We start from the raw sequence: 53,697 nt of genomic DNA, 5'->3' as shown, positions 1-53,697 counted from the left end.
CTTCGCGGCGGCGGCCCGCGCCCCGGCCCGGTAGGCGGCGATGGTCCCGGCGCGGGCGGTCGCCTGGAGGTCGGCCGCGTCGTCCTGCGGGGGCAGGGCCCGCTGCGGGGTGATGTGGTCGGAGTACCTCGGCCCGGTGTCGTACCCGGGCGCCACCAGCGGCGCGTACGCCGGCTCGGGCGCCGCGGGCTCCGGGCGGTACGCGGGATCCGGCGCGGGCGGCTGCGGCCCCGACCCGAAGGCGGAACCGAACGGATCCGGCGACGGCACCCCGTAACCGGGGCCGGGGCCCGGCGGCGGGCCCCATCCGGGGTCCGCGTCCGCGGGGTCCTCGAAGTCCGGGCGCGGCACGGGGTCGTACCCGCACAGGGCCTCCTCGGCGGCGCCGGCCGCCAGCCCGGTCAGGACGACCCGGCCGTCGTCGCATATCAACACCGTCCGGACGGTGATGTTCCGGTGCGTCCAGCCGTGCGCGTGCAGCACCCGCAGCGCGGTCAGCACGTCGGAGGCCACCTCCGCCGCCCTGTACGGGCTCAGCGGCTCCTCGGCGATCAACGCGGCCAGCGGCCTGGCGGGGACGAGTTCGCTCACTATCCACAGCGAACCGCCCTCGGCGAACACGTCGAAGACCTGGTCCAGCCGCGCGTGGTCCGGTACGGACGCGGCCGCCTGCGCGGCGGCGATGGCCCTGCGCACCGCGGGCAGTTCACCCGTCCGCTGCCCCTGCCCGGCCTGCGGATCGTACGAGCCGTCGAGCAGCTCCGCGTCCACGACCTCCGGCAACGGCACCTGCCGGACCAGGACTTCCTGCCCGCTACGCGTGTCGAAGGCCCGGGTCTCCAGCACCTCGTACGCGTCGGACGGCGGCAGCGGCAGACGGTAGCGGCCGGCCAGGATCCGGCCCGCGTAGTCCTCCACATCGCCTCCCCCGAGTGCGTCGGGCCCCCCATGGCCCCCGTCGACACGATACGACGCTCGGGCCGCCCGCGTCCCGGGCACTGGCAAGGCTCGTCAGCCGAGCACCTGGAAGGTCTCGAACGCCGTGTTGCGCATCTGGGTGCATTCGGCGCCGTCCCACTGGTCGACGGCGCAGCTGATCATGATGGCGTAGCCGTGCTTCGCGTCCACCTTGAAGCCCCGGTTGAGGACCCGGACCTTGACGCCCTGCTGCTCGCGCTCGAACTCCCAGTCGGCGACGGTCGGGTAGCCGCGGTAGTCGACCGTGTCCAAGCGCAGGAGGCGGTAGTTCTTGCTGCTGCCCGCCACGGCGGGGGCGAGCTGGGCCCAGGCGAGACGGGCGTCGTCGGTCGGCTTGTCGCCGAAGTCGACCTGGATCCGCGGGAAGCCGCCGTCGCGGCTGAATATGCCGCCGGAGCTCTGGCCGGCGGTGCCGGTCTGGTGGAAGCCCTCGGGCATCGCCATCGAGAACCGGAACCGGGGCTCCGACACCATGGCGTACCCGGCGGGCAGTCCGCCGGGTCCTCCCGGACCGGTGCCCTGACCCTGACCCTGACCCTGGCCTTGGTTCTGGCCCTGCCCCTGGCCTTGGTTCTGGCCTTGGTTCTGGCCTTGGCCCTGCCCCTGGCCGGGGTCCGCGCTCGCGCCGCCGGGGTTGCCGCTGGGCTGGCCGCCCTGTGCGGGAGGGGTCGCGGAAGGGCTCGGGGCGGTGCCGCCCGCGCCCGTTCCGGGTGACGCGCCGGGTGACGGGCTGCCGGAGGAGACCGGACCCGTCCCGCCCTTGCCCTGGTCCTTGCGGTCACCGTCGTCGTCCCCGCGGATCGCGTACGCGATGAGCGAGCCGATCACGGCGAGGACCACGACGACGCCCGCTATCGCGAGCACGATGGTGCGGCGCGACATCACGTCGGTGAGCGACGCCGGCACGGAAGCTGGCCGGGCCGCCGGCGCCTCGGCCGCGGAGGCCGCGGAAGCGGTCGCCGCGGCCTCGGCGGCAGCGGCCTTGCGCGTCGACTTCAGCGCGGCGCGGGTCCGTTCGCGCTGTTCGCGCTCACGCCGGTCGCGTTCCTTCTTGGCGGCCTTCTCGGCCGCCTTCTCCGCTGCCACGTCCGGCACCGCGAGGAAGATCGGACGCGTCTCCTCCACGGCCGGCGGGGACACCGGAACGGGCTCGGGCTCGGGGGCGTTGAGCACCGAGGTCAGCATCGTGCGGGCCTGCTCGTCGCCGAGCCGTAGGGCCGGGTCCTTCACCAGCAGGCCGTAGATGACCTCGGTCAGCGGACCGGCGTTCTTCGGCGGGTCGACCGCCTCGGTCATCACCGCGGTCAGGGTGGCGAGCGCGGAGCCCTTGTCGTACGGGGGCACGCCCTCGACCGCCGCGTACAGCAGGCCGCCGAGGGACCACATGTCGGCGGGCGGGCCCGGCTTCTGGCCGCGGGCGCGCTCGGGCGAGATGTACGAGGGGGCGCCCACGAGCATGCCGGTGGAGGTGATGGACGGGTCGCCCTCGACCTGGGCGATGCCGAAGTCCGTCAGGACGACACGACCGGTGCCGGCGATGAGCACGTTGGACGGCTTCACGTCACGGTGCAGGATCCCCTGCTGGTGCGCGGCGCGCAGGACGTCGAGCACCGCGAGGCCGACCTCGGCGGCGCGGCGCGGGGTGAGGGGGCCGTTCTCCCGGATGAACTCGGCGAGGGAGGAGCCCTCGACGAGCTCCATGACGATCCAGGGGCGGGCGTCCTCGTCGACCACGTCGAAGACGGTGACGGCGCCCGCGCTGCGGATGCGGGCGATGGCCTTGGCCTCGCGCAGGGTGCGGGTGATGAGGCGGCGCTTCTCGTCCTCGTCGACGCCGCTGCCGAAACGGAGTTCCTTGACGGCGACGGTCCGGCCGAGGACCTCGTCCTCGGCGCGCCACACGGTGCCCATGCCGCCCTTGCCCAGCACCGAGCCCAGCCGGTACCGGCCGGCGAGCAGACGGCCCTGGTCCTTGCCGTTGCCCTGGCCGGGCGCGGGCGGGAAGGCGGTGGTCCGCACCGCCCCGGTCGGCCGCCGCACGCCGTCGTCCCCGAGGGGCTTCGCGGCGGGCTTCGCGTCCACGGGCTCGGCCTTGGCCTTGGCCGCAGCCGGCGCGGCGTCAGCGGGCTCGGCGAGCTTCGGCTTCGCGGCCCCGGCGGCGGGCTTCACCTCCGCGGGCCGGGGAGCAGCCGCCTCGGCCTCGGCGGGTGCGGTCCCGGCCGGGTTCGGCTTCGCGGACTCGGAACCGGCCTCGACCTCGGCCGACGTCACGTCAGCGGGCCGGGCAGCCGGCTTGGCGAAGTTCGGCTTCGCGGAAGGGGAAGCGGAGGCCGAACCGGCCCCGGCCCCGACCCCCGGGGCCGGCTTCACGTCTTCGACCTCGGCGTCGGCATCGGCCTGCCGGGCATCCGCCGGCTCCACCGCGGCCTTGGCGACGGCCGACTTCGCGGCACCTGCGCCCGCGGCCGACTTCGCGTCTTCGGCGTCGGCTTCGGCATCGGCCGACGCGGCGTCAGCGGGCTCCGTCACAGGCGCGTCGGCCTCGTCGGCAGCCGGGGTCGGCTTCGCCCCGGCCCCCGCCTTCGGCCCGCGCGGCTTCTTCGTCGGGTGTATGGACCCACCGGAACCAGCCACGGGCGCGTCGGCCGTGCCCGGCTCCGCGTCCGGCTCCGCGTCCGCCGGAGCCGTCCCGGTCGTACGCGGCTTCGTCCTGGCGGGCCCGGCCTTGGAGGCACTCGGCTTCGTCCCACCGGCACCGGTCCCGGCCGTGGCCGTACCCGGCTTCCCGCCCCGTGCAACGGTCTTGGCGGCATCCGGCGTCGCGTCCACGGCGTCGGCCCGGCCGTCGGCCGCACCCTGCGGCCCTGCCTCGGAGCCCGCCACGGCCGGCTTGGCCGACGTCGGAGTCGGCTTCCGCTTCGCCGCCGACGGGGTGGCCGGTTTGCGCCCCCCGGTGCCCGATCCGGATCGGGACCTCGGCGCGGGCACGGTCTTCGCGGCCTCGGGCTTCACGTCCTGCGCGGGCGCGCCCGCGGACGGCACCGCCGAAGACGCAGCCTCGTCCGCGCCATCCCGCTTCGCCGCAGGCGCCCCGGCAGGCGACTCGGTGTGCTCCGGCTTCGACATGCGTCCCCTCTGCGTTCGTGCAGCCTGCCCCGGCTGCCCCGGCAGCCGCCGGGGGGCACGATAACCCGCCCCGGCAGAAACCTCATTGTTGCTCACTCCGCAACGGACGGGCGCCCCGGGTCTGCGGTTCCGCCTTCCGCATCGCGGAGTTACAACGGAACGATGTCGGGCGCCCCCAGCCGCGCCGCGTCCGCCGTCTGGTCGTCGGGCTGGCGCTGCGACTCCCGTTCCGCCTGTACCCGCTTTTCGTAGTGCTCCACTTCCTTCTCGATCTGCTGCTTGTCCCACCCCAGTACCGGAGCCATCAATTCCGCGCACTCCCGCGCGGACCGGGTCCCCCGGTCGAAGGTCTCGATGGAGATGCGGGTCCGCCGCGTCAGCACGTCGTCCAGGTGCCGCGCCCCCTCGTGCGAGGCCGCGTAGACGATTTCGGCCCGCAGGTAGTCGTCCGCCCCGGACACCGGCTCGCCGAGTCCGGGATCCTTCGCGATGAGGTCGAGCAGTTCCTCCGTCAGCGAGCCGTACCGGTTCAACAGGTGTTCCACCCGCACCACGTGAAGCCCCGTCCGGGCGGCCGTGCGGGCGCGGGCGTTCCACAGGGCCCGGTAGCCCTCGGCCCCCACGAGCGGCACGTCCTCCGTGACGCAGTCCGCGACCCGCTGGTCCAGCCCGTGCACCGCCTCGTCGACCGCGTCCTTCGCCATGACCCGGTACGTCGTGTACTTGCCGCCCGCCACCACCACGAGCCCCGGCACCGGATGGGCCACCGTGTGCTCGCGCGAGAGCTTGCTCGTCGCGTCCGACTCCCCGGCCAGCAGCGGCCGCAGGCCCGCGTAGACGCCCTGGACGTCGTCGCGCGTCAGGGGCACGGCCAGGACCGAGTTGACGTGCTCCAGCAGGTAGTCGATGTCGGCGCTGGAGGCTGCCGGATGGGCCTTGTCGAGGTCCCAGTCCGTGTCCGTGGTCCCGACGATCCAGTGGCGTCCCCACGGGATCACGAACAGCACCGACTTCTCGGTCCGCAGGATCAGCCCCGTGCTCGAATGGATCCGGTCCTTCGGCACGACCAGATGGATGCCCTTCGAGGCCCGGACGTGGAACTGGCCGCGCTCGCCGATCAGCGCCTGCGTGTCGTCCGTCCACACCCCGGTGGCGTTGACGACCTGCTTCGCGCGGATCTCGTACTCGGCGCCGCCCTCCACGTCCCGCACCCGCGCGCCGACGACCCGTTCGCCCTCGCGCAGGAAGCCGACCACCCTCGCCCGGTTGGCGCAGTGCGCCCCGTACGCGGAGGCCGTCCGCACCAGCGCGGCGACGTAGCGCGCGTCGTCCATCTGGGCGTCGTAGTACTGGAGGGCTCCCACCAGGGCGTCCTTGCGCAGGGCCGGGGCGATGCGCAGCGCCCGCGTGCGCGACAGGTGCCGGTGCGTGGGCAGGCCGCGACCGTGCCCGCTGGAGAACGACATGGCGTCGTAGAGGGCGACGCCCGAGCCGGCGTAGAAGCGTTCCCAGCCCTTGTGCTGGAGCGGGTAGAGGAACGGCACCGGCTTGACCAGGTGCGGGGCGAGCCGTTCCAGCAGCAGTCCGCGCTCCTTCAGGGCCTCGCGGACGAGCGCGAAGTCGAGCATCTCCAGGTAGCGGAGTCCGCCGTGGATGAGCTTGCTCGACCTGCTCGACGTGCCGGAGGCCCAGTCCCGCGCCTCCACCAGTCCGGTCGACAGGCCCCTGGTCACGGAGTCCAGCGCGGTGCCGGCGCCGACCACGCCCGCGCCCACGACCAGGACGTCCAGTTCGCGTTCGGCCATCCGGGCGAGCGCCTCCGCGCGCTGTGCCGGTCCCAGTGTCGCTGTCCTCACGGCTGCCTCCCGTTGGTGCGGGCCGTACCCGCTCGGTGCGGGCGGTCCCGCCCACGTCCCCCGTTCACGATTGTGACCGTCATCACCCACATCAGCCACCGCCTGTGGACAACACAACGGCGACCACCACCCCAGAATGCGACATTTCTGTCATATATACGCCTAGTCTGACATAGCGCCAGCTCCTGTCGGGCTCGGGTCCCCCGTTGTCCACCGGACGAGCAAGCACCGCCCCCTCACGTCAGGGAAAGGGAAGGGACGGCCCCCCATGCCCGCAGATCTCGCCGTCATCGGACTCGGCCACCTCGGCCTCCCCCTCGCCCAGGCGGCCGTCGCCGCCGGAATCGAGACCGTCGGCTACGACAGCGGTCCGGCCACGGACAGCACCCTCACCGCCGCCGAGATCCGCCGGATGTCGGCGGCCGGCTTCCGCATCACCACCAACCCCGTCGAGCTCGGCCGGGTCCGTACCGCCGTCATCTGTGCCCCTACCCAGCTCGGCGCCGATCGTGCGCTCGATCTGTCCGCGGTCGGCGAGGCGGGCCGTACGCTCGCCGCCCGGCTGCGCCCGCACACCACCGTGATCCTGGAGTCCGCCGCCCACCCCGGCGTCACCGACGAGTACCTGCGACCGATCCTCGAAGAGGGCTCCGGGCTGCGCGCCGGCCGCGACTTCCACCTGGCCTACTCCCCCAGCCGGCTCGACCCGGGCAACCGCACCCACGGCATCGCCAACACCCCCAAGGTCATCGGCGGCCTCACACCCGCGTGCACCGAGTCCGCGCACGCCTTCTACGCCCGGCTCACCGAGAAGGTCGTCCGCGCCCGCGGCCTGCGCGAGGCGGAGACCGTGCAGCTGCTGGAGACCAACTACCGGCACGTGAACATCGCCCTCATGAACGAGATGGCGGTCCTGTGCCACGACCTCGGCGTCGACCTGTGGGACGTGATCCGCTGCGCCGAGACGAAGCCCTACGGATTCCAGGCCTTCCGGCCCGGCCCGGGCGTCGGCGGCCACGGCGTCCCCCTCGACCCCACCTACCTCCCGCACACCACCCGCACCCCCGGTCACCCCCTGCGCATGGTCGGCCTGGCCCAGGAGATCAACAACCGGATGCCGCAGTACGTCATCCAGCGCTCGGCCACCCTGCTGAACGAGCACGGCAAGTCCGCCCGCGGCGCCCGGGTGCTGCTCCTCGGGGTCACGTACAAGCAGGACCTCGCCGACCAGGAGGGGTCACCCGCCCGCGAGATCGCCAGCCGGCTCATCGACCTCGGGGCCCTGATCAGCTACCACGACCCGTACATCACCGGCTGGCGGGTCCGGGACCGGCCCGTGCCCCGCGCCGAGTCGCTCTACGAGGCGGCCGCAGACGCCGACCTGACGATCCTGCTCCAGCACCACCGCACGTACGACCTCCAGGGCCTCGCCGTGAAGGCCCAACTGCTCCTGGACACCCGCGGCGCCAGCCCGGCCGGGGCGGCGCACCGTCTCTGAACCCGACATCCCCCCGATCCGTTCGGATCACGGTCCGATCCCCATCCGGTCACGTCCCGCCCCGACTCGGCCAGGTGAGCGAAATACCCCCGTGCGATGTCAGTGCTCCCTGTTAGCCTGCGGCGTCGCTTATCACGCGCTTATGACCGAAGGACCCATGCGCGTACGAATCCCTGGGGGGGGATTTTCGAAATGACCCAGAGTTACCGGACGCCCGCGTCCGCAGCCCGCGCCACCGCGCCGACCGCCTCGACCGCCGCCATGGCGTTCCCGGCCTCCGTCCCGCGCAGCTCCGGCCTCGGCCTCGCCGCCGCGTTCGCCGCCGCCCTCCTCGGGGCCGGCGCCTACAGCGCCATCGGCTACTCCATCGACCGCCAGGCGAGCTACGCGGCCGTCGCCGTCGGCCTGCTCGTCGGCCTCGCCGCGGGCAAGGCCGGTGGGCGCGGCCCGCTGCTGCCCGCGGCCGCCGCGGCCCTCTCGCTCGGCGCCCTGCACCTCGGCCAGCTGCTCTTCATCGCCCTCGTCATCGCCGACGTCAACGCGACGGGCCTGATCGAGGTCATCGGCGACCAGGGCATCGGCGGCCTCCTCGGCATCTGGCGGAAATCGGCCGAGGTGACGGACTACGCCTTCCCGGTGATCGGCGCCGCCGTGGCCTTCGCGGCGGCCAGGAAGGCCGGCGGCTGACCCGCGCACGCCGGAGGGCCGGCACCCCTCTCGGGGTCCGGCCCTCCGGTACGCGTACGACCCGCGGGGTCAGCGGCGGTGCTGCGAGTCCGCGACGGTGACCTCGACCCGCTGGAACTCCTTGAGCTCGCTGTAGCCGGTGGTGGCCATCGAGCGGCGCAGCGCGCCGAAGATGTTCATCGAGCCGTCCGGGGAGTGCGACGGGCCGGTGAGGATCTCCTCGGTGGTGCCGACCGTACCGAGGTCGACCTTCTTGCCGCGCGGCACGTCCTCGTGGACGGCCTCCATGCCCCAGTGGTGGCCCTTGCCGGGCGCGTCGGTGGCACGGGCCAGCGGGGAGCCCATCATCACGGCGTCGGCGCCGCAGGCGACGGCCTTCGGGATGTCGCCGGACCAGCCCACGCCGCCGTCGGCGATGACGTGCACGTAGCGGCCGCCGGACTCGTCCATGTAGTCGCGGCGGGCCGCGGCCACGTCCGCGACGGCGGTCGCCATCGGGACCTGGATGCCGAGCACGTTGCGCGTGGTGTGCGCGGCTCCGCCGCCGAAGCCGACCAGGACGCCCGCGGCGCCGGTGCGCATCAGGTGCAGGGCCGCGGTGTAGGTGGCGCAGCCGCCCACGATGACCGGGACGTCGAGCTCGTAGATGAACTGCTTGAGGTTCAGCGGCTCGGCGGCGCCCGAGACGTGCTCGGCGGAGACCGTCGTGCCGCGGATCACGAAGATGTCCACGCCCGCGTCGACGACGACCTTGGAGAACTCGGCGGTGCGCTGCGGGGAGAGCGCGGCGGCGGTGACGACGCCCGCGTCGCGCACCTCCTTGATGCGCTGCCGGATGAGGTCGGCCTGGATCGGCGCGGAGTAGATCTCCTGGAGGCGGCGGGTGGCCGTCGCCCCGTCCAGCCCGGTGATCTCGTCGAGCAGCGGCTGCGGGTCCTCGTGGCGGGTCCACAGTCCTTCGAGGTTCAGCACGCCGAGGCCGCCGAGCTCGCCGATGCGGATCGCGGTCTGCGGGGAGACGACCGAGTCCATGGGGGCGGCCAGGAACGGCAGCTCGAAGCGGTACGCGTCGATCTGCCAGGCGATCGAGACCTCCTTCGGGTCCCGGGTACGCCGGCTCGGGACGATGGCGATGTCGTCGAACGCGTACGCCCTGCGGCCGCGCTTGCCGCGCCCGATCTCGATCTCAGTCACGTGTGGTGGCCTTTCCTCTGGGTCTGCCCGTCCAGTATCCCCGACGGGCGCGGGACTGCGTTTCGGTGACCGCTGTACGGACGTACGCGGCCGTGCTCGGGCACGGCGAAGGGGCGGACCCGGCGCTCCGCCGGGTCCGCCCCTCACCTCACGCGTTTCAGCCCTTGCGGCTGTAGTTCGGCGCTTCCACCGTCATCTGGATGTCGTGCGGGTGGCTCTCCTTGAGGCCCGCCGAGGTGATCCGGACGAACCGACCCCGGTCCTGCAGCTCGGGAACGGTGCGGCCACCGACGTAGAACATCGACTGGCGCAGACCGCCGACCAGCTGGTGCACGACCGCCGACAGGGGGCCGCGGTAGGGGACCTGGCCCTCGATGCCCTCGGGGATCAGCTTGTCGTCGCCGCCGACCCCTTCCTGGAAGTAGCGGTCCTTGGAGAAGGACTTGCGGTCGCCGCGGGACTGCATGGCGCCGAGCGAGCCCATGCCCCGGTAGGACTTGAACTGCTTGCCGTTGATGAAGAGCAGCTCGCCCGGGGACTCCTCGCAGCCGGCGAGCAGCGAGCCGAGCATCACCGTGTCGGCGCCCGCGACGAGCGCCTTGGCGATGTCGCCGGAGTACTGCAGGCCGCCGTCGCCGATGACGGGGACGCCCGCGGCCTTGGCGGCCAGCGAGGCCTCGTAGATCGCGGTGACCTGCGGGACGCCGATGCCGGCGACGACGCGGGTGGTGCAGATGGAGCCGGGTCCGACGCCCACCTTGATGCCGTCGCAGCCGGCGTCGATGAGGGCCTGGGCGCCGTCGCGGGTTGCGATGTTGCCGCCGATGACGTCGACCGAGGAGTTCGACTTGATCTTGGAGACCATGTCGCCGACGAGACGCGAGTGGCCGTGGGCGGTGTCGACGACGATGAAGTCGGCGCCCGCCTCGATCAGGGCCTGCGCGCGCTCGTACGCGTCCCCGGCGACACCGACGGCCGCGCCGACCAGCAGTCGGCCGCCCTTGTCCTTGGCGGCGTTCGGGTACTTCTCGGCCTTGACGAAGTCCTTGACCGTGATGAGGCCCTTGAGGATGCCCGCGTCATCGACCAGCGGAAGCTTCTCGATCTTGTGGCGGCGCAGCAGCTCCATGGCGTCCACGCCGGAGATCCCGACCTTGCCGGTGACCAGCGGCATCGGGGTCATGACCTCGCGCACCTGGCGGCCGCGGTCCGACTCGAAGGCCATGTCGCGGTTGGTGACGATGCCCAGCAGCCTGCCGGCCGGGTCGGTGACCGGGACGCCGGAGATCCGGAACTTCGCGCAGAGCTCGTCGGCCTCGCGCAGCGTCGCGTCCGGGTGCACCGTGATCGGGTCGGTGACCATGCCGGACTCGGAGCGCTTGACCAGGTCGACCTGGTTCGCCTGGTCGGCGATCGACAGGTTGCGGTGCAGGACGCCGACGCCGCCCTGACGGGCCATCGCGATGGCCATGCGGGCCTCGGTGACCTTGTCCATGGCGGCCGACAGCAGCGGGACGTTCACGCGGACGTTGCGCGAGATGAGGGAGGAGGTGTCGATCGCGTCGGGCGCCATGTCCGACGCGCCCGGCAGCAGCAGCACGTCGTCGTAGGTCAGTCCGAGCGTGGCGAATTTGTCGGGCACTCCGGTCGAACCGCTGTCAGTCATGACACCTTCCCAAATGGTCTTGCTCATCGCGGATGTCCATGCTAACGGGATCCCGAGGCGTCTCATTCCACGACCAAGACCAAGTAGAATTTTCGTCCTTTCCTACGATGAAATCGACGGAGCGGACGGGCTCATTGCTCGGCGAGCGCCCGGAGCCTGCTGAGCGCCCGGTGTTGCGCGACGCGCACCGCGCCCGGGGACATCCCGAGCATCTGCCCGGTCTCCTCGGCGGTCAGCCCGACGGCCACCCGCAGGACTAGCAGCTCGCGCTGGTTCTCGGGCAGGTTGGCGAGCAGCTTCTTGGCCCAGGCGGCGTCACTGCTGAGGAGGGCGCGTTCCTCCGGCCCCAGGGAGTCGTCCGGCCGCTCCGGCATCTCGTCGGAGGGCACGGCCGTGCTGCCGGGATGGCGCATCGCGGCGCGCTGGAGGTCGGCGACCTTGTGGGCGGCGATGGCGAAGACGAACGCCTCGAAGGGGCGACCGGTGTCGCGGTAGCGGGGCAGCGCCATCAGGACCGCGACGCACACCTCCTGCGCCAGGTCCTCCACGAAGTGACGAGCGTCACCCGGGAGCCTTGACAGGCGGGTACGGCAGTAGCGGATGGCGAGGGGGTGCACGAAGGCGAGCAGGTCGTGCGTGGCCTGCTCGTCACCGTCGACGGCCCGCCGCACGAGCGCGCTGACGGCCCCGGCACCGCCGCTCTTGGCGGCGCCGTTCTGGCCGGTGGCCGCGGGGGACCCCTGGGCCTCGTCGTCGCGCATCAATCCATGGTGCCTTGGCGCCGACGCATTCGCGGCACCGCGGTCCGTGTTGTGCGTCGAAGCGTTATGCGGGGCGTTGGGAGCGGGTGCGCCGGAAGTCATCTCCTGCACCCTCCCCTCCGCTCGGCCCGGATCTTCCCCGAGGACTGCACGTCTCCAAGAATGCGGCACACCTCAAGCATGCGGCATCGCGCCCGAAGCGACACGTCCCCTTGATTGTGCCCCGCCAATCCCCGGGCGTGCACCGGGTTCGGCGGGACACGGGCCGCAAGCGTTCCCGCCGTCGCGGGGCACCCTCGCGGGTGCGCCGCCCGGGGGGCTGCCGGGGGGCGCCGCCCCGTCCGCCGGTGGCGGACGGGACCGCTCGCGGCGGCCGACCCCGGGGCCCGTCGTCAGCGGACGAGGCCCCAGCGGAACCCGAGCGCCACGGCGTGCGCCCGGTCGGAGGCGCCGAGCTTCTTGAACAGCCTGCGGGCGTGGGTCTTGACCGTGTCCTCGGAGAGGAAGAGCTCGCGCCCGATCTCCGCGTTGGACCGGCCGTGGCTCATGCCTTCCAGCACCTGGATCTCGCGAGCGGTGAGGGTGGGCGCCGCGCCCATCTCCGCCGAGCGCAGCCGGCGCGGGGCCAGCCTCCAGGTGGGGTCGGCGAGGGCCTGGGTGACCGTGGCCCGCAGTTCGGCGCGCGAGGCGTCCTTGTGCAGGTAGCCGCGGGCGCCGGCGGCGACGGCGAGGGCCACGCCGTCCAGGTCCTCGGCGACCGTCAGCATGATGATGCGGGCGCCGGGGTCGGCCGAGAGGAGTCGGCGGACCGTCTCGACACCGCCGAGCCCGGGCATCCGGACATCCATCAGGATGAGGTCCGATCGGTCGGCACCCCAGCGGCGGAGGACTTCCTCGCCGTTGGCCGCCGTCGTCACACGCTCGACGCCGGGCACGGTGGCAACCGCGCGACGGAGCGCCTCTCGGGCAAGCGGGGAATCGTCGCAGACGAGGACGGATGTCATGACCGCCCTCCGCAGCTGCTGATGCGCGTCACCTTGAGCCTCCAGGCTGGTACGTATCGTCACCTGTGCGGTCGATGTCCCCGGACACCTGTCCGAGAACTTCTTGGTTCAACCGCCTTCGCACTCTCAACGATGGTCACTCGAAAGAGTTACGGGTCGGACGGACACCTTCGGCACCCTACGTGAGGAAGCGATCACGGTGGTGGAGGCGCGTGCCGCGTGTCCTCCATCTGGAGCTATGCCCTATTTGGCGGCTTTCCTTCCGTTTGGCACATGTCTGAGGCTAGATTCCCAATGAGTCATATTTACATCTACTCCGACAGTAGGTGTGGAGACATGGACCGTATCCGCCTCAGTACCGGCACCAAGAGGACTACCAATGGCAGATTTCTCCCGCCTCCCCGGACCGAACGCCGACCTGTGGGACTGGCAGCTCCTCGCTGCCTGCCGCGGGGTCGACAGCTCCCTGTTCTTCCATCCGGAAGGCGAACGGGGCGCGGCCAGGAGCGCGCGCGAGGCCTCGGCTAAAGAGGTCTGCATGAGATGCCCGGTGCGCGCGGAATGCGCCGCGCACGCACTCGCCGTCCGTGAGCCCTACGGGGTGTGGGGCGGCCTGACCGAGGACGAACGCGAGGAGCTGATGGGCCGCGCACGGCACCGCCTGATCCCGGCATCCAGCGCGATCGGACCGATCGCCCCGCACTGACCGCACGCCGAAGAACCCGAAGGAACGTTTCCTCGGATCCGTCGGCCCGCACCGCGGGTCCGGCGGGTCCGACGGGCGACGGGGCCCGGGGCGTCACGCGGCCGGCCGTACCGCCGTACGGTCAGCGCGTGGCGGCCCGCGCCAGCTCGCCCAGGGTCGCCGCGACGGCCGGTACCCGCGCGAGGTCCGGCAGCGTCAGGGCCACGACCTCCCGCTCGACGGCCGGCTCCACGACCAGGGTGCTGACGCCCTTGGCCCGTACGGACTCCACCGCCAGCTCCGGCAGCACCGCGACGCCGAGCCCCGCGCCGACCAGGCCGACCACGGCCGGGTAGTCGTCGGTGGCGAAGTCGATCCGCGGGGTGAAGCCGACGCTCTCGCACACCTCCACCAGGTGGCGGCGGCAGCGCGGGCAGCCCGCGATCCAGGGCTCGTCGGCCAGCTCCGCCATGCCCACCCGCTCCGCGCCCGCCAGCCGGTGCCCCTCCGGGACCAGCCCGACGAGGCGGTCGGTGAGCAGCGGCGTGACCACGAGGTCCTCCCACTCGGACGCGGAACCGGCCGCCCCGCCGTAGCGGAAGGCCAGCGCCAGGTCGCAGTCGCCCTCGCGCAGCATTTCCACCGACCTCGGGGGTTCGGCCTCGACCAGCGAGATCCGGGTGCCCGGGTGCGCGGCGCGCATGGCCGCGAGCGCGGTCGGCACCAGCGTGGAACTGCCGCTGGGGAAGGACACGAGCCGGACCCGTCCGGCGCGCAGGCCGGCGATGGCCGCGACCTCCTCCTCGGCCGCGGTCAGCCCGGCCAGGATCCCGGCAGCGTGGCGCACCAGGGCCTCGCCCGCCTGCGTCAGGCGCATCTCGCGGCCCGTGCGGATCAGCAGCGGGGTGCCCGCCGACTGTTCGAGGGCCTTCATCTGCTGGGAGACGGCGGGCTGGGTGCAGCCGAGTTCGCGCGCGGCCGCGGAGAAGGAGCCGGTCCCGGCGACGGCGCGCAGGACCCGGAGATGACGTGCCTCTATCACCCCTTGAGCATAAGCCCGACTTTGACCGCGGCGCCCGTACCGGGGTCCCGCTTTGAGCACGCCCGGTCGGGCGTGGCCGTATCCGCCCCGCGCGGGCACGGTCGGTAGCGGATCGCGGGAGGGCCCGAACACCGGCCCCGCCCCGCGGGACACCCCCCGACCCGGGCGGCTAGGTTGCGCCTATGACGACTGCGTTGATTACGGGATCCACGGCGGGCATCGGCGCCGCCTTCGCCCGCCGGCTCGCCGCCCAGGGCCACAACCTCGTGCTGGTGGCCCGCGACACCAAGCGGCTGGCCGAGCAGGCCACCGAGCTGCACGACCGGCACGGCATCGAGGCCGAGGTACTGGCCGCGGACCTCTCCACCGAGGAGGGCATCGCGGCCGTCGAGACCCGCCTGGAGGACCGTACGCACCCCGTGGACCTGCTGGTCAACAACGCCGGCTTCGGCAACAAGGGCCGCTACCTCGAAGTGTCCATGGCCGACGAGCTGACCATGATCAAGGTGCACATCGAGGCGGTGCTGCGGCTGACCTCGGCGGCCACCGCGTCGATGCGCTCGCGCGGTCGCGGCGGCGTCATCAACGTGGCCTCGGTGGCGGCCTTCGTCCCGCGCGGCACCTACGGCGCGAGCAAGGCCTGGGTCGTGCAGTTCACGCAGGGCGCGGCCAAGGACCTGGCGGGTTCCGGGGTGCGGCTGATGGCCCTGTGCCCGGGCTTCGTGCGGACAGAGTTCCACGAGCGGGCCGGCATGGGCACGGACAACATCCCGAGCTGGCTGTGGTTGGACGCCGACAAGCTGGTGGCCGCGGCCCTGGCCGACCTGGCCCGCGGCAGGACCGTGTCGATCCCGGACCCGCGGTACAAGGCACTGATGGGCGTGGTGAAGCTGACGCCGCGCGGCCTGCTCGGCGGGGTGTCGTCCCGGACGGGCCGTAAGTACGGGCCGCAGTGACCGGGCGGTCCGTGCGGTCCGTGCGGTTCGCGCAGCCCGTTCGGTCCGTGCGGCCCGTTCGCAAACCAGCCAACCGGGTGAAATCTCCTTAAACTGGACGTGTCCCGATCCAGCCTGGGAGGCGACGCGATGACATTCGTACAAGTGATCGATTACGAGACCAGACGGTTCGCCGAGATGAACGCGCTGATCGACCGCTGGGCGGAGCAGAGCAGCGGCAGGCGCACCGCCACGCGCGCGATGCTCGGCCAGGACCGCGAGGCGCGCAACCACTACGTGGACATGGTGGAGTTCGCCTCGTACGAGGAGGCCATGGCGAACTCTCATCTCCCCGAGACCGAGCGGATGTTCCAGGAGATGGTGGCCCTCTGCGAGGGCATGCCGAAGTTCATGAACCTCGACGTGGTCCGCGACCAGCACCTCAACAAGCAGCTCGTCGAGCGGGTGTTCCAGGAAGTCATCATGGGCGGGGACATGGGCGTCCTCGACGAGTGCTTCGCGGCGAACTACATCGACCACGACATCAGCAAGGAGGAGCCCACCACCATCGGGCGGGAGGGCATGCGGTCGGACATCGAAAACTGGCGCGGGGCCTTCACCATGACCTTCGAGCCGATGGCCCGACTGGCCGAGGGCGATCTGGTCACGACGGTGTGGAACTGGCGCGGCACCCACGACAAGGGTCCGTTCATGGGGGTCGACCCGACCGGCAGGTCGTACCAGATGTCGGGTAGCACCACGTTCCGGTGCACGGCCGGGGAGATCGTCGAGGGTTGGTGGCACTACAACCCCGGAGCCCTGCAACGGCAGATGGGCGGATCCGGTACCCCGTACGGGTCCTGAGGCCGCATCACGGGGAAGGCCCCGTCCCGCGACTGCGGGACGAGGCCTTCTCTGCGTGGCGCGTGCGATCAGTGGCTGTGGCCGTGACCGTGGCCGTGACCGGCGTCGCCCTCGTCCTCGGCCGGCTTCTCGACGACCAGGGTCTCGGTCGTGAGCAGCAGCGAGGCGATGGAAGCGGCGTTCTCCAGCGCGGAACGGGTGACCTTGACCGGGTCGATGACGCCGGCCTTGACCAGGTCGCCGTACTCGCCGGTGGCGGCGTTGAAGCCCTGGCCCTTGTCGAGCTCGGCGACCTTCGAGGTGATGACGTAGCCCTCGAGGCCGGCGTTCTCGGCGATCCAGCGCAGCGGCTCGACGGCGGCGCGGCGCACGACGGAGACGCCGGTGCCCTCGTCGCCGGTCAGGCCGAGGTTGCCCTCCAGGACCTTGACGGCGTGGACGAGCGCGGAGCCACCGCCGGAGACGATGCCCTCCTCGACCGCGGCGCGGGTCGCCGAGATGGCGTCCTCAAGGCGGTGCTTCTTCTCCTTGAGCTCCACCTCGGTGGCGGCGCCGACCTTGATGACGCAGACGCCACCGGCGAGCTTCGCCAGGCGCTCCTGCAGCTTCTCGCGGTCCCAGTCCGAGTCGGTGGACTCGATCTCGGCCTTGATCTGGTTGACGCGGCCCGCGACGTCGGCGGAGTTGCCACCGCCGTCGACGATGGTCGTGTCGTCCTTGGAGACGGTCACGCGGCGCGCGGAGCCCAGGATGTCCAGACCGGCCTGGTCGAGCTTGAGGCCGACCTCCTCGGCGATGACGGTCGCACCGGTGAGGCTGGCGATGTCCTGGAGCATGGCCTTGCGGCGGTCACCGAAGCCGGGGGCCTTGACCGCGACCGCGTTGAAGGTGCCGCGGATCTTGTTGACGACGAGGGTGGAGAGCGCCTCGCCCTCGACGTCCTCGGCGATGATCAGCAGCGGCTTGGAGGCGCCGGCCTGGATGACCTTCTCCAGCAGCGGCAGCAGGTCCTGGATCGAGGAGATCTTGCCCTGGTGGATCAGGATGTACGGGTCATCGAGGATGGCCTCCATACGCTCCTGGTCGGACACCATGTACGGCGACAGGTAGCCCTTGTCGAAGGCCATGCCCTCGGTGAATTCGAGCTCCAGGCCGAAGGCGTTGGACTCCTCGACGGTGATGACACCGTCCTTGCCGACCTTGTCCATCGCCTCGGCGATGAGCTCGCCGACCTGCGAGTCCTGCGCGGAGAGCGCGGCCACGGCGGCGATGTCGGACTTGTCCTCGATCGGGCGGGCGGTCGCGAGGAGCTCCTCGGACACGGCCTTGACCGCGGCGTCGATGCCCTTCTTCAGGGCGGCCGGGGAAGCACCCGCGGCGACGTTGCGCAGACCCTCGCGGACCAGCGCCTGCGCCAGCACGGTGGCGGTGGTGGTGCCGTCACCCGCGATGTCGTTGGTCTTGGTCGCCACCTCCTTCACGAGCTGCGCGCCCAGGTTCTCGTACGGGTCGTCCAGCTCGACCTCGCGAGCGATGGTGACACCGTCGTTGGTGATGGTGGGGGCGCCGAACTTCTTGTCGATGACGACGTTGCGACCCTTGGGGCCGATCGTCACCTTGACCGTGTCGGCAAGCTTGTTGACGCCGCGCTCGAGGGCGCGACGGGCGTCCTCGTCAAACTTCAGAATCTTCGGCATGGGAGCGGTTCCGCCCTCTCGTTGCGATCCTCGGCCGCTCACCGCGACCGCATGGAAATGAACTACGCCCCTCGCCGCCCGGCATCAGCAGGGTGACCAGGGGCGTAGCTCACAGCAAAACTGGAGAAGTGATTACTTCTCGACGATCGCGAGAACGTCGCGAGCCGAGAGGACGAGGTACTCCTCGCCGTTGTACTTCACTTCGGTGCCGCCGTACTTGGAGTACAGGACGACGTCGCCGACGGTGACGTCGAGCGGAAGACGGTTGCCGTCCTCGAAGCGACCGGGACCGACGGCAAGGACGACGCCCTCCTGGGGCTTCTCCTTCGCGGTGTCCGGAATGACCAGGCCAGAGGCCGTGGTCTGCTCGGCGTCGAGCGGCTGGACCACAATGCGGTCCTCGAGCGGCTTGATGGCAACCTTGGAGCTGGTGGTCGTCACGATCCGACCTCCCCCTTCGGAGATCCGGGGTTAACTGTCTGAGGTGGCGACCAGGTCGATCCGTCGTCGCGGGTGCCGGACCAGCCTGTCGCTGTGTTGGCACTCACCAGTGGCGAGTGCCAGGTGCGACACTATTCCGGCGATTAGCACTCGGTCAAGCGGAGTGCCAACACGCGCCGGCCGAGCCGCGCGGATCCGGCCGCCCGGAGGGCGTGTTGGGGCCTGGTCGCAGGCGTCCTGGAGGGGTGCGCGGCCCGATTTTTTTCCGTATCCCCGCAGGTCGGCGACACCTATCATCGCGATCATGAACACCTCAACGGGGGCAGGCCGGCGCCGCGCGGCGGGCGGCATCGGCTTCGGACGTCTGTACTCGACCGCCATCTCCATCGCCGGAACGGTGATCCTGCTCTGGTTCACCATCCCCCGGATGACGACCCAGCTGACCGGCGTCGAGGGCTCCTTCACCGCCGTGTCCTGCACCCCGTACGAATCCCGCCGCGACAGCGACAGCGTGATGTGCGGCGGCACCTTCACCGCCCGGGACGGCTCCTTCTCCCTCGCCCGGGTCTCCGTGGACACCACCTTCGACACCCCGCCGACCACCCCCGTCGCGACCGTCGTCAGCGGGCCCGACGCCACCGAGGCCGTCTCCGCCGAGCGCCGGGCCTGGGCCCTGCCGGGCGCCACCGGGCTGCTCTGCCTCGCCGTCGCCGTCTGGAACGTCACCTCCATCGCGCGCACGGTCCGCGCCTCCCGACGGCCGTCGGCGGTGGCGGTGGCGGTGGCACCGGCGGCCGGTTGAGGGCGTTCCCGCCCGGTATGTGACGCTTGACCGGTGCGCATCCTGGTGGTCGAAGACGAAGAGAACCTGGCCGAATCCCTACGGCAGGGCCTGTCCGCCGACGGCCACCGCGTCGAGGTGGCCCACGACGGGCACCTCGGCCTCGACCTGGCCCGCACCGGCGGACCGTACGACGTCGTGGTCCTGGACCTGATGCTCCCGGGCCTCGACGGCCACGAGATCTGCACCCGGATGCGCGCCCACGGCGACCCGACCCCCGTCCTGATGCTGACCGCCCGGGACGGGGAACGCGACGAGGCCGACGGGCTCGACGCGGGCGCCGACGACTACCTCACCAAACCGTTCTCCTTCGTCGTGCTCGGCGCGCGCCTGCGGGCCCTCGCCCGGCGCGCCGGCGCCGCCGAGCCCACCGTGCTCCGGGTCGGGGACCTCGTCCTCGACCCGCAGGACCGGCGCTGCCACCGCGGCACGCGGGACATCGAACTCACCGCCCGTGAACTGGGCGTCCTCGCCTGCCTGATGGAACGGCCCGGCCGGGCCGTCCCCAAGCAGGACATCCTCGACGAGGTCTGGGACGCCCCGCACGCCATCGACCCGAACATCGTCGAGGTGTACGTCTCCTCCCTGCGCAAGAAGATCGACGCGCCCTTCGGCCGCCGCTCCATCCTCACCGTCCACGGCACCGGCTACCGGATGGCGCCCGACGGTGGTTAGCAGCCTCCGGGCCCGCACCGCCGTGGCCGCCGCCCTCGCCATGACCGCCGTCCTGGCCGTCGGCGGGCTGTGGCTGCACGCCGTGCTGCGCGCCAACCTCCTCGACAACACCACCGGGCGCACCGAACTCGCCGCCCGGAAGGCCGCCGCCCAGTTCGACGCCCGGGCCCCGTCCCCCGGCGGGCGGCTGCCCGCGCCCGAGGGCGGGGTCGACCTGGTCCTCGTGCGGGACGCCGCCGGCCGGACGGTCGCCGCGAGCGGGGACCCGAAGGACGCCCCGGACTTCGGCACGCCGCTCCCCCGCCCCGGCCCCGGCGACGACTCCCGCTCGACGGTCCTGCCCCCCGCCCACCCCGACGGCCAACGCCGCGCGGTGGTGGTGGTCGCCGCCCCGGGGGCGGGGGCGGGCGGGGTGGATGGGGCGGGCGGGGCCGCCGGGGAGCATGCTCCGTACGCCGTCTACGCCATGACCGTGCTCGGCGACGTCGACGACGCCACCCGCGCCATCGCCGCCGGCCTGCTCGCCGGCGCGCCCCCGCTCGTCGCCTTCGCCGCCGCCCTGGCCTGGTGGGTCACCGGCCACGCCCTGCGTCCCGTCACCGCGATCCGCACCGGGCTGGCCTCCGTCACCGCGAGCGAGCTGGACCGGCGGGTGCCCGACCCCGGCGGCGCGGACGAGATCGCGCGGCTGGCCCGGACCGTCAACGACACCCTCGACCGGCTGGAACGCTCCGACGCGCGACAGCGGCAGTTCACCGCCGACGCCTCCCACGAACTGCGCAACCCGCTCGCCGCCGTCCGCTCCCGGCTGGAGGTGGCCCTGGCCATGGAGCGGCCCGACCGGGCCTCGGTGGCCGCCGCGCTGGCCGACACCGAACGGCTCCAGCGGATCGCGGCCGACCTGCTGCTGCTCGCCCGCCTCGACGGCGGCCCGGCGCCGCGCCCCGAGCCCGTCGACCTCGCGCTGTTGGCCGCCGAGGACGCGGCCCGCCGCCCCGCGCCCCGGGTGCCGTTGCGGCTGGAGGCGGGCGCGCCCGTGGCGGCGTACGGGGATCCGGCCCGACTGGAACGGGCCCTGGCGAACCTGGTGGACAACGCCCTGCGCCACGCCGCCGGCGGGGTCGTCGTCCGGGCGCGGGCGTGCGGCGACTGGGCGGAGCTGGAGGTGGTGGACGACGGTCCGGGGATCCCGGACGCGGACCGGATCCGGGTCTTCGAGCGGTTCGTACGGCTGGACGCGGATCGGGGCCGGGCCGGCGGCGGGACCGGGCTGGGCCTGGCCATCGCCCGGGAGATCGCCCGGGCGCACGGGGGCGACGTACGCGCCCTCCCCGCCCGGGACGGCGGCGCGCGGCTCCGGCTGCGCGTCCCGGGCGCCGGGGACGGGGGTGGGGGTGGTGGCGGTGCCAGTGGCGGTGGCGGCGGCCGATCCCCCTAGCCGTTCGCGGATCCCGGCCGCCCGGTTCCGCCGGCCCTCAGGATTCCTTCAGCGGGTGTGCCCCAGCATCGGTGGGCATGAGCGCGCAACGGAGGAAGACCGGCCGCCGCCGCAGGCCCTCGCGGCGCCGGATCGGCCGCACGCTGCTGATCACCGGCTGCGTGCTGACGGCGGTGGCGGGTGGCACCGCCTGGTACGTCTACCGGGACCTGGTGTCGAGCATCGGCAGCTCCAAGGCCTTGGAGGGCGCCGAGAAGTCGGCGCACGGCGACGTGAACGTCCTGCTCATGGGGCTGGACAGCCGCCGCGACCAGAACGGCGACCCGCTTCCGGACGAGGTGCTCGACAAGCTGCACGCGGGCAGCTCCGACATCGGCGGCTACAACGCGAACACCATGATCCTGCTGCACGTGCCCGCCGACGGCAGCCGGGCGAAGGCCTTCTCGATCCCGCGCGACGACCTCGTCGCGATACCCGGCCACGGCAAGGACAAGATCAAGAAGGCGTACGGGCTGGCGAAGGCCGCCAAGGAGGACCAGTTGTCCTCGCAGGGCGTCAACGACCGGCGTCGGCTGGAGCAGGAGGGCCGGGAGGCGGGGCGCCGGGCGCAGATCGACACCGTACGGAACTTCCTGGGCGTCCCGGTCGACCACTTCGCGGAGCTGAACCTGGCCGGGTTCTACCACCTCGCGGACGCCCTGGGCGGGGTCCCCGTGTGCCTGAACAAGCCGGTGAAGGACCGCTGGTCGGGGGCGGACTTCCCGGCGGGCCGGCAGGAGCTCGACGGCCGGCAGTCGCTGGCCTTCGTACGCCAGCGGCACGGCCTGGAGATGGGCGACCTCGACCGGACGAAGCGGCAGCAGGCCTTCCTCGCGGGCGCCACGCAGAAACTGAACTCGGCGGGGACCTTCACGGATCCGGTGAAGCTGGTCAGACTGATCGACACGGCGAAGAAGGACGTCGTGACGGACTCCGGGTGGGACCTGCTGTCGTTCGTGAAGCAGGCGAAGAACCTGTCCGGGGGCAAAGTGCAATTCATGACACTCCCCATCGAAGGGTTCGGAAGGAACCATGGGGAGGACATCAACGTCGTAGATGATATGAAGATAAAGCGCCTCATAGCCGAGCAGATCGGTCCCCGGACCCCTGCGACTCCCAGTGCGCCGGGCGCTACGTCCTCATCGCCGTCTTCATCCCCGCCCTCATCCCCGTCCACGTCTCCCTCTTCATCCTCACCCCCCGCGTCACCCCCACCGCGGGATTCGCGGTCGCAGGATGCACAGCCCCAGCCGCAGCAGGGCAGCATCGACGGCGGCGGCATCCCGTGCGTGGACTGAGGCCCCGCACGTCGGCGGGCCCGCGCCGACGCACCGAAGCCCTGCTGCTCGTCCTCGTCGTCGGCATCGCCGTCTTCGGCCACGTGAGCGCCGGCCTCGCCATGAACGGCGAGCTGCCGCAGCACCTGCCCAGCTTCGTCATCAGCATGAGCCTGCTGTCGCTCGTGGGACATCTGGGCATCCGGCGGTTCGCCGCGTACGCGGATCCCCTGATCTTCCCCCTCGCCATGCTGTTGACGGGGCTCGGGCTCGTGCTGATCCACCGGCTCGACCAGGGGTACATCGAGCGGTACAACTCGGACGCGAACGCGCCCGGCCAGCTGATGTGGACGGTGGTCGGCGTCGCCGCCTGCCTCCTCGTCGTGGCACTGCTGCGCGACCACCGGCTGCTCCAGCGGTTCATCTACATCACGATGGCCGGCTCGTTGGTGCTGCTGATCGCGCCGGCGTTCTTCGGCGCGGACACGTACGGCGCGAAGCGGTGGATCAAGCTGTTCGGCTTCTCACTCCAGCCCGGCGAGTTCGTGAAGATCATGATCGCGGTCTTCTTCGCCGGCTACCTGGTCATCCACCGCGATTCGCTCGCGCTGACCGGCCGGAAGTTCCTCGGCATGCGGCTGCCCCCGATGCGCCAGCTCGGACCGATCGTCACCGTGTGGATCGTGTCGATGCTGGTCCTTGTCTTCGAGCGTGACCTGGGCACCTCGCTGATCTTCTTCGGTGTCTTCGTCGTCATGCTGTACGTCGCCACCGAACGCACCAGCTGGATCGTGTGCGGCCTGCTCATGGCCGCCGTGGGGGCCTTCGTCGTCGGTTCGACCGAGCCCCACGTGAAGGCCCGCGTGGCCGCCTGGCTGAACCCGCTCTCGTACTACTGGGAGAACCGACCGCCCGGCGTCACCTCGGACCAGTCCGCCCAGGCCCTGTTCAGCTTCGGCACGGGCGGCATCTCCGGCACCGGCCTCGGGCAGGGGCACCCCGAGCTGATCGCCTTCGCCGGCCGCAGCGACTTCATCCTGACGACGGTGGGCGAGGAGCTCGGCCTGGCCGGGGTCATGGCCGTCATCCTCCTCTACGCGCTCCTCGTGCAGCGCGGGCTACGGATGGCACTGGCCGCGCGGGACCCGTTCGGCAAACTCCTGGCGGTCGGCCTCGCCGCCGCGCTGGCGCTCCAGGTGTTCGTGGTCGCCGGCGGCGTCACGGGCCTCATCCCCCTGACCGGCAAGGCCCTGCCCTTCCTCGCGAAGGGCGGCTCGTCCCTGCTGGCCAACTGGATCATGATCGCCCTCCTGCTCCGCATCAGCGACAGCGCGGAACGCCAACGCGAAGCGGACACCTACGACCCGGCGGAAACGACGATCACCCCGATGGTGGGGGTGGGGACGGGGGCCGGGGCGGGGGCGGGGGTTTAGGCGGGAGCGGGTCGGGGGTGGGCGGGATGCCCTCGATCCGGATCAGGGCGGGTTTGGTGGTTTCCCGCCCTGATGCGGGCCAAGGACACCCCGCCCCGCACCCCCGACCAGCCCTGCGGGCCCGAGGAACGAAACCCCGCCCGCCCCGTCCCCCACCCCGACCTACAGCCAGTCCTCCAACCGCCCTATGCGGTAGCCCTGTTCCTGGATGCTGCGCAGCATGCGCGCGGTCATCTGGGTTTCGGTCGCGCCCTTGAGTTCCGACGGGCCGCGGAAGTGGGCCAGGACGATGTCGCCCGGGTGGAGGGCCGAGCCCTCGGCGTACTGGAAGTCGTTGATCTGCATCGACGCGCGCCACAGGACGACCGAGGAGATCCCGCACTCGGCAGCGGCCCTGAGGGTGTCGTCGTTGTAGTTCCCGAACGGCGGCCGGAAGAGCGGCGGGCGCTGGCCGAAGCGCTGCTGCAGGCGGTCCTGCTGGCCGCATATCTCCTTCTTCTGCGCCGCGAAGGGCAGGGTCCGGAGGTTCGGGTGCGTCAGGGTGTGGTTGTTCACCGTGCTGCCGGAGCCGTTGTCGCGGAGCTTCTCGAAGTGTCCGTAGTCCGCGGAGGCCACGTTGTCGGTGAGGAACATGCTGATCGGCAGCTTGAGTTCGGCCGCCATCTTGAGGAATTCGGGGTCCTTCTCCGCGCCGTCGTCGAAGGTCAGGAAGACGACCTTGTCCTGCGGCGCGACGGGTATTCGGTCCACGACCGCCGCCTTGCCCGGGGTGGCCTTGGGGAGTTGGGGCTTGCGGTCCGGCTTGGGGGCGTACTGGACGGGGGCGGTCAGCCCCCACTTGCGGTACGCCTCGTCCGAGGAACGCGTGGACGAGGGAGGGGACGAGGAGGCCCCGACGGACGGGGAGGCCGTGGGGGTCGCCCCGTCCTGCGTGGCCTTGCGGCCGAGCCGTTCGATGGGATCCACGCTGTTCCCGCAACCCGACAGGGAAAGCGCGAGCGCGCCGGCCGTCAGCGTCCCGGCCAGCAGCCGGCGCGCGTACATCACAGGTAGTCCTCCAGGCGGGCCACGGCGTACCCCTTGTCCGTGACGGTCTTCATGACATGACGGATCATGTCAGGCATCGTGCCCTTCCAGTCCTCCCGTCCCCGGAAGTGCGTCAGGATGATGTCGCCGGGGTGGAGGTCGCGGTCCCATTCCCGGTAGTCCATCCGGTTCGGGAAGGCCTCGGCGTTCCACAGCGGAACGGCCTTGATGCCGCAGGACTTCGCCGCCATGAGCGTGTCCTGGTTGTAGTTGCCGTACGGCGGGCGGAAGAGCGTGGGCCGCTTGCCGAACTGCTTCTGGATCGTGTCCTGCTGGCCACAGATCTCCTGGCGCTGCTTCTCGTACGACAGCGCCGGCATGTAGCGGTGGTTGAGGGTGTGGTTGTTCAAGGTGACGCCGGCGGCCTGCATCTCCTTGAAGTAGGGGTAGTCGTCGCGGACGATGTAGTCGCTGAGGAACGCCGTGTACGGGATCTTCAGCTCCTTCATCATCTTGATGAACTCGGGGTCCTTCTCCGCGCCGTCGTCGACCGTCAGGAAGACGACCTTGTCCTCCGTCGGGACCGTCGTGAAGACGGGCGGGAGTTCCTCCTGGTCCTCTACCTCGAAGCCGTCGCGGGTGATGATCTCCGGCTTCTCCTTGGGCCCCGGCGGGGCGACGAGGGGCGGCTTGGCCAGGCCCCACCGCTTCGCGGCGGCGACCCGGGCCTGTTGGGCGGCCTTGAGCCGTTCGGCGACGCTGCCGGCCGCGCCCGCCGCTCCGGGCCCCGCCTCGGCGCCCTTGGCGGGCTTGGTCCTGGCCGGCGTCTCCTGCTCCTCGGCGCCGCATCCCGTTCCGAGGGCGGCCACCAGCAGCGCGGCCACGGCCACCCCGTACCGGCCGCGCGGACGCGCCGCGGACCGGTGACCCATGTGCGCGGTCTTTCCCTTTTGTCGTACTAGCTGCATAGCTGCGGATCTTTACATCGCACAACCACCCGCCCCGGCCGACACCACGGCCGGACTCCTCCCTTCCACCGACTGGCCCACAATGGAGCGGTGACCCCCGAAGACTTCGCCGCGCTCCTCACCCCCGAGGGCCACGCGCTCCTCGACTCGCTCCGCGACCACGACCCCGCCCAGGAGCTGGCCCTCGCCACCCGGCTGCGCCGCGAACACCCCGCGCCCCTGGTGTCGGCGGCGCTGGGGCAGGCCCGGCTGCGGCAGCGGGCGGTGGCGAAGTTCGGGGCCGAGGACGCGTTCCGGATGTACTTCACGCCCGGCGGCGGCGAGATGGCCACCCGCGCACCGGTGGCCTCGTACCGCGCGGGCCGCCTCGCGGACCTCGGCGTACGGAGCGTCGCGGACCTCTGCTGCGGCATCGGCGGGGACGCCATCGCCCTGGCCCGGCTCGGGATCCGGGTGCTGGCGGTGGACATCGACCCGCTGACGGTGGCCGTCGCCCGGGCCAACGCCGAGGCGTTGGGCCTGGCGGACCTGATCGAGGTCCGGGAGGCGGACGTGACGGACGTGGACGTGTCCGGGTACGACGCCGTCTTCATCGACCCCGCGCGCCGCGGCGGCCGCGGCCGCGTCTTCGACCCGGAGTCGTACTCGCCGCCGCTGTCGTGGGCCGTCGCCACGGCCCGTACGGCGAAGTACGCGGCCCTCAAGGTCGCCCCCGGCATCCCGCACGAGGCGGTGCCGGAGGAGGCCGAGGCGGAGTGGATCTCCGACCACGGCGACGTCAAGGAGGCCGTGCTGTGGTTCGGGACCGCTCCCGGCACCGTACGCGCCACCCTGCTGCCCGGCCCGCGGCAGCTGCACACCACCGACCCGCTGCCCGACCCGGAGGCGGGTCCGGTCGGCCGCTGGCTCTACGAGCCGGACGGGGCCGTGATCCGCGCCCACCTCGTCGCCGAGGTGGCCGAGGAGCTCGGCGGCCGGCTCATCGACCCGACCATCGCCTACGTCACCGCCGACGAGCTGCGCCCGACGCCCTACGCGACCGCGTACGAGATCACCGACGTGCTGCCGTTCGGGCTCAAGAAGCTGAAGGCCCTGATGCGCGAGCGCGGGGTCGGCATCCTGACCGTGAAGAAGCGCGGGTCGGCAATCGAGCCGGAGGAGCTCCGCAGGAAGGTGAAGCCGCAGGGGCCGAACTCCGCGACGGTGTTCCTGACGCGGGTGGCGGGAGCCCCCTCGATGTTGATCGGCTCCCCCGCCCGGACGCCGGAGGCCTGACGCGGACCCCGGCCCCGCCGGGATCCGTCAGTACGCCGTGTCCTGGAGGACCGGCAGGGCCGGTCGGGTCGCCGCCCGTACCGGTCGGCCCGAGCGCGCCAGCCGGCGGTGGTGCACGCCCGCCCTGGCCAGGCCCAGCAGGCCGGTGATCCACAGGATCATGCCGAGTCCCATGAAGTAGGCGACCTCGCCGTACGCGCCCTCCCCCGGCCGCGCCCCGGCGGCGGCCGCGAAGGCCACCCAGAGCCCGGTCGCGCCCAGGGCGAGCGAACCGGTCAGCCACACCATGCTCCGCCCGGGCGCGCGCAGCAGCGCGCTGCCGGTGGCGGCGGGGTCCCGTACGGCTTCGAGCCAGGCGCACAGCAGTCGGCTCAGCTGCCGCTCCTGCCGGACGCCGCGGACGAACCAGGAACCGGCCGCCACCAGCACGCCCGACCCGATCAGGCCGAAGACGAACCCGAAGAAGCACGAGAGCGGGTCGCCGGACCCGAAGGCGGTGACGGCGATGCCGACGAAGGTCCAGCCGATCACGAACAGCGCGGCGACGGCCCAGAGCAGCAACAGTCGCCCCAGGCCGAGGTTGCGCCGGCTCAGGTCCGCCAGGAACCGCGCCCGGTCGGCCCGTACGGCGCCCTCGTCCAGCCACTCGCGCAGGTGCGCGGGCGGCGGCGGGGGCGGGAGGTCACGACGAGACATGGACATGACCATAGCGGCAGCCGGTACAGCGCCACCGGAGCCCGCTTCGACCCCCGGGCCGGCCGCCCGACCGGGACCCCGGGCCCGGCGGCCGGCGGCCGGCCCGCGGGCACGGAGGACCCCGCCCGCGGCCTCAGCCGCCCGTGACCTCCACCGACTCGAACCGCCACCGGTGCACGGCCCGCGTGATCAGGTCGGCGGCCGGTTCCGGCAGCTGGGGCAGCTCCGCCGCCGTGCCCTCGACGGCCTCCCACCAGGTGATGACGAGCACCCGGTCCTGGCCGCCCCGCAGTACCTCACGACGCACCGGCTCCCGGGCCAGGACCTGCGCCCGGGCCCACTCCAGCAGCTCGTTGCCCCGACCCTCGACGGCCCGGGCCTCCCACATCAGCGCGACGGTGCTCACGAGTACAGGTTGTCCTTGCTCAGCTCGTGCACGTGGTCGTGGTCATGCCCGTGACCGTGACCGTGACCGTGACCGTGACCATGCCCGTGCGCGTCGCCGGAATCGTCCCCGCCCGACACCCCGGGGACGTGCGGTTCGGTCACCGGCAGCGAGGAGTCGGCGGACAGGTCCCAGTCGGACGCCGGCCGGTTCCGCTTGACCATCTCGGCGCCCAGCGCCGCGACCATCGCGCCGTTGTCCGTGCACAGCTTCGGCCGCGGCACGCGCAGGATGATCCCCGCGTCGTCGCAGCGCTCCTGCGCGAGCGAGCGGAGCCGGGAGTTGGCGGCGACACCGCCGCCGATCATCAGGTGGTCGACGCCCTCGTCCTTGCAGGCACGGATCGCCTTGCGGGTCAGCACGTCCACCACCGCCTCCTGGAAGGAGGCGGCCACGTCGCGCACCGGCACCTCCTCGCCCGCCTTCCGCTTCGCCTCGATCCAGCGGGCGACGGCCGTCTTGAGGCCGGAGAAGGAGAAGTCGTACGCCGCGTCGCGCGGCCCCGTCAGACCGCGCGGGAAGTTGATCGCCTTCGGGTCGCCCTCCCGCGCGAGCCGGTCGATGACCGGGCCGCCGGGGAAGCCGAGCTGGAGCACCCGGGCGATCTTGTCGAAGGCCTCGCCGGCGGCGTCGTCGATGGTCGCGCCGAGCGGACGGACGTCGGAGGTGATGTCCGGGGCCAACAGCAGCGAGGAGTGGCCGCCGGACACCAGCAGCGCCATGGTCGGCTCGGGCAGCGGCCCGTGTTCCAGCTGGTCGACGCAGATGTGCGAGGCGAGGTGGTTGACCCCGTAGAGCGGCTTGCCCAGCGCGTACGCGTACGCCTTCGCCGCCGAGACGCCCACGAGCAGCGCTCCGGCCAGCCCGGGGCCGGCGGTGACCGCGATGCCGTCGAGGTCGCGGGCGCTGACGCCGGCCTCCTTCAGGGCGCGCTCGATGGTGGGGACCATGGCCTCCAGGTGGGCCCTGGAGGCGACCTCGGGCACGACGCCGCCGAAGCGGGCGTGCTCGTCGACGCTCGACGCGATGGCGTCCGCGAGCAGGGTCGTGCCGCGGACGACGCCGACGCCGGTCTCGTCGCAGGAGGTCTCGATGCCGAGGACGAGAGGTTCGTCAGCCATTGCTCTCACTGCTCTCAGTTCGTGCTTGTGCGGGGTCGGTCAGTCGCATCACGAGCGCGTCGACGTTCCCGGGCTGGTAGTAGCCGCGGCGGAAGCCGATCGGTTCGAAGCCGAAGCGCTCGTAGAGCCGCTGGGCGCGGGTGTTGTCGACCCGGACCTCCAGCAGCACCTCGGCGCATTCGAAGGCGGTCGCGGCGCGCAGCAGTTCGGACAGCAGCCGGGCTCCGAGGCCGGTGCCCCACTGCTCGCGGGCGACCGCGATGGTCTGTACGTCGGCCAGGTCACCGGCGGAGGCCAGCCCGGCGTAGCCCGCCAGGCGGCCGGTCGCCGGGTCCTCGGCGACGACGTAGCGGCGGGTGGCGTGCGGGCCGCGCGCGTGGGCGAGTTCGGACCAGAACATGCCGGCGGACCAGGCGTCGTCGGGGAAGAGCTCGTGTTCCAGCTCCAGCACCGGGTCGATGTCCCACCAGCGCATCTCGCGCAGCGCGGGGGTCTCGGGGGTCACTTCGGGGTGACCACCTTGTAGTTCTTGGGCACCTGGGCGTCGGGCCGGCGCAGGTAGAGCGGGGTGGGCGGGAGGAACTCCGCGCCCGCCGCGAGCCGTTCGGCGGCCAGGGCCGCGAGGGAGGCGGCCGACTGGTGCTCGGGGGCGCGCGCGTCCGTGAACACCTCGGGGTAGAGGTGGGCGCCCTGGCCCACGGCGGGCAGTCCGGCGACGCGCTCGGCGATGTCGGCCGGGCGGTCCACGGCGGGCTCGCCGGTCCGGGTGCGGGCGTCCTCGTACCGGGCCCAGTAGACCTCCTTGCGCCGCGCGTCGGTGGCGACGACGAAGGGGCCCTCGATGCCGGCGGCGCCCGCGGCGTACGCGAGTCCGTCGAGGGTGCACAGGCCGTGGACCGGGACGCCGAGGACGGAGGCGAAGGTGGAGGCGGTGACGAGGCCGACGCGGAGCCCGGTGTAGGGGCCGGGGCCGACGCCCACGACGATGCCGGTGACGGCTTCGAGCTTCAGCCCGGCCTCGGCGAGGACCTTGTCCACGGAGGGCAGCAGGAGCTCCCCGTGGCGGCGGGCGTCGACCTGGTTCGACTCGGCGAGGACGGACTCCCCGTCGTGCAGGGCGACGGTGACGGCGGGCGTGGCGGTATCTACAGCGAGCAAGAGCACGCGAACAGCCTACGACTCCCGGGCCCCAGGGCCTTGCGGCCGGGGCGTCGGGCGGTCCTGCTGCTACCTTTCGACCGGGGTATCGCACCCAAGTCCGGACGCAGGTCCACACACAGGCGCGGAGAGGTGGAGCAAGGTGGCACGCAGCAGCTCGGGAATCGTGGCCGGGCTCACGGTCGCGGCAATCGCCGCCGTCGCGTTCCTCGGCTACCAGGCCTCGGCGACCGCGCCGGCGCTCCCCCCGAAGGCGGCTCCGACCGCCCCCGCGCCCGCCGCCCCCGATCAGGCCCAGGCCCAGCAGCCGGCGAAGCCGGGGGCCGTGCCGGCCGACTCCGGGATCGGCACGCGCGTCGTTTACTCGCTGGCCCAGAAGCGGGTGTGGCTGGTCACGGAGGGGGCTCCGGAGCCGCGGACGTTCACGGTGGTGCCGAGCTCGGTGAACCCGGTGCCCGGCGGCTACGTGGTCACGTCGCGCTCGGGTTCGGTCACGGGCACGGACGGGGTGCCGATCGAGCACGTCGTGCGGTTCACCAGCACCGAGGGCGTCGCGGTCGGCTTCAGTGCCCGCGTGGACGGCGCGACGCCGGCGCCGGACCTGACGAAGAAGACCGGCGGCATCCGCATGGCGCGGGCGGACGGCGACGCGATGTGGGCGTTCGCCACGATCGGCGCGAAGATCGTCGTCGTTCCCTGACCCGACGCGGTCCGACCGACGCGCCGTCTCCCGACTTCGCGCCGTCTCCCGACTTCGCGCCGTCTCCCGACCGACGCGCCGTCTCCCGGCCGCCCGGCCGTCTCCCGACGCGTTTCACCCGTACGTGGGTATCAGGCCGCTTCCGACTCCGGGGCGGCCTGTTCGCCGTGCGCGGGCGGCACGGCGACGGCCCGCGGTGCTTCCGGGGACCGGCCGAGCCACGAGGGCGGGGTCGAGACCGCCGTGGCGGCCGCGCCCGCCGCGAGCAGGACCCGCATGGACACGACGGGCGCTCGCTCTGCTCCTGCTGCCGACATGGCTGCCTCCTGAACCCGGGACACCGTACTTAGGTAAACCTAACCAGTGCTGAGTACCATGTGACCACGCAGCCCGCCGGGAGCGCAATGTTTTCCCGACGACTTGTCGGTACCTTTTCGCGCGAGGAGCCCCGGCGGGACGCCCGGGACGCTCCCCGACCGGCCGATCCCGGGCGCCGACGCCGCGCTACGCCAATCCCGCCAACCCCGCTCCGACCCAGCGCGCGCCGACGCCGCGCACCGCGACCTCGCGCACGTCGTCCAGGACCTCCTCGTGGCCGACCGCCCGGCCGATGACCACGTGCAGGCGGTCGTCGGAGAGCTCCTCCACCTTGCCGTCGCCCCATTCGACGACGACCACGGACTCGGGCAGCGAGACGTCGAGGTCCAGGTCCTCCATCTCGTCGAGCCCGCCGCCCAGCCGGTACGCGTCCACGTGCACCAGCGCCGGCCCGTCGGCCAGGGGCGGGTGCACGCGGGCGATCACGAAGGTCGGGGAGGTCACCGCCCCGCGGACGCCGAGCCCCTCGCCGAGGCCACGGGTCAGGGTGGTCTTGCCCGCGCCGAGCTCGCCGGTCAGCAGGACGAGGTCGCCGGGGCGCAGCAGGCCGGCGATCCTGCGGCCCAGGTCCTGCATGGAGGCGGGCGAGTCGACGGTGATCAGGGTTTCGGCGGCGGTTCCGGCGAGGACCTCAGCGGCCGGGCTGCGCGGCGCTTCCCGCGGTACTTCTTCCATCATGCGTCCCAACGTTAGTCGCTGCGGGAAGGGCTCCCGCGCGCGCCAGGAGGCCGGTCAGCAGCCCGGTCACGATGTCGGGGCGCTCCAGCATCATCAGGTGCCCGGCGCCTTCCAGCACCACCAGTTCGGCGGCCGGCAGCGTCTCCTTGATGGCCACGCTGTGCTCGGGCGGGGTGATCATGTCCCGGTCGGCGGCGATGACGGTGACGGGGATGTCCGCGAACCGCTGGAGCGCCGCGGTCTTGTCGTGGGTCTGGAACGCCGGGTAGAACGCGGCGACGACGTCGATCGGGGTCGCCTCGATCAGCCGCTCGGCGAAGCGGGCGACGCCGGGGTCCACGTCCCTCGAACCGAACGAGTACATCTTGATCATGCCCGCGAAGAGGTCGGCGGTGGCCCGCCGGCCCCGCTCCACCAGTTCGGTCTGGGAGCCGAGGGCCCTGAGCACGCCCGGGAGCACGCGGCGTACGGCGCCCAGGCCGTAGGCGGGCAGCCCGTAGGTCACCTCGTCGAGGCGGCCGCTGGAGGTGCCGACGAGCGCCACGCCGACGACGCGGTCGCGCACCAGGTCGGGGAACTGCTCGGCGAGGGCCATGACGGTCATTCCGCCCATCGAGTGGCCGACGAGCACGAGGGGGCCCTCGGGGGCGGCGGCGTCGATGACGGCCTTCAGGTCCCGGCCGAGCTGCTCGATGGTCACCGGTACGCCCTCGGCCTGGGCGACGCCCCGCGCGCTGCGGCCGTGGCTGCGCTGGTCCCAGTAGACGCTGCGGACCACCCCGCGCAGGGCGGCGCGCTGGAAGTGCCAGGAGTCCTGGCCGAGGCAGTAGCCGTGGCAGAAGACGACGGTGGCGCCGGCGGTGTCCGCGCGGCGCGGGCGCCGCTTCTTGCCGTCGTCGGGCAGTTCGTCGGTCTCGTAGTGGAGCTCGGTGCCGTCCTCGGCCCGACAGGTGCCCTCGGTGCCGCGCAGGGAGCCGTAGTCGCCGGCCGCGTCGAGCGCGAGGCGCGCCTTCATCCGCAGGCCACGTCCGACGGTGATCCGTTCGACGGCGACACCGGCCGCCGCGCCCGCCGCCAGCACGCCGATGGCCGCGCCGGCCCAGCCCGCCTTGCGCCAGTTCTCGCTCATGCCGTCGCCGTCCTCACTCAGCCGCCCAGGTACACCCGGGGGACCCGGCCTCCGATACGGGTGACGATCTCATACCCGATCGTATGCGCCGCTCGAGCCCAGTCCTCGGCGGTGGGTTCGCCCCGTTCGGCGTCACCGAACAGGACGGCCTCGTCGCCGGCCCGGAGCTCCGCGGCTCCCGGGTCGGATCCGAGGTCGACGACGAACTGGTCCATGGCGATCCGCCCGGCCGCGTGGTGGATCCGGCCGCCGACCAGGACGGGGCCGGCGTCGGAGGCGTTCCGCGGGAACCCGTCGGCGTACCCGGCGGGAATGAGCGCGAGCGTCGTCTCGGACTCGGTGACGTGGTGGTGGCCGTAGCTCACCCCGTGGCCCGCGGGGACCGTCTTGACCAGGGCGACGGACGCCCGGACGGTCATGGCGGGGCGCAGGCCGAGTTGGGCGGGGGTGCCGAGTTCGGGCGCCGGTGAGACGCCGTAGACGGCGAGGCCCGGTCGGACGAGGTCGAAGTGGCTCTCGGGGAGGGTGAGCGTGGCCGGGGAGTTGGCGATGTGCCGGACCTCGGGGTCGACGCCCTCCTTCTCCGCGTACGCGAGCATGTCGCGGAAGGCGGCGAGCTGGAGCTGGATGGACGGGTGGCCCGGCTCGTCGGCGCAGGCGAAGTGCGACCAGACGCCGGTGACCTGGACGGTGCCCTCGGCCTGGGCGGCGACGGCGGCGCCGACCAGTTCCGCCCATTCGGCGGGCTGGCAGCCGTTGCGGCCGAGGCCGGTGTCGGCCTTGAGCTGGACGCGGGCGGGTCGGCCGGCGGCGCGGGCCGCGGCGCGGACCTCGTCCAGGGCCCACATCGCGCTGACGGACACGTCGACGTCGGCCTCGATGGCTTCCCGCCAGGGGCCGCCGGGGGTCCACAGCCAGCACAGCACCGGTCCCCCGATGCCGGCGGCCCGCAGTTCGAGCGCTTCCTCGGGGGTCGCGGTCCCGAGCCAGTCGGCGCCGGCCTCCCGGGCCGCCCGGGCGCAGGGGACGGCCCCGTGCCCGTAGGCGTTCGCCTTGACGACGGCCATCAGCCGGGAACGGGGCGCCCGCGCGCGCAGTGCGCGTACGTTCTCCCGTACTGCGTCAAGGTCGATCTCGGCGTACACGCGCGTCGGTGTCTCGTTCATCGAGGTCAGTCTCTCAGAACCGCCCCGTACCGCCCGCCCCGCACCGGCCGCGGTACGGGGCCAATCCGACCCTCCGGGACAAAAACCCACCGCACGGGCGGCGCGTCAGCGCAGGACGTCGCGCCACGCCTCGGGCAGGGCCCGCGCCACCTCGTGGGCCGTCACCGGGGCTCCGGCCGAGGCGCGGCGGGCGGCCAGGCCGTGCAGGTACGCCGCCACCGACCCGGCGTCCACCCCGCCGAGCCCGGCCGCGAGCAGCGATCCGGCCAGCCCGGACAGCACGTCACCGCTCCCGGCGGTCGCGAGCCACGGGGTCCCGGTCGGATTGACCCGCACGGGGGCCGCGCCGGAGGCCACCAACGTCGTCGACCCCTTCAGCAGGACCGTCGCCCCGTACCGTGCGGCCAGCGCCCGTACGGAGGCCAGTCGGCCCGCCTCGACCGCCGCCCGGTCCACCCCGAGCAGGGCCGCGGCCTCGCCCGCGTGCGGGGTCAGCAGGGTCGCCGCCCGGCGTCCGCGCACCACGGCCGGGTCCAGTCCGCGCAGCCCGTCGGCGTCGACGAGCACCGCCGCGTCCGGGTCGGCCAGCGCCTCGGCGACCTCCGCGCCGCGCCCGTCGCCGATGCCCGGCCCGACGACCCACGCCTGTACCCGGCCGCGCCCGATCAGGGTCTCCGGGTACCGCGCGAGCACGGCCTCCGCGACGGCCGGTGGGCCCAAGTACCGGACGGCGCCGGCGCCGCCGCGCAGGGCTCCGGCCACGGCCAGGACCGCCGCGCCCGGGTAGCGGTCGGACCCGGCGACGATCCCTACGACGCCCCGCCGGTACTTGTCGCTCGACGCCGTGGGGGCGGGCAGCAGCCGGGCCACGTCGGCGTGTTGCAGGGCCTCCAGGTCGGGGACGGGCAGCTCCAGCCCGATGTCCACGAGCCGTACGGCGCCGGCCAGCGACGCCCCCGGGTCGATGAGCAACCCGGGCTTGTACGCCCCGAAGGCGACCGTCACCCCGGCCGTGACGGCCGGGCCCGCCGTCTCCCCGGTGTCCGCGTCGACCCCGCTGGGCAGGTCGGCGGCGACGACGAGCGCCCCGTCCGGCACCCGCTCCACGAGCGCGGCGGCGGCCGGCCGCAGTCCGCCACGGCCGCCGATGCCGAGCAGTCCGTCCACGACGAGGTCGGCCCGCGCCGGGACGGCCGGCGCGAGTCGCCCTCCGGCGGCCCGCAGCGCGGCGAGCCCGCCCGCGTGCACCCGCTCGGGATCCATCGGCACGGCCGTCACCCCGGCGCCGCGCCGGGCCAGGCGGGCGCCGGCGTACAGGGCGTCGCCGCCGTTGTCGCCGGGTCCGACGAGCAGCACGACCTTCGACCCGTAGACCCGGCCGCGACGGCGCGTGAGCAGGCCCGCGCAGACGACGGCCAGTCCGGCCGCCGCCCGGGCCATGAGGGTGCCTTCGGGCAACCGGGCCATCAGCTCGCGCTCGGCGGCCCGTACGGTCTCCACGCTGTAAGCAGTACGCATGCTCACCAGCCTGCCCGAAAAGGACGGTCAGCCCTCGGCGATCACCACGGCCGACGCCACTCCGGCGTCGTGGCTCAGCGAGATGTGCCAGGACTTCACCCCGAGGGCCTCGGCCCGCGCGGCGACCGTCCCGGAGACGCGCAGCCGGGGCCGGCCGGTGTCCTCCACGTACACCTCGGCGTCGGTCCACAGCAGCCCGCCGGGCGCGCCGAGGGCCTTGGCGAGGGCTTCCTTGGCGGCGAAGCGGGCGGCGAGCGAGGCGGTTCCGCGTCGCTCGCCGCTCGGCAGCGTCAGCTCGGATTCGAGGAAGAGGCGGTGCGCCATGTTCGGCGTGCGCTCCAGCGCGGCGCCGAACCGCTCGATCTCGGCAACGTCAATCCCCACACCGACAATCACAGCAACGAACCAGCCCTACTGATCGCTCACTCCACGGTCACCGACTTGGCGAGGTTACGCGGCTGGTCGACCTCGTTGCCGCGCGCGGTCGCCAGCTCGCAGGCGAAGACCTGGAGCGGCACGGTCGCCACCAGCGGCTGGAGCAGGGTGGGCGTCGCCGGGATCCGGATCAGGTGGTCGGCGTACGGGACGACCGCCTCGTCGCCCTCCTCCGCGATCACGATGGTCCGCGCCCCGCGGGCCCGGATCTCCTGGATGTTCGACACGATCTTGTCGTGGAGCACGGACCGGCCGCGCGGTGACGGTACGACGACGACCACCGGCAGGTCCTGCTCGATCAGGGCGATCGGCCCGTGCTTGAGCTCGCCCGCCGCGAAGCCCTCGGCGTGCATGTACGCGAGCTCCTTGAGCTTGAGCGCGCCCTCCAGCGCCACCGGGTAGCCGACGTGCCGGCCGAGGAACAGCACCGTGTCCTTGTCGGCGAGGGAGCGCGCGAGGGCCCGTACGGGCTCCATCGTCTCCAGCACGGTGTCCACGGCGGCGGCGATGTCCGACAGCTCCCGGATCACGGCCCGGATCTCGTCGCCCCACTTGGTGCCGCGGACCTGCCCCAGGTAGAGGGCGACGAGGTAGCAGGCCACCAGCTGCGTCAGGAACGCCTTGGTGGAGGCGACGGCGACCTCGGGGCCGGCGTGCGTGTAGAGCACGGCGTCCGATTCGCGCGGGATCGTGGAGCCGTTCGTGTTGCAGACGGCCAGCACCTTGGCGCCCTGCTCGCGGGCGTGCCGCAGGGCCATCAGGGTGTCCATGGTCTCGCCGGACTGCGAGATGGCGATGACGAGCGTCCGCTGGTCGAGGATCGGGTCGCGGTAGCGGAACTCGCTGGCCAGCTCGGTCTCGCAGGGGATGCGGGTCCAGTGCTCGATGGCCAGCTTCGCGATCATGCCGGCGTGGTAGGCGGTGCCGCAGGCCACGATGACGACCTTGTCGACCTCGCGGAGCACCGAGGTGGGGATGCGGACCTCATCGAGGGTCAGCAGGCCGCTGCCGTCGATGCGGCCCAGGAGGGTGTCGGCGACGGCCTTCGGCTGCTCGGCGATCTCCTTGAGCATGAAGTAGTCGTAGCCGCCCTTCTCGGCCGCGGAGGCGTCCCAGTCGACGTGGTACGCCCGCACCTCCGCGGGCGCCCCGTCGAAGTCGGTGACCACGACCCCGTCGCGGCGCAGTTCCACGACCTGGTCCTGGCCCAGTTCGATCGCGGAGCGGGTGTGCGCGATGAAGGCGGCGACGTCCGAGGCGAGGAAGTTCTCGCCCTCGCCCACGCCCACCACCAGCGGGGAGTTGCGGCGGGCTCCGACGACGACGTCCGGCTGGTCGGCGTGCACCGCGACCAGGGTGAAGGCGCCCTGGAGGCGACGGCAGACCCGGCGCATGGATTCGGAGAGGTCCCCCCACACGGCGAACTGCTCGGCGAGCAGGTGCGCGACGACCTCGGTGTCGGTCTCGGACTCCAGCCGGTGCCCGCGCTCGGCCAGTTCGCCGCGCAGTTCGGCGAAGTTCTCGATGATGCCGTTGTGGACGACGGCCACCCGGCCGGAGTTGTCCAGATGGGGATGGGCGTTGACGTCGGTGGGCCCTCCGTGGGTGGCCCACCGGGTGTGCCCGAGGCCGGTGGAGCCGGCCGGCAGGGGCTGCCCGACGAGTTCCTTCTCCAGGTTGACCAGCTTGCCGGCCTTCTTGACGTTGGCGAGTTGCCCGTCGGCGAGCACGGCGATGCCCGCCGAGTCGTAGCCGCGGTACTCCAGCCGCTTCAGTCCGGCGATGACCACATCGAGCGCCGATTGCGCTCCTACGTAACCCACAATTCCGCACATAGGCGGCAGCGTACGCCGATGTCGGCCCCGTGCCCCGTACCCGAACAGGACGAAAACCCCGCTCCGGGGAATCCACCGGAACGGGGTTGACGACCTGTTCGAACACGTGCGCCCGGTCGGGCGCACACGACTCAGCCCAGCTTCTTGACCTGCGCGTCGACGACCGCCTTCGGCTGCTCGGTCTTCAGGCCCCAGGTGTAGAAGCCGGCCAGGGTGTTGCCCTTGCGCACCACCACGAAGTGGGTGGTGGACTTCTCGCCGTCCTCCAGGTCCATGGGCGCGGTGTAGGCCACGGCCTCGTCGCCACCGGTGACGGCGGCACCCGGGGTGACGCCGGTGTACTTCACCTTGTCGCCGTCGGAGGTGACGGTGAAGCCGGCGGCGCACGCGGTGGCCGCGGTCTTCACCGCGGCGAAGGCCTCCTCGGCGCCCTTGCCGTCGTACGAGGAGACGGTGACCAGGGTCTGGGCGCCGCCGATCGCCTTCAGCGCGGCCTCGACCTTCTCCTCGGCGGAGGCGCTCGCCGGCAGCTCCTTGGCCTTGTCCTTGACGCCGGTGCGCCCGAGGCCGGTGGCCGTGGCGTTCTTCTGGGACGCCATGATCTGGACCAGCGGCTTGCAGGAGGCGTTCTCGGCCTCGGCCGGCATCGCGACGACCTTGGCGGCGGTCTCGGCCGAGACCACGTGGTCCGCGAGGTCCGCCTGGGTGACGACGAGGGCCGCCACCTCCGCGTCCGTCTTCCCCTTCGCGCCGGGCGCGGCCGAGGACGCCGCGGCACTGGCGGCCGCGGACGGCTTGGCGTCCGTCTTGGCGTCGGTGTCACCCGAACCGCAGGCGGTGACCAGCAGGCCCAGCGACACCGCGGAAGCGGTCAGGACGGTACGACGGACGAGTGCGGTACGCACGATGGATCTCCCCCATGAGGCACGACGAGCAGCAGGGCAGCCCGAGCCGCGCCCCGCACGGGCGGGGCGCGCATCCAAGGCCGCGATGACGATCAATGTACGGGCGCCGATCGATCATGCGATCGGGATTGTGACGCGCCCCGGCAATCGTGATGCTGACGAGACCCCCCGGGGCTCCGATCGATACCTGCTCGCGCACAACCCTCCGCGCCTCCGACGAAACCCCGTCCGACCTGCCCCGGTCCGTCCCGTCCCGGCCGACGTGACCGACCCCACCACCCACGGACGCCCCCGAGCCCCGACAATGGCCGTGTGATCACATCGCCGACGCGTGGCACGCCGGACCGCGCAACGGAGCGCACCGGCCCCCGCCGGGCCCCCGACGCCTCCCCGTACGTCGACCTCACCCGGGCGGAGTGGAGCGCGCTGCGCGAGCGCACGCCACTGCCCCTCACCGCGGACGAGGTGGAGCAGCTGCGCGGTCTGGGGGACGTCATCGACCTCGACGAGGTGCGGGACGTCTACCTGCCGCTGTCCCGGCTCCTGAACCTGTACGTCGAGGCCACCAGCAACCTCCGCGGCACCCTGAACACCTTCCTCGGCGACGCGGGCAACGGGCACGGCGCCCAGCAGGGCACCCCGTTCGTCATAGGCGTCGCCGGTTCGGTCGCCGTCGGCAAGTCCACGGTGGCCCGCCTGCTCCAGGCCCTGCTGGCCCGCTGGCCGGAGCACCCCCGGGTGGAGCTGGTCACCACGGACGGCTTCCTGTACCCGATGAAGGAGCTCCAGCGGCGCGGCCTGACCTCCCGCAAGGGCTTCCCGGAGTCCTACGACCGCCGCGCGCTGACCCGTTTCGTCGCCGACATCAAGGCCGGCAAGGACGAGGTGACGGCCCCGGTCTACTCCCACCTGATCTACGACATCGTCCCGGACGAGCGGCTCGTGGTGCGGCGCCCGGACATCCTCATCGTCGAGGGCCTCAACGTCCTCCAGCCGGCGCTGCCCGGCAAGGACGGCCGGACCCGCGTCGGGCTCGCCGACTACTTCGACTTCAGCGTGTACGTGGACGCCCGCCCGGAGGACATCGAGCGCTGGTACCTGGGCCGGTTCCGCAAGCTGCGCGCGACCGCGTTCCAGAACCCGTTCTCGTACTTCCGCAAGTACACGCAGGTCTCCGAGGAGGAGGCGCTGGAGTACGCGCAGACGATGTGGCGGACCGTCAACAAGCCGAACCTGATGGAGAACGTGGCCCCCACCCGCGGCCGCGCCACCCTCGTGGTGCGCAAGGGTCCGGACCACAAGGTGCAGAAGCTGAGCCTGCGCAAGCTCTAGCCCGCGGCCCGCTAGGCCCTAGGGTCGGGGCATGCTGCACCTGCGGATGATCTCCCCTGTGGACCGGACGGACGCGGTGGTGGCGATCGTCGAGAAGACGGTCGGAACCACCCATCTGGTCGTGCTGAAGGGCGCGGCCCGGGTCCCGCCGGGCGACCTCGTGCTGTGCGACGTCGCCCGTGAGGCCGGGGACGAGCTGCTCAAGGAGCTCCAGGAACTGGGTGTCGACGCGGACGGGTCGATCGCCGTCGAGAACATCGACCTGTCGCTGTCGCGGCGGGCCGACGCGGCCGAGGAGGAGGCTCCCGGCGAGGCCGCCGACGCCGTGCTGTGGAAGCAGCTGACGGAGGCCACCCACGAGGATTCGACGCTCACCATCACCTACTGCGCGTTCATGATCCTCGCGACGATGATCGCGGCCTGCGGCGTGGTGCTCGACAACGCGATCCTGGTCGTGGGCGCGATGGCGGTCGGCCCGGAGTTCGGTCCGCTCGCCGGGGTGTGCGTCGGGGTCGTGCGGCGGGAGCCGCGGCTCGCGCTGCGGTCCCTGTCCGCGCTGCTGATCGGCTTCGCGGCGGCGATGGCCGCCACCACCCTCTTCACCCTGGGCATGGACGCGATCGGGCAGTTCGAGCCGGGCATGTTGGACCGGCCCCGCCCGAACACCGGGTTCATCTGGCAGCCGGACCCGTTCTCCTTCGTGGTCTCGCTGCTGGCGGGCGTGGCCGGGATGCTGTCCCTGACCTCCGCGAAGTCGGGGGCGCTGGTCGGCGTCGCCATCTCGGTGACCACCGTCCCGGCCGCCGCGAACGCGGCCGTGGCCCTCGGCTACGCGGAGTTCGCCCAGATGTGGGGCTCGGTGGAGCAACTGTTGCTGAACCTGGGCGGGATCATGCTGGCCGGCGTACTGACCCTGTACGGGCAGAAAGCACTGTGGCGGACCCAGCAGGGACGCTGGATCCGCCGGGCCAAGGGCGGGGCCCCCGGCCGTTGAGTCGTGCGTTCTCCTAGCCGAGCGCCGATTTCACGACGTCCGCGAGCCGCCCGGCGACCGCGCGGGCCTGCTCGATGTCGGCGGCCTCCACCATCACCCGTACGAGCGGCTCCGTACCGGACGGACGGAGCAGCACCCGGCCGGTCGTGCCGAGCTCGCGCTCGGCCTCGGTGACCGCCGCTGCCAGCTCGCCCGAGGTCGTCACCCGGGACTTGTCCACGTCGGGCACGTTGATCAGGATCTGCGGCAGTCGCTTCATCACGCCGGCCAGCTCGGCCAGGGACCGGCCGGTGGCCGCGATCCGCGCCGCCAGCAGCAGGCCCGTGAGGGTGCCGTCGCCCGTCGTCGCGTGGTCGAGGATGATCACGTGGCCGGACTGCTCGCCGCCCAGCGCGTAGCCGTGCTCCTTCATCGACTCCAGCACGTAGCGGTCGCCGACCCCGGTCTGCACGACCTGGATGCCCTCGGCCTCCATCGCCAGCTTGAAGCCGAGGTTCGACATGACGGTGCCGACCACGGTGTTCTCGCGCAGTTGGCCCGCCTCGCGCATGGCCAGGGCCAGCACCGCGAGGATCTGGTCGCCGTCGACCTCCGCGCCGGCGTGGTCCACGGCCAGGCAGCGGTCGGCGTCGCCGTCGTGGGCGATGCCGAAGTCGGCGCCGTGCTCCACGACGGCCTGCTTCAGCAGGCCGAGGTGGGTGGATCCGCAGCCGTCGTTGATGTTCAGCCCGTCGGGCTCGGCGCCGATGGTGATGATCTCCGCCCCGGCGCGGGCGAAGGCCTCCGGGGACACGTACGCCGCAGCGCCGTGCGCCTCGTCGAGGACGACCTTGAGGCCTTCCAGACGGTTGGGCAGGACGCCGATCAGGTGGGCGACGTACTTGTCGAAGCCCTCCGTGTAGTCGGAGACCCGGCCGACGCCGGAGCCGGTGGGCCGGTCCCAGGGCGCGCCCGTGCGGTGCTCCTCGTAGACCGACTCGATCCGGTCCTCCAGGTCGTCGGCGAGCTTGTGCCCGCCGCGCGCGAAGAACTTGATGCCGTTGTCGGGCATGGCGTTGTGGCTGGCGGAGAGCATCACGCCGAGGTCGGCGCCCAGCGCACCGGTGAGATACGCCACCGCCGGGGTGGGCAGCACACCGACGCGCAGGACGTCCACGCCGGCGCTCGCGAGGCCCGCGACGACCGCGGCCTCCAGGAACTCGCCCGACGCACGCGGATCGCGGCCGACGACCGCCGTGGCCCGGTGGCCCGCGAAGGTGCCCGCCTCGGCCAGTACGTGTGCGGCCGCCACGGAGAGGCCGAGCGCGAGCTCGGCCGTCAGATCCGCGTTGGCGACGCCCCGTACACCGTCCGTCCCGAAGAGTCGTCCCACTGTTGTCCTCCCGAGTTCACGCTTCGCTTGTGACCGCTAGTGACAGGTATTTGCCGCTTATGGCGGTAAACGAACCGCCCCGGCAGCACAGAGAGTGCTGCCGGGGCGGTTTCGTTGCAGAACAGCAGGCGCAGATTAACGCTTGCTGTACTGCGGAGCCTTACGGGCCTTCTTGAGACCGGCCTTCTTGCGCTCGACCGCACGGTCGTCGCGGGAAAGGAAGCCGGCCTTCTTCAGCGCCGGGCGGTTGTTGTCCACGTCCGCCTCGTTCAGCGCACGGGCGACACCGAGGCGCAGGGCACCGGCCTGGCCGGAGACGCCGCCACCCGAGATGCGGGCGATGACGTCGTAGCGACCGTCGAGCTCCAGGAGCTTGAAGGGCTCGTTGACTTCCTGCTGGTGCACCTTGTTGGGGAAGTAGTCCTCAAGGGTGCGACCGTTGATCTTCCACTTGCCGGTGCCCGGAACGATCCGGACGCGGGCGATGGCGTTCTTGCGACGACCCAGGCCGGCGGCCGGCTGGGGGTCACCGAAGCGACCGGCAAGCGACTCGGAGGTGTAGTCGCCCTCGGCGACAACCTCGGACTCGGTGGTGTACTCCTCGACGCCCTCGAACTCTTCGACGGGGGTCTCGGCGGTGGTCTCGGCCACGATGCTCCTCAGAATTTTCTACGTCTTAGGGGGTGGCCGGAACTACTGCGCGACCTGGGTGATCTCGAACGGCACCGGCTGCTGGGCAGCGTGGGGGTGCTGGTCGCCCGAGTAGACCTTCAGCTTCGAGAGCATCTGACGGCCCAGGGTGTTCTTGGGGAGCATGCCCTTGATGGCCTTCTCGACGGCCTTCTCCGGGTTGTTCGCCAGGAGGTCGTCGTAGCGCACCGAACGGAGACCGCCCGGGTAACCCGAGTGGCGGTACGCCATCTTCTGGGTCGCCTTGTTGCCGGACAGGTGAACCTTGTCGGCGTTGACGATGATGACGAAGTCGCCCATGTCCATGTGGGGGGCGTAGGTCGGCTTGTGCTTACCCCGCAGGAGGGCAGCGGCCTGGGTCGCCAGACGGCCGAGGACAACGTCCTGGGCGTCGATGACGAGCCACTGGCGCGAGATGTCGCCGGGCTTGGGGCTGAACGTACGCACGCGTATGCCTTCGCTTCTTCAGTGGTGGTATCCCAAGGGCGCAAGCCCCACGGGAAGGTCCTGACAGGGTCACCACGGACGATCACGACAGCCCTCGTTCGCATCGGGGACGCAACCCGTGCGCGAACTGCTGGTCATCGGTCCGGTGGACCGGCGCAAGGCCTTTCACGTGAGAATGAGAAAGCCAATACGCATAACAAACCAGCAGGATACCCAGCAGACCCTGGACGGGTCAAAACGCGGTCCGCGATGCCGATTCTGCTGGCGTCGCGGCGCACTCCGGTTCGGTCCTGGGTGGGGACCCCGCAGTTGTTACAGGGACCAGGGTAACCCGACCCGGACGCAGCACACGACGCGCCAGCAGGATCGCGAGCCCGCACAGGGTCACCGCGTCCCGAAACGCCCGCCGCTTGCGCTCGGCCTCGGTGGGCCACGGGATGCCCGCTGTCTGGGGCACCAGGGCCACCCAGAACCAAGGGGTGCGCGGCATCGAGCCCTCCCGCACCCCCGACGCCAGCAGCAGCGGCAGCACCACCAACAGGTAGTGGTCGAAGGACGGACGCGACACCAGGAATGCGGCGAGCATCACCATGCAGGCCGTCTCCGCCAGCCGCATCTCCCCCGCGTCCCCGTCGGGCCTCCGCCACCGCGTCCACGCCGCCCACAGCCCGGCCGCGGCCCCCGCGAAGGCCAGCAGCACCGCCACCGGGACCGGCACCCCCAGCCGGGGCAGCACCGCGATCGGCGAGGCGTCCCACGGCAGGGCGTAGGAGTCCTGCCCCTGGAAGAGGAAGGGCAGCGTCTTGGTGAAGAACAGCGTCGGGCTCGGCATCAGCAGCGCCCCGACCAGGGACATCCCCACCGGCACCAGCACCGCCATCGCCAGCCCCCGCCACTGGCGGGCCAGGACGAAGAGCAGCCCGATCGGCACCAGCATGGGCTTGCAGGCGATGGCCAGCCCGACCACCAGCCCGGCCGCGCCCCAGGAACGCCGGTGCGCCAGCAGCAGCGCCACCGGCAGGGCGGCCGCCGAGATCGCCGTCCAGTTGCCGATCAGCACGAGGTTCGCGTACGGCTTGTACAGCAGGGCCAGCAGACCGAGGCCACCGACCGCGAAGCGGGAGCACAGCGGCACGGAGAACAGCCGCAGGGCCGCCCACCAGCCCACCGCGACCAGCCCCGAGACGCCCGCCGGCAACAGCCAGCGCAGCACCTCGCGCGGCAGCAGCGCCTCCGGCACCGCCATGATCACGGCGCTCGGCAGGTAGAGGAAGCGTTTGTCCTCGTACGGGGAGATGCCCGCCATCAGGGCATCGGCGGCCTTGACGACGAAGGCGTTGTCCGATCCCCAGTGGGAGCGCAGGCTCGACGACACGGCGACGGTCAGGAGGACCACGAGGGACGCGACCCGCAGGGAGCGGGGAGCCGGCCTCAGCAGCCAGGCGGTCAACCGGTCCCCCGACTCCGGGCGGTCCCACTTCACGAGCCAGGTGCTAGGCCGCAGCCCCACGACGCCTCCCCCTCGACCGGCGCGGGGGGATGGTCGCCCCTCAGCGCACGCGCTCAACCCGACGTTCGTCCCGGACGGGACCCCGTCCGTCGAACGCGCGGCTTCCCCTCAGCGCTTGCGCTCAACCCGACGTTCGTCCCAGACGGGCTCCTGAGTCTCCCTCACAACACCGTCCGAACCGAAGACCAGGTAACGGTCAAATGTGCGCGCGAACCACCGGTCGTGCGTGACGCACAACACAGTGCCGTCGTAGGACTCCAACCCGTCCTGCAGGGCCTCCGCCGACTCCAGGTCGAGGTTGTCCGTCGGCTCGTCCAGCAGCAGCGCCGTGGTTCCGGCCAGCTCCAGCAGCAGGATCTGGAAGCGCGCCTGCTGGCCTCCCGAGAGCTTCTCGAAGGGCTGGTCGCCCTGGCGCTCCAGCTCGTAGCGGCGCAGCGCGCCCATCGCCTGGCCCAGCGGCTTGGCGGCCTCCGTCCACAGGATGTCGACGAGCGTGCGCCCGAACAGCTCGGGGTGCGCGTGGGTCTGCGCGAAGTGGCCCGGCACCACGCGGGCGCCCAGCTTCCAGGTGCCGGTGTGCTTGACGTCCTCGCCCGCCATCAGGCGCAGGAAGTGCGACTTCCCGGAGCCGTTCGAGCCGAGCACCGCGACCCGCTCCCCGTAGAAGACCTCCAGCGAGAACGGCTTCATCAGCCCGGTGAGCTCCAGGTTCTCCACGGTCAGCGCGCGCACCCCGGTACGACCGCCCTTGAGGCGCATCCGGATGTCCTGCTCCCGCGGCGGCTCCGGCGGCGGGCCGGCGTCCTCGAACTTCTGGAAACGGGTCTGCATCGCCCGGTACCGCGAGGCCATGTCCGGGCTGCTCGCCGCCTGGTTGCGCAGTCGCAGCACCAGCGCCCGCAGCCGGGCGTGCTCCTCGTCCCAGCGCCGCTTGAGCTCCTCGAAGCGGGCGAAACGTTCCTTGCGGGCGTCGTGGTAGGTGCCGAAGCCGGCGCCGTGCACCCAGACGTCGGAGCCGGTCGGGCTCGCCTCCAGGCTGATGATCTTCTCGGCGGCCTGGGTCAGCAGCTCCCGGTCGTGGGAGACGAAGAGCACCGTCTTGCGGGTGGCCTTCAGCTGCTCCTCCAGCCACCGCTTGCCCGGGACGTCCAGGTAGTTGTCCGGCTCGTCGAGCAGCAGGACCTCGTCCGGCCCGCGCAGCAGCGCCTCCAGCACGAGCCGCTTCTGCTCACCGCCCGACAGCGTGCGCACCTCGCGGTACTGGGCGCTGTCGTACGGGATGTCCAGCGCGGCCATCGTGCAGACGTCCCACAGGGTCTCCGCCTCGTAGCCCTGGACATCGGCCCAGTCGCTGAGCGCCTGCGCGTACGCCATCTGCGCGGCCTCGTCGTCGACGGTCAGGATCAGGTGCTCGGCCCGGTCGACGGCCTTGGCCGCCTCCCGGATCCGCGGCTGGGACACCGAGACGAGCAGGTCCCGTACGGTCGTCTCGTCCCGGACCGAGCCCACGAACTGCGACATCACGCCGAGCCCGCCACTGATGGCGACGCCGCCGCCGTGCGGCTGGAGCTCACCGGAGATCAGCTTGAGCAGGGTGGTCTTGCCGGCGCCGTTCGCCCCCACCAGGGCCACCACCGAGCCCTCCCCCACGCGGAAGGAGACGTCGGGGAGCAGGACCCGCCCGTCGGGAAGGTAGTACTCCAGGTGGTTGGCTTCGAGATGTCCCATGCCGGGCATTGTCCCGGTCCCCCCTCGATCCACCCAAACGCACAATCGGATCTCAGCAGCAGCCGGCTCCCGGCAGGGTCCGCAGGTTGCGTGCTTCCTTGCTGCGGGCGGCCAGCAGCTCGTCGGCGGGGTAGCCGACCTCCTCCAGGGTGAGCCCGTGCGGCTTCACGACGTGGACCGAGGAGTCCCGTACGCCGGCGGCCAGCACCTCGCCGGGCCAGGTGACCGGCCGGTGTCCGTCGCCGACGTGCAGCAGGGCGCCCACGAGCGAGCGGACCATGTTGTGGCAGAAGGCGTCGGCGCGGACGGTCGCGGTGACGATGCCGTCGTCGGCCCGCTCCCAGCTGAGCTGCTGGAGCGTACGGATCGTGGTGGCGCCCTCACGCTTCTTGCAGTACGCGGCGAAGTCGTGCTCCCCGAGGAGCGCGGCGGCGGCCTCGTTCATGGCGTCGACGTCCAGCGGCCACTGGTGCCACAGCACGTGCCCGCGGCGCAGCGGGTCCACGCCGGCCCGGTGGTCACCGACCCGGTAGGCGTAGCGGCGCCAGATGGCCGAGAACCGGGCGTTGAAGCCCTCGGGGGCCTCGGCGGCCCGCCAGACCCGTACGTCGTGCGGGAGGCGTCCGGCGAGGCGGCGCAGCAGCTTGTCGTGGTGCTCGGCCCACACCTCCTCGGCCAGGTCGAACTGGGCGACCTGCCCGCGGGCGTGGACGCCCGCGTCGGTGCGGCCGGCGACGGTCAGCTCGACGGGGTCCGCGAGCCGCATCACGGTCCGCAGGGCCGACTCCAGCTCGCCCTGCACGGTCCGCAGCACGCGCTGCTTCGCCCAGCCGGAGAAGTCCTTGCCGTCGTACGACAGGTCCAGCCGCACCCGGACGTGCCCGGGCTCCACCTCGTCACTCACGTGACCGATCCTCTCAGGGGTGTTCCAGGGCTGCGTTCCCGCGCTGCGTTCCCGGGCTGTGTTCCCGGGAAAACGCGGGAACGGGCCCGCCCCGGGAAGGGGGCGGGCCCGTTCAGAGCCGTTCGGCGTGATCCCGGAAGGGGATCAGGCCTCCTTGGTCTCCTCGGCGGCGGGAGCCTCGGTGGCCTCCGCCTCCTTCACGGCGCGCTTGGTGGCGGCCTCGGCCTCACCAGTGGCCTGCTGGGCGACCGTCAGGGCCTCGACCAGCTCGATGACCGCCATCGGGGCGTTGTCGCCACGACGGTTGCCGATCTTGGTGATGCGCGTGTAACCACCGGGGCGGTTCTCGTAGCGCGGGGCGATCTCGGTGAACAGCGTGTGCACGATGCTCTTGTCCGTGATCGTCTGCAGCACCAGGCGACGGTTGTGGATGTCGCCCTTCTTCGCCTTGGTGACCAGACGCTCGGCGTAGGGACGCAGGCGACGGGCCTTGGCCTCGGTGGTGGTGATGCGGCCGTGCTCGAAGAGCGACTTCGCGAGGTTCGCGAGGAGGTGCTTCTCGTGCGCGGCGCTGCCGCCCAGACGGGCACCCTTTGCGGGACGCGGCATGGTGTTACTCCTTCATATCTGCACCGGCCGTGTCAGGTACCGGTGTCAGTTCCCCCGAGGCGGACGCCGCGGGAAAGTCTGTTCTGCGAGCCGAGGCTCAGTACTGCTCGGTCTCGACGAAACCGGCGTCCGCGTCGTCATCGGCGCCGAAGGCGTCGGCGGCGGCGGTCGGGTCGAATCCGGGCGGGCTGTCCTTGAGGGCCAGGCCCATGCCGGCCAGCTTCGCCTTGACCTCGTCGATCGACTTCGCACCGAAGTTGCGGATGTCGAGCAGGTCGGCCTCGGAACGCGCCACGAGCTCACCCACGGAGTGGATGCCCTCGCGCTTGAGGCAGTTGTACGAGCGGACCGTGAGCTCGAGCTCCTCGATCGGCAGCGCCAGATCGGCGGCCAGGGCCGCGTCCGTCGGCGAGGGGCCCATGTCGATGCCCTCGGCGTCGATGTTGAGCTCGCGCGCCAGACCGAACAGCTCGACCAGGGTCTTACCGGCGGACGCCATGGCGTCGCGCGGGCGCATGGCCTGCTTGGTCTCGACGTCGACGATCAGCTTGTCGAAGTCGGTGCGCTGCTCGACTCGGGTCGCCTCGACCTTGTAGGTGACCTTGAGGACCGGGCTGTAGATGGAGTCGATCGGGATGCGACCGATCTCCTGGCCCAGCTGCTTGTTCTGGACGGCGGAGACGTAGCCGCGACCGCGCTCGACGGTCAGCTCCATCTCCAGCTTGCCCTTGCCGTTGAGCGTGGCGAGGACGAGGTCCGGGTTGTGCACCTCGACACCGGCCGGGGGCGCGATGTCGGCAGCGGTGACCAGGCCGGGACCCTGCTTGCGCAGGTACATCACGACCGGCTCGTCGTGCTCCGAGGAGACGACCAGCTGCTTGATGTTGAGGATGATGTCGGTGACGTCTTCCTTGACACCGGGCACGGTGGTGAACTCGTGCAGCACGCCGTCCACGCGGATGCTGGTGACGGCGGCACCCGGGATCGAGGAGAGCAGGGTGCGGCGCAGGGAGTTACCGAGGGTGTAGCCGAAGCCCGGCTCCAGCGGCTCGATCACGAACCGCGAGCGGTACTCGTCGACGACCTCTTCGGTCAGCGAAGGACGCTGAGCGATAAGCATGTCTGTGTTCCTTCATTCGTGGACGCCCACTATTTGACGCCCGACGGTGTGCAGCGTGGCGCTGCGGACTACAAGGGTACGGGCGGTACGTCCCCCGCGAGGGGTTCGTACCGCCCGAACACTCAAAGACGCACAAGTGCGTCCGCCGCGTCAGACGCGGCGGCGCTTCGGCGGACGGCAGCCGTTGTGCGGGGTGGGGGTGACGTCCTGGATCGAGCCGACCTCGAGGCCGGTGGCCTGGAGGGAGCGGATCGCGGTCTCACGGCCGGAGCCGGGACCCTTGACGAAGACGTCGACCTTGCGCATGCCGTGCTCCTGCGCGCGGCGGGCGGCCGACTCGGCGGCCATCTGCGCGGCGAAGGGGGTGGACTTGCGCGAGCCCTTGAAGCCGACGTGGCCGGCGGAGGCCCAGGAGATCACGTTGCCCGAGGGGTCCGTGATCGAGACGATCGTGTTGTTGAACGTGCTCTTGATGTGGGCGTGCCCGTGAGCGACGTTCTTCTTTTCCTTGCGGCGCACCTTCTTGGCAGCGCCCTGACGACCCTTGGGGGGCATCTAAATCTCCTACGGGAGGTGGTCGGTCCTACAGCGCAAGACCGCTGAACAGGACTACTTCTTGCCCGGCTTCTTCTTACCGGCGATCGCGCGACGCGGACCCTTGCGGGTACGGGCGTTCGTGCTGGTGCGCTGACCGTGCACCGGGAGGCCACGACGGTGGCGAATACCCTGGTAGCACTGGATCTCGACCTTGCGGCGGATGTCGGCCTGGATCTCGCGGCGGAGGTCACCCTCGGTGCGGAGGTTGGCGTCCACGTACTCGCGGATCTTGACCAGGTCTTCTTCGGCCAGGTCACGAACGCGGGTGTTCGGGTTCACACCGGTGGCCGCAAGGATTTCCTTGGACCGGGTGCGACCGACACCGAAGACGTAGGTGAGTGCGATCTCCACGCGCTTTTCGCGCGGGATGTCAACACCGGAAACGCGTGCCATTCAATGGCTCCTGTGTGTTCGGGGGTCTTCAGCAGAATCAACCCCGACCGCCGACCACACCTGATGGGTGGTGGTACGTCCGGGTCCCCGGCCCCCGCCGGAGGTACCGCCGGCTCCTGGGAGCTGGGCGGATTCTGCGTATGTACGTTTTCTTACGTCGCGCGAAGAACTGCGGAAGGCAGGTCGGTCGGCGTGCGTCAGCCCTGGCGCTGCTTGTGGCGCAGGTTGTCGCAGATGACCATGACCCGACCGTGACGGCGGATCACCTTGCACTTGTCGCAGATCTTCTTGACGCTCGGCTTGACCTTCATGTGGGTGAGGTTCTCCGGGTCAGTGCCACCACCCGCGCCGGACGTGAATGCCCGGTCGGGAGTGAGGACAAGATCTACTTGTATCGGTAGACGATCCGGCCACGCGTCAGGTCGTACGGGGAGAGCTCCACGACGACCCGGTCATCAGGGAGGATGCGGATGTAGTGCATGCGCATCTTGCCGCTGATGTGCGCGAGGACCTTGTGACCGTTCTGGAGTTCCACCTTGAACATCGCGTTCGGGAGGGACTCGATCACGGTGCCCTCGATTTCGATGGCACCTTGCTTCTTGGCCACGCTTCGCCTTTCGAATCGGCTACCTTGATCGACCTCGTGCGCCATGCAGGCATGGAAGTGCACGAGAGCCGACGAGTCAGTCTACGTCAGGGCACCCAGAAAGACGAATCCGGAAAGTTTGCCCCAGAGTCTAGATCATTAACCGAGGGGGTCCGGCGCCGTGGTGACGCCGTACTCCGCCAGCTTCGCCTTGCCGCAGTCCGGACTGGTCAGGACGATCGGTCCCGCCTCGGTCAGCGCGATGGAGTGCTCCCAGTGCGAGGACCAGGTGCCGTCCGTCGTGATGACCGTCCAGTCGTCCGCCAGTACCTCCGTCTGGGCGGTGCCCAGGGAGACCATCGGCTCGATCGCCAGGCACAGGCCCGGGACGAGCTTGATGCCCTTGCCCCGCTTGCGCGAGACGTAGTTCAGCAGGTGCGGGTCCATGTGCATCTCGGACCCGATGCCGTGGCCGCCGTAGTCCTCGATGATCCCGAACTTGCCGAGGCTGTGCTCACCGGTCGTGGGACGCGGCTGACGCTTGATGTACGTCTCGATCGCCTTCGAGATGTCGACCAGCCGGTTGCCGAGCCTCATCGCCGCGATGCCCGCCCACATCGACTCCTCGGTGACCCGGGACAGCTCGACCAGCTCCGGGGCGTGACCGGTGCCCACGAAGGCCGTGTAGGCCGCGTCACCGTGCCAGCCGTCGATGATGGCGCCCGCGTCGATGGAGATGATGTCGCCGTCCTTGAGGACGGTCTTGTCGTCCGGGATGCCGTGGACGACGACCTCGTTCACCGAGGTGCAGATCGTCGCGGGGAAACCGCCGTAGCCGAGGAAGTTCGACTTGGCGCCGGCGTCCGCGATGACCTTGCGCGCCACCATGTCCAGATCCCTCGTCGTGGAGCCCGGCACCGCGGCCTCACGTGTCGCCGCGTGGATCGCGGCGACGACCAGCCCTGCCTCGCGCATCTTCGCGATCTGCTCGGGGGTCTTGATCTGAACCATGAACGGGCCTTCCACCTTCGAAACCGGGTCTTCTCAACAGTACGGCCGCGATGCCCCAAGGACACCGCGGCCGTAATGCACGACGAACAGCAGGACTACTTCTTCAGGGCTTCCATCGCGCGCTTCGTGACGTCGGCGACCTCACCGAGGGCCGGGATGGTCACCAGCAGGCCCTGGGCCTTGTAGTAGTCGATGATCGGCTCGGTCTGCGTGTGGTAGACCTCCAGCCGGTTGCGGACCGTGGCCTCGGAGTCGTCCTCGCGCTGGTACAGCTCGCCACCGCAGGTGTCGCAGACACCCGCGGACTTCGGCGCCGCGTACGTGACGTGGAAGACGTGCGCGGACTCCTTGCGGCAGATCCGCCGGCCGGCGATCCGCTTCACGACCTCGTCCTCCTCGACCTCCAGGTCGAGAACGGCGTCCAGCTTCATGCCCTCGGACTGCAGCATGGCGTCGAGCGCCTCGGCCTGCGAGACGTTGCGCGGGAATCCGTCGAGCAGGAAGCCGTTCACGGCGTCCGGCTGCTCCATGCGGTCCTTGGCCATACCGATGGTGATCTCGTCGGGGACGAGGTCACCGGCGTCCATGAACGCCTTCGCACGCCGGCCGAGCTCGGTGCCCTGGCTGATGTTGGCCCGGAACAGGTCGCCCGTGGAGATGTGCGGGATGGACAGGTTCTTGGCAAGGAACGCGGCCTGCGTACCCTTGCCCGCACCGGGCGGTCCGACGAGGACGATTCGCATCAGCGGAGGAACCCTTCGTAATTGCGCTGCTGGAGCTGGCTCTCGATCTGCTTCACGGTTTCCAGACCCACACCCACGATGATCAGGATGC

Annotated in this window: 54 protein-coding genes (1 of these 54 only partly in view); 14 read left to right on the top strand and 40 right to left on the bottom strand. The window is 71.7% G+C overall.

All coding sequences use genetic code 11. The features are described from left to right. From NOD94_RS04065 to NOD94_RS04055, 3 genes are all read right to left on the bottom strand, one after another. Positions 1 to 918: protein kinase (locus tag NOD94_RS04065; RefSeq protein ID WP_348652310.1), on the bottom strand; the 918-nt coding region annotated here is incomplete at its 3' end. Between the two features lie 93 nt (positions 919 to 1,011). Beyond that, positions 1,012 to 4,104 carry a serine/threonine protein kinase gene (locus tag NOD94_RS04060; RefSeq protein WP_281204274.1) on the bottom strand — a complete coding sequence of 1,031 codons (3,093 nt, stop codon included), beginning with the start codon at positions 4,102 to 4,104 and terminating at the stop codon, positions 1,012 to 1,014. 149 nt (positions 4,105 to 4,253) lie between these two features. Then, positions 4,254 to 5,960, bottom strand: coding sequence for a glycerol-3-phosphate dehydrogenase/oxidase (locus NOD94_RS04055; RefSeq protein ID WP_281204273.1), 1,707 nt, complete (start codon positions 5,958 to 5,960; stop codon positions 4,254 to 4,256). A 268-nt stretch (positions 5,961 to 6,228) separates the two neighbouring features. Between NOD94_RS04055 and NOD94_RS04050 the strand changes: the two genes are divergently transcribed. Then, on the top strand, positions 6,229 to 7,458 hold the full coding sequence (locus NOD94_RS04050; RefSeq protein ID WP_281204272.1) for a nucleotide sugar dehydrogenase: 1,230 nt from the start codon (positions 6,229 to 6,231) through the stop codon (positions 7,456 to 7,458). A gap of 192 nt (positions 7,459 to 7,650) precedes the next feature. Further along, positions 7,651 to 8,145 carry a hypothetical protein gene (locus NOD94_RS04045; RefSeq protein ID WP_281204271.1) on the top strand — a complete coding sequence of 165 codons (495 nt, stop codon included), beginning with the start codon at positions 7,651 to 7,653 and terminating at the stop codon, positions 8,143 to 8,145. A gap of 69 nt (positions 8,146 to 8,214) precedes the next feature. Here the strand turns inward: NOD94_RS04045 and NOD94_RS04040 are convergent, their stop codons facing one another. The 4 genes from NOD94_RS04040 to NOD94_RS04025 form a co-directional block, all read right to left on the bottom strand. Beyond that, positions 8,215 to 9,339 carry a GuaB3 family IMP dehydrogenase-related protein gene (locus tag NOD94_RS04040; RefSeq protein WP_281204270.1) on the bottom strand — a complete coding sequence of 375 codons (1,125 nt, stop codon included), beginning with the start codon at positions 9,337 to 9,339 and terminating at the stop codon, positions 8,215 to 8,217. Between the two features lie 157 nt (positions 9,340 to 9,496). Then, the gene (gene guaB, locus NOD94_RS04035; RefSeq protein WP_281204269.1) at positions 9,497 to 11,005 is read right to left on the bottom strand and encodes an IMP dehydrogenase; all 1,509 of its coding nucleotides are present in this window, start codon (positions 11,003 to 11,005) and stop codon (positions 9,497 to 9,499) included. Between the two features lie 131 nt (positions 11,006 to 11,136). Beyond that, a complete protein-coding gene (locus tag NOD94_RS04030; RefSeq protein ID WP_281204268.1) occupies positions 11,137 to 11,766 on the bottom strand; it encodes a sigma-70 family RNA polymerase sigma factor in 630 nt (209 codons plus the stop codon). A gap of 392 nt (positions 11,767 to 12,158) precedes the next feature. After that, the gene (locus NOD94_RS04025; protein WP_003948568.1) at positions 12,159 to 12,770 is read right to left on the bottom strand and encodes a response regulator transcription factor; all 612 of its coding nucleotides are present in this window, start codon (positions 12,768 to 12,770) and stop codon (positions 12,159 to 12,161) included. A 379-nt stretch (positions 12,771 to 13,149) separates the two neighbouring features. On the opposite strand from NOD94_RS04025, the gene NOD94_RS04020 reads away from it, so the two are divergent. Then, the gene (locus tag NOD94_RS04020) at positions 13,150 to 13,476 is read left to right on the top strand and encodes a WhiB family transcriptional regulator (RefSeq protein WP_031145825.1); all 327 of its coding nucleotides are present in this window, start codon (positions 13,150 to 13,152) and stop codon (positions 13,474 to 13,476) included. Between the two features lie 121 nt (positions 13,477 to 13,597). Here NOD94_RS04020 and NOD94_RS04015 read toward each other — a convergent pair whose 3' ends face one another. Further along, positions 13,598 to 14,497: a LysR family transcriptional regulator gene (locus NOD94_RS04015; protein WP_281204267.1), complete on the bottom strand. Its 900-nt coding sequence runs from the start codon at positions 14,495 to 14,497 to the stop codon at positions 13,598 to 13,600. A gap of 182 nt (positions 14,498 to 14,679) precedes the next feature. On the opposite strand from NOD94_RS04015, the gene NOD94_RS04010 reads away from it, so the two are divergent. Together NOD94_RS04010 and NOD94_RS04005 are read left to right on the top strand one after the other, a co-directional pair. Next, positions 14,680 to 15,453, top strand: a complete 774-nt coding sequence (locus tag NOD94_RS04010) for an SDR family oxidoreductase (protein WP_281204266.1) — start codon at positions 14,680 to 14,682, stop codon at positions 15,451 to 15,453. Positions 15,454 to 15,582: 129 nt separating this feature from the next. Continuing rightward, on the top strand, positions 15,583 to 16,296 hold the full coding sequence (locus tag NOD94_RS04005; protein ID WP_281204265.1) for an ester cyclase: 714 nt from the start codon (positions 15,583 to 15,585) through the stop codon (positions 16,294 to 16,296). 68 nt (positions 16,297 to 16,364) lie between these two features. On the opposite strand, the gene groL is transcribed toward NOD94_RS04005, so the two are convergent. Then, positions 16,365 to 17,993 (bottom strand): chaperonin GroEL, encoded by a 1,629-nt coding sequence (gene groL / locus NOD94_RS04000; protein WP_281204264.1) that lies wholly within the window; start codon positions 17,991 to 17,993, stop codon positions 16,365 to 16,367. 132 nt (positions 17,994 to 18,125) lie between these two features. Further along, complete coding sequence (gene groES / locus NOD94_RS03995) at positions 18,126 to 18,434, bottom strand: co-chaperone GroES (protein ID WP_055418319.1); 309 nt, start codon at positions 18,432 to 18,434, stop codon at positions 18,126 to 18,128. A 304-nt stretch (positions 18,435 to 18,738) separates the two neighbouring features. Here groES and NOD94_RS03990 point away from each other — a divergent pair, with 304 nt between their 5' ends. From NOD94_RS03990 to NOD94_RS03970, 5 genes are all read left to right on the top strand, one after another. After that, a complete protein-coding gene (locus tag NOD94_RS03990) occupies positions 18,739 to 19,236 on the top strand; it encodes a hypothetical protein (RefSeq protein ID WP_281204263.1) in 498 nt (165 codons plus the stop codon). Positions 19,237 to 19,269: 33 nt separating this feature from the next. Continuing rightward, entirely contained in the window at positions 19,270 to 19,950 is a 681-nt protein-coding gene (locus NOD94_RS03985) for a response regulator transcription factor (RefSeq protein ID WP_281204262.1), read from the top strand. Continuing rightward, positions 19,943 to 21,388 (top strand): HAMP domain-containing sensor histidine kinase, encoded by a 1,446-nt coding sequence (locus tag NOD94_RS03980; protein ID WP_281204261.1) that lies wholly within the window; start codon positions 19,943 to 19,945, stop codon positions 21,386 to 21,388. The genes NOD94_RS03985 and NOD94_RS03980 overlap by 8 nt, the downstream gene beginning before the upstream one ends. 77 nt (positions 21,389 to 21,465) lie before the next feature. Continuing rightward, positions 21,466 to 22,725, top strand: a complete 1,260-nt coding sequence (locus NOD94_RS03975) for an LCP family protein (protein ID WP_281204260.1) — start codon at positions 21,466 to 21,468, stop codon at positions 22,723 to 22,725. Beyond that, on the top strand, positions 22,713 to 24,137 hold the full coding sequence (locus NOD94_RS03970; protein WP_281204259.1) for an FtsW/RodA/SpoVE family cell cycle protein: 1,425 nt from the start codon (positions 22,713 to 22,715) through the stop codon (positions 24,135 to 24,137). The genes NOD94_RS03975 and NOD94_RS03970 overlap by 13 nt, the downstream gene beginning before the upstream one ends. A 162-nt stretch (positions 24,138 to 24,299) precedes the next feature. Here NOD94_RS03970 and NOD94_RS03965 read toward each other — a convergent pair whose 3' ends face one another. Both NOD94_RS03965 and NOD94_RS03960 read right to left on the bottom strand, forming a co-directional pair. Then, a complete protein-coding gene (locus NOD94_RS03965) occupies positions 24,300 to 25,181 on the bottom strand; it encodes a polysaccharide deacetylase family protein (protein WP_281204279.1) in 882 nt (293 codons plus the stop codon). Then, on the bottom strand, positions 25,181 to 26,095 hold the full coding sequence (locus NOD94_RS03960; protein ID WP_281204258.1) for a polysaccharide deacetylase family protein: 915 nt from the start codon (positions 26,093 to 26,095) through the stop codon (positions 25,181 to 25,183). The genes NOD94_RS03965 and NOD94_RS03960 overlap by 1 nt, the downstream gene beginning before the upstream one ends. 108 nt (positions 26,096 to 26,203) lie before the next feature. Here NOD94_RS03960 and NOD94_RS03955 point away from each other — a divergent pair, with 108 nt between their 5' ends. Further along, the gene (locus tag NOD94_RS03955; RefSeq protein ID WP_281204278.1) at positions 26,204 to 27,406 is read left to right on the top strand and encodes a methyltransferase domain-containing protein; all 1,203 of its coding nucleotides are present in this window, start codon (positions 26,204 to 26,206) and stop codon (positions 27,404 to 27,406) included. A 27-nt stretch (positions 27,407 to 27,433) separates the two neighbouring features. On the opposite strand, the gene NOD94_RS03950 is transcribed toward NOD94_RS03955, so the two are convergent. The 5 genes from NOD94_RS03950 to tsaB form a co-directional block, all read right to left on the bottom strand. After that, positions 27,434 to 28,102 carry a hypothetical protein gene (locus NOD94_RS03950; RefSeq protein WP_281204257.1) on the bottom strand — a complete coding sequence of 223 codons (669 nt, stop codon included), beginning with the start codon at positions 28,100 to 28,102 and terminating at the stop codon, positions 27,434 to 27,436. A 133-nt stretch (positions 28,103 to 28,235) separates the two neighbouring features. Next, positions 28,236 to 28,508, bottom strand: coding sequence for a hypothetical protein (locus NOD94_RS03945; protein ID WP_281204256.1), 273 nt, complete (start codon positions 28,506 to 28,508; stop codon positions 28,236 to 28,238). Continuing rightward, positions 28,505 to 29,668 (bottom strand): tRNA (adenosine(37)-N6)-threonylcarbamoyltransferase complex transferase subunit TsaD, encoded by a 1,164-nt coding sequence (tsaD, locus tag NOD94_RS03940; protein ID WP_281204255.1) that lies wholly within the window; start codon positions 29,666 to 29,668, stop codon positions 28,505 to 28,507. The genes NOD94_RS03945 and tsaD overlap by 4 nt, the downstream gene beginning before the upstream one ends. Further along, positions 29,661 to 30,143 (bottom strand): ribosomal protein S18-alanine N-acetyltransferase, encoded by a 483-nt coding sequence (rimI, locus tag NOD94_RS03935; RefSeq protein ID WP_281204277.1) that lies wholly within the window; start codon positions 30,141 to 30,143, stop codon positions 29,661 to 29,663. Before rimI ends, tsaD begins: the two co-directional genes overlap by 8 nt. Positions 30,144 to 30,169: 26 nt before the next feature. Further along, positions 30,170 to 30,832 carry a tRNA (adenosine(37)-N6)-threonylcarbamoyltransferase complex dimerization subunit type 1 TsaB gene (gene tsaB / locus NOD94_RS03930; protein ID WP_281204254.1) on the bottom strand — a complete coding sequence of 221 codons (663 nt, stop codon included), beginning with the start codon at positions 30,830 to 30,832 and terminating at the stop codon, positions 30,170 to 30,172. Positions 30,833 to 30,968: 136 nt separating this feature from the next. Between tsaB and NOD94_RS03925 the strand changes: the two genes are divergently transcribed. Further along, positions 30,969 to 31,526: a hypothetical protein gene (locus NOD94_RS03925; protein ID WP_281204253.1), complete on the top strand. Its 558-nt coding sequence runs from the start codon at positions 30,969 to 30,971 to the stop codon at positions 31,524 to 31,526. Positions 31,527 to 31,657: 131 nt separating this feature from the next. Here the strand turns inward: NOD94_RS03925 and NOD94_RS03920 are convergent, their stop codons facing one another. The 8 genes from NOD94_RS03920 to NOD94_RS03885 all read right to left on the bottom strand — a co-directional run bounded on the left by NOD94_RS03920 (position 31,658) and on the right by NOD94_RS03885 (position 39,570). After that, entirely contained in the window at positions 31,658 to 31,843 is a 186-nt protein-coding gene (locus NOD94_RS03920) for a hypothetical protein (RefSeq protein ID WP_281204252.1), read from the bottom strand. Positions 31,844 to 32,030: 187 nt separating this feature from the next. Further along, positions 32,031 to 32,579: a tRNA (adenosine(37)-N6)-threonylcarbamoyltransferase complex ATPase subunit type 1 TsaE gene (gene tsaE, locus NOD94_RS03915; protein ID WP_281204276.1), complete on the bottom strand. Its 549-nt coding sequence runs from the start codon at positions 32,577 to 32,579 to the stop codon at positions 32,031 to 32,033. Next, on the bottom strand, positions 32,536 to 33,711 hold the full coding sequence (locus NOD94_RS03910) for an alpha/beta hydrolase (RefSeq protein ID WP_281204251.1): 1,176 nt from the start codon (positions 33,709 to 33,711) through the stop codon (positions 32,536 to 32,538). Before NOD94_RS03910 ends, tsaE begins: the two co-directional genes overlap by 44 nt. Positions 33,712 to 33,728: 17 nt before the next feature. Then, positions 33,729 to 34,877 carry an alanine racemase gene (gene alr / locus NOD94_RS03905; RefSeq protein WP_281204250.1) on the bottom strand — a complete coding sequence of 383 codons (1,149 nt, stop codon included), beginning with the start codon at positions 34,875 to 34,877 and terminating at the stop codon, positions 33,729 to 33,731. A 105-nt stretch (positions 34,878 to 34,982) separates the two neighbouring features. Further along, the gene (locus NOD94_RS03900) at positions 34,983 to 36,395 is read right to left on the bottom strand and encodes an NAD(P)H-hydrate dehydratase (RefSeq protein ID WP_281204249.1); all 1,413 of its coding nucleotides are present in this window, start codon (positions 36,393 to 36,395) and stop codon (positions 34,983 to 34,985) included. Positions 36,396 to 36,422: 27 nt separating this feature from the next. Continuing rightward, positions 36,423 to 36,791, bottom strand: a complete 369-nt coding sequence (locus NOD94_RS03895) for a holo-ACP synthase (RefSeq protein ID WP_281204248.1) — start codon at positions 36,789 to 36,791, stop codon at positions 36,423 to 36,425. Positions 36,792 to 36,817: 26 nt separating this feature from the next. Then, complete coding sequence (glmS, locus tag NOD94_RS03890) at positions 36,818 to 38,665, bottom strand: glutamine--fructose-6-phosphate transaminase (isomerizing) (RefSeq protein WP_281204247.1); 1,848 nt, start codon at positions 38,663 to 38,665, stop codon at positions 36,818 to 36,820. A 131-nt stretch (positions 38,666 to 38,796) separates the two neighbouring features. Continuing rightward, on the bottom strand, positions 38,797 to 39,570 hold the full coding sequence (locus tag NOD94_RS03885) for a hypothetical protein (protein WP_281204246.1): 774 nt from the start codon (positions 39,568 to 39,570) through the stop codon (positions 38,797 to 38,799). 312 nt (positions 39,571 to 39,882) lie between these two features. On the opposite strand from NOD94_RS03885, the gene coaA reads away from it, so the two are divergent. Together coaA and NOD94_RS03875 are read left to right on the top strand one after the other, a co-directional pair. Continuing rightward, the gene (gene coaA, locus NOD94_RS03880; RefSeq protein ID WP_281204245.1) at positions 39,883 to 40,902 is read left to right on the top strand and encodes a type I pantothenate kinase; all 1,020 of its coding nucleotides are present in this window, start codon (positions 39,883 to 39,885) and stop codon (positions 40,900 to 40,902) included. A gap of 31 nt (positions 40,903 to 40,933) precedes the next feature. Beyond that, the gene (locus NOD94_RS03875) at positions 40,934 to 41,896 is read left to right on the top strand and encodes a DUF389 domain-containing protein (protein ID WP_281204244.1); all 963 of its coding nucleotides are present in this window, start codon (positions 40,934 to 40,936) and stop codon (positions 41,894 to 41,896) included. A gap of 13 nt (positions 41,897 to 41,909) precedes the next feature. Here the strand turns inward: NOD94_RS03875 and glmM are convergent, their stop codons facing one another. The 15 genes from glmM to secY all read right to left on the bottom strand — a co-directional run. Further along, positions 41,910 to 43,268, bottom strand: coding sequence for a phosphoglucosamine mutase (glmM, locus tag NOD94_RS03870; protein WP_281204243.1), 1,359 nt, complete (start codon positions 43,266 to 43,268; stop codon positions 41,910 to 41,912). A 135-nt stretch (positions 43,269 to 43,403) separates the two neighbouring features. Then, positions 43,404 to 43,919 (bottom strand): 30S ribosomal protein S9, encoded by a 516-nt coding sequence (gene rpsI / locus NOD94_RS03865; RefSeq protein ID WP_281204242.1) that lies wholly within the window; start codon positions 43,917 to 43,919, stop codon positions 43,404 to 43,406. Positions 43,920 to 43,961: 42 nt separating this feature from the next. Further along, on the bottom strand, positions 43,962 to 44,405 hold the full coding sequence (rplM, locus tag NOD94_RS03860) for a 50S ribosomal protein L13 (protein ID WP_073912858.1): 444 nt from the start codon (positions 44,403 to 44,405) through the stop codon (positions 43,962 to 43,964). A gap of 232 nt (positions 44,406 to 44,637) precedes the next feature. Then, on the bottom strand, positions 44,638 to 45,915 hold the full coding sequence (locus tag NOD94_RS03855; RefSeq protein ID WP_281204241.1) for a glycosyltransferase family 87 protein: 1,278 nt from the start codon (positions 45,913 to 45,915) through the stop codon (positions 44,638 to 44,640). 108 nt (positions 45,916 to 46,023) lie between these two features. Next, positions 46,024 to 47,652, bottom strand: a complete 1,629-nt coding sequence (locus NOD94_RS03850) for an ATP-binding cassette domain-containing protein (RefSeq protein ID WP_281204240.1) — start codon at positions 47,650 to 47,652, stop codon at positions 46,024 to 46,026. Positions 47,653 to 47,695: 43 nt separating this feature from the next. Continuing rightward, positions 47,696 to 48,547, bottom strand: a complete 852-nt coding sequence (gene truA / locus NOD94_RS03845) for a tRNA pseudouridine(38-40) synthase TruA (protein WP_281204239.1) — start codon at positions 48,545 to 48,547, stop codon at positions 47,696 to 47,698. 144 nt (positions 48,548 to 48,691) lie between these two features. Next, positions 48,692 to 49,156 (bottom strand): 50S ribosomal protein L17, encoded by a 465-nt coding sequence (rplQ, locus tag NOD94_RS03840; protein WP_281204238.1) that lies wholly within the window; start codon positions 49,154 to 49,156, stop codon positions 48,692 to 48,694. Positions 49,157 to 49,253: 97 nt separating this feature from the next. Beyond that, a complete protein-coding gene (locus tag NOD94_RS03835; protein WP_008739666.1) occupies positions 49,254 to 50,276 on the bottom strand; it encodes a DNA-directed RNA polymerase subunit alpha in 1,023 nt (340 codons plus the stop codon). 150 nt (positions 50,277 to 50,426) lie between these two features. After that, positions 50,427 to 50,831, bottom strand: coding sequence for a 30S ribosomal protein S11 (gene rpsK, locus NOD94_RS03830; protein ID WP_003956432.1), 405 nt, complete (start codon positions 50,829 to 50,831; stop codon positions 50,427 to 50,429). 54 nt (positions 50,832 to 50,885) lie between these two features. After that, positions 50,886 to 51,266, bottom strand: coding sequence for a 30S ribosomal protein S13 (rpsM, locus tag NOD94_RS03825; protein ID WP_150518306.1), 381 nt, complete (start codon positions 51,264 to 51,266; stop codon positions 50,886 to 50,888). Between the two features lie 197 nt (positions 51,267 to 51,463). After that, positions 51,464 to 51,577, bottom strand: coding sequence for a 50S ribosomal protein L36 (gene rpmJ, locus NOD94_RS03820; protein ID WP_003956441.1), 114 nt, complete (start codon positions 51,575 to 51,577; stop codon positions 51,464 to 51,466). 74 nt (positions 51,578 to 51,651) lie between these two features. Beyond that, positions 51,652 to 51,873, bottom strand: a complete 222-nt coding sequence (gene infA, locus NOD94_RS03815) for a translation initiation factor IF-1 (RefSeq protein WP_003956442.1) — start codon at positions 51,871 to 51,873, stop codon at positions 51,652 to 51,654. Positions 51,874 to 52,011: 138 nt separating this feature from the next. Next, positions 52,012 to 52,863, bottom strand: coding sequence for a type I methionyl aminopeptidase (gene map / locus NOD94_RS03810; RefSeq protein ID WP_281204237.1), 852 nt, complete (start codon positions 52,861 to 52,863; stop codon positions 52,012 to 52,014). Between the two features lie 95 nt (positions 52,864 to 52,958). Continuing rightward, positions 52,959 to 53,606, bottom strand: a complete 648-nt coding sequence (locus tag NOD94_RS03805) for an adenylate kinase (RefSeq protein WP_281204236.1) — start codon at positions 53,604 to 53,606, stop codon at positions 52,959 to 52,961. Next, positions 53,606 to 53,697, bottom strand: the 3' portion of a protein-coding gene (gene secY, locus NOD94_RS03800; protein ID WP_281204235.1) for a preprotein translocase subunit SecY. The gene runs 1,225 nt beyond the window's last position; 92 of the gene's 1,317 nt are visible here — the last part of the coding sequence; its start codon lies beyond the right edge, outside the window; the stop codon is at positions 53,606 to 53,608. Before secY ends, NOD94_RS03805 begins: the two co-directional genes overlap by 1 nt.

Origin of the sequence: Streptomyces sp. Isolate_45 (assembly GCF_024721315.2) — a bacterium.
Taxonomy (GTDB): domain Bacteria; phylum Actinomycetota; class Actinomycetes; order Streptomycetales; family Streptomycetaceae; genus Streptomyces.
The sequence above is the reverse complement of the archived record's forward strand: the minus strand, read 5'-3'. Positions and strand labels throughout refer to the sequence as shown.

Coding starts and splice junctions, on each gene's coding strand:
- NOD94_RS03910 (WP_281204251.1), bottom strand. CDS start 33,711: ATGAGCGAGAACTGGCGCAAGGCGGGCTGGGCCGGCGCGGCCATCGGC.
- NOD94_RS03835 (WP_008739666.1), bottom strand. CDS start 50,276: ATGCTTATCGCTCAGCGTCCTTCGCTGACCGAAGAGGTCGTCGACGAG.
- NOD94_RS03960 (WP_281204258.1), bottom strand. CDS start 26,095: ATGGGTCACCGGTCCGCGGCGCGTCCGCGCGGCCGGTACGGGGTGGCC.
- alr (WP_281204250.1), bottom strand. CDS start 34,877: ATGAACGAGACACCGACGCGCGTGTACGCCGAGATCGACCTTGACGCA.
- glmS (WP_281204247.1), bottom strand. CDS start 38,665: ATGTGCGGAATTGTGGGTTACGTAGGAGCGCAATCGGCGCTCGATGTG.
- NOD94_RS04020 (WP_031145825.1), top strand. CDS start 13,150: ATGGCAGATTTCTCCCGCCTCCCCGGACCGAACGCCGACCTGTGGGAC.
- rpsM (WP_150518306.1), bottom strand. CDS start 51,266: ATGGCACGCGTTTCCGGTGTTGACATCCCGCGCGAAAAGCGCGTGGAG.
- rpsK (WP_003956432.1), bottom strand. CDS start 50,831: ATGCCCCCCAAGGGTCGTCAGGGCGCTGCCAAGAAGGTGCGCCGCAAG.
- NOD94_RS03850 (WP_281204240.1), bottom strand. CDS start 47,652: ATGCCCGGCATGGGACATCTCGAAGCCAACCACCTGGAGTACTACCTT.
- NOD94_RS03950 (WP_281204257.1), bottom strand. CDS start 28,102: ATGTCTCGTCGTGACCTCCCGCCCCCGCCGCCGCCCGCGCACCTGCGC.
- NOD94_RS03900 (WP_281204249.1), bottom strand. CDS start 36,395: ATGCGTACTGCTTACAGCGTGGAGACCGTACGGGCCGCCGAGCGCGAG.
- NOD94_RS03875 (WP_281204244.1), top strand. CDS start 40,934: ATGCTGCACCTGCGGATGATCTCCCCTGTGGACCGGACGGACGCGGTG.
- rimI (WP_281204277.1), bottom strand. CDS start 30,143: ATGCGCTGGTGGGACATCGACCCGGTGCTGGAGCTGGAACACGAGCTC.
- NOD94_RS04005 (WP_281204265.1), top strand. CDS start 15,583: ATGACATTCGTACAAGTGATCGATTACGAGACCAGACGGTTCGCCGAG.
- NOD94_RS04045 (WP_281204271.1), top strand. CDS start 7,651: ATGACCCAGAGTTACCGGACGCCCGCGTCCGCAGCCCGCGCCACCGCG.
- groL (WP_281204264.1), bottom strand. CDS start 17,993: ATGCCGAAGATTCTGAAGTTTGACGAGGACGCCCGTCGCGCCCTCGAG.
- NOD94_RS04030 (WP_281204268.1), bottom strand. CDS start 11,766: ATGCGCGACGACGAGGCCCAGGGGTCCCCCGCGGCCACCGGCCAGAAC.
- NOD94_RS03990 (WP_281204263.1), top strand. CDS start 18,739: ATGAACACCTCAACGGGGGCAGGCCGGCGCCGCGCGGCGGGCGGCATC.
- map (WP_281204237.1), bottom strand. CDS start 52,863: ATGGTTCAGATCAAGACCCCCGAGCAGATCGCGAAGATGCGCGAGGCA.
- NOD94_RS03965 (WP_281204279.1), bottom strand. CDS start 25,181: ATGTACGCGCGCCGGCTGCTGGCCGGGACGCTGACGGCCGGCGCGCTC.
- tsaE (WP_281204276.1), bottom strand. CDS start 32,579: ATGGAAGAAGTACCGCGGGAAGCGCCGCGCAGCCCGGCCGCTGAGGTC.
- NOD94_RS03805 (WP_281204236.1), bottom strand. CDS start 53,606: ATGCGAATCGTCCTCGTCGGACCGCCCGGTGCGGGCAAGGGTACGCAG.
- guaB (WP_281204269.1), bottom strand. CDS start 11,005: ATGACTGACAGCGGTTCGACCGGAGTGCCCGACAAATTCGCCACGCTC.
- NOD94_RS04010 (WP_281204266.1), top strand. CDS start 14,680: ATGACGACTGCGTTGATTACGGGATCCACGGCGGGCATCGGCGCCGCC.
- rpmJ (WP_003956441.1), bottom strand. CDS start 51,577: ATGAAGGTCAAGCCGAGCGTCAAGAAGATCTGCGACAAGTGCAAGGTG.
- NOD94_RS03975 (WP_281204260.1), top strand. CDS start 21,466: ATGAGCGCGCAACGGAGGAAGACCGGCCGCCGCCGCAGGCCCTCGCGG.
- NOD94_RS04060 (WP_281204274.1), bottom strand. CDS start 4,104: ATGTCGAAGCCGGAGCACACCGAGTCGCCTGCCGGGGCGCCTGCGGCG.
- tsaD (WP_281204255.1), bottom strand. CDS start 29,668: ATGGCTGACGAACCTCTCGTCCTCGGCATCGAGACCTCCTGCGACGAG.
- rplQ (WP_281204238.1), bottom strand. CDS start 49,156: ATGCCGCGTCCCGCAAAGGGTGCCCGTCTGGGCGGCAGCGCCGCGCAC.
- NOD94_RS04025 (WP_003948568.1), bottom strand. CDS start 12,770: ATGACATCCGTCCTCGTCTGCGACGATTCCCCGCTTGCCCGAGAGGCG.
- NOD94_RS04050 (WP_281204272.1), top strand. CDS start 6,229: ATGCCCGCAGATCTCGCCGTCATCGGACTCGGCCACCTCGGCCTCCCC.
- NOD94_RS03920 (WP_281204252.1), bottom strand. CDS start 31,843: ATGTCGGCAGCAGGAGCAGAGCGAGCGCCCGTCGTGTCCATGCGGGTC.